The sequence below is a fragment of the Anaerotalea alkaliphila genome, from assembly GCF_010179735.1.
GTDB lineage: Bacteria > Bacillota > Clostridia > Lachnospirales > Vallitaleaceae > Anaerotalea > Anaerotalea alkaliphila.
In genome coordinates this window covers 1-50,442 of record NZ_JAAEEH010000023.1, presented here as the reverse complement: position 1 = coordinate 50,442, position 50,442 = coordinate 1, and the positions used below count along the sequence as shown (strand labels likewise).

At 39.3% G+C, this 50,442-nt stretch carries 35 protein-coding genes and 3 pseudogenes; 4 read left to right on the top strand and 34 right to left on the bottom strand.

What is annotated here, in order from left to right; genetic code table 11:
- Positions 1-115: 115 nt before the first annotated feature.
- From GXN74_RS09185 to GXN74_RS09145, 10 genes and pseudogenes are all read right to left on the bottom strand, one after another.
- Positions 116-1,678: a recombinase family protein gene (locus GXN74_RS09185; protein WP_162370639.1), complete on the bottom strand. Its 1,563-nt coding sequence runs from the start codon at positions 1,676-1,678 to the stop codon at positions 116-118.
- 143 nt (positions 1,679-1,821) lie between these two features.
- Complete coding sequence (locus GXN74_RS09180; protein WP_162370638.1) at positions 1,822-3,507, bottom strand: recombinase family protein; 1,686 nt, start codon at positions 3,505-3,507, stop codon at positions 1,822-1,824.
- Positions 3,507-4,673, bottom strand: coding sequence for a recombinase family protein (locus GXN74_RS09175; RefSeq protein ID WP_162370637.1), 1,167 nt, complete (start codon positions 4,671-4,673; stop codon positions 3,507-3,509). Before GXN74_RS09175 ends, GXN74_RS09180 begins: the two co-directional genes overlap by 1 nt.
- A gap of 475 nt (positions 4,674-5,148) precedes the next feature.
- Positions 5,149-6,168 (bottom strand): type II TA system antitoxin MqsA family protein, encoded by a 1,020-nt coding sequence (locus GXN74_RS09170; protein ID WP_162370636.1) that lies wholly within the window; start codon positions 6,166-6,168, stop codon positions 5,149-5,151.
- 10 nt (positions 6,169-6,178) lie between these two features.
- On the bottom strand, positions 6,179-6,631 hold the full coding sequence (locus tag GXN74_RS09165) for a hypothetical protein (protein WP_162370635.1): 453 nt from the start codon (positions 6,629-6,631) through the stop codon (positions 6,179-6,181).
- Positions 6,632-6,960: 329 nt separating this feature from the next.
- The gene (locus GXN74_RS09160; protein ID WP_162370634.1) at positions 6,961-10,608 is read right to left on the bottom strand and encodes a recombinase family protein; all 3,648 of its coding nucleotides are present in this window, start codon (positions 10,606-10,608) and stop codon (positions 6,961-6,963) included.
- A gap of 127 nt (positions 10,609-10,735) precedes the next feature.
- Entirely contained in the window at positions 10,736-11,446 is a 711-nt protein-coding gene (locus GXN74_RS09155) for a recombinase zinc ribbon domain-containing protein (protein ID WP_246208656.1), read from the bottom strand.
- A gap of 18 nt (positions 11,447-11,464) precedes the next feature.
- Positions 11,465-11,632, bottom strand: a pseudogene (locus GXN74_RS14920) (recombinase family protein); the annotation flags it as partial.
- 491 nt (positions 11,633-12,123) lie between these two features.
- Positions 12,124-12,690 (bottom strand): hypothetical protein, encoded by a 567-nt coding sequence (locus GXN74_RS09150; protein ID WP_162370632.1) that lies wholly within the window; start codon positions 12,688-12,690, stop codon positions 12,124-12,126.
- 423 nt (positions 12,691-13,113) lie between these two features.
- Positions 13,114-16,491, bottom strand: a complete 3,378-nt coding sequence (locus tag GXN74_RS09145) for a recombinase family protein (RefSeq protein WP_162370631.1) — start codon at positions 16,489-16,491, stop codon at positions 13,114-13,116.
- Positions 16,492-16,827: 336 nt separating this feature from the next.
- Between GXN74_RS09145 and GXN74_RS09140 the strand changes: the two genes are divergently transcribed.
- Positions 16,828-17,178: a helix-turn-helix domain-containing protein gene (locus GXN74_RS09140; protein WP_162370630.1), complete on the top strand. Its 351-nt coding sequence runs from the start codon at positions 16,828-16,830 to the stop codon at positions 17,176-17,178.
- 495 nt (positions 17,179-17,673) lie between these two features.
- On the opposite strand, the gene GXN74_RS09135 is transcribed toward GXN74_RS09140, so the two are convergent.
- The 19 genes and pseudogenes from GXN74_RS09135 to GXN74_RS09050 form a co-directional block, all read right to left on the bottom strand.
- Positions 17,674-21,309 (bottom strand): recombinase family protein, encoded by a 3,636-nt coding sequence (locus GXN74_RS09135; RefSeq protein WP_162370629.1) that lies wholly within the window; start codon positions 21,307-21,309, stop codon positions 17,674-17,676.
- Positions 21,310-21,438: 129 nt separating this feature from the next.
- The gene (locus GXN74_RS09130; protein WP_246208655.1) at positions 21,439-22,149 is read right to left on the bottom strand and encodes a recombinase zinc ribbon domain-containing protein; all 711 of its coding nucleotides are present in this window, start codon (positions 22,147-22,149) and stop codon (positions 21,439-21,441) included.
- 18 nt (positions 22,150-22,167) lie between these two features.
- A pseudogene (locus GXN74_RS14915) lies at positions 22,168-22,335 on the bottom strand (recombinase family protein); the annotation flags it as partial.
- Between the two features lie 642 nt (positions 22,336-22,977).
- The gene (locus GXN74_RS09125) at positions 22,978-26,916 is read right to left on the bottom strand and encodes a recombinase family protein (protein ID WP_162370627.1); all 3,939 of its coding nucleotides are present in this window, start codon (positions 26,914-26,916) and stop codon (positions 22,978-22,980) included.
- Positions 26,917-27,079: 163 nt separating this feature from the next.
- Positions 27,080-28,747 carry a recombinase family protein gene (locus tag GXN74_RS09120; RefSeq protein WP_162370626.1) on the bottom strand — a complete coding sequence of 556 codons (1,668 nt, stop codon included), beginning with the start codon at positions 28,745-28,747 and terminating at the stop codon, positions 27,080-27,082.
- Between the two features lie 2 nt (positions 28,748-28,749).
- Positions 28,750-30,390 (bottom strand): recombinase family protein, encoded by a 1,641-nt coding sequence (locus GXN74_RS09115; protein ID WP_162370625.1) that lies wholly within the window; start codon positions 30,388-30,390, stop codon positions 28,750-28,752.
- A 231-nt stretch (positions 30,391-30,621) separates the two neighbouring features.
- The gene (locus tag GXN74_RS09110; protein ID WP_162370624.1) at positions 30,622-31,602 is read right to left on the bottom strand and encodes an N-acetylmuramoyl-L-alanine amidase; all 981 of its coding nucleotides are present in this window, start codon (positions 31,600-31,602) and stop codon (positions 30,622-30,624) included.
- Positions 31,603-31,675: 73 nt separating this feature from the next.
- Positions 31,676-32,302 (bottom strand): RloB domain-containing protein, encoded by a 627-nt coding sequence (locus GXN74_RS09105; RefSeq protein WP_162370623.1) that lies wholly within the window; start codon positions 32,300-32,302, stop codon positions 31,676-31,678.
- Positions 32,289-33,608 carry an AAA family ATPase gene (locus GXN74_RS09100; RefSeq protein WP_162370622.1) on the bottom strand — a complete coding sequence of 440 codons (1,320 nt, stop codon included), beginning with the start codon at positions 33,606-33,608 and terminating at the stop codon, positions 32,289-32,291. Before GXN74_RS09100 ends, GXN74_RS09105 begins: the two co-directional genes overlap by 14 nt.
- A gap of 161 nt (positions 33,609-33,769) precedes the next feature.
- Positions 33,770-34,186, bottom strand: a complete 417-nt coding sequence (locus GXN74_RS09095) for a phage holin family protein (protein WP_162370621.1) — start codon at positions 34,184-34,186, stop codon at positions 33,770-33,772.
- Between the two features lie 69 nt (positions 34,187-34,255).
- Positions 34,256-35,329 (bottom strand): hypothetical protein, encoded by a 1,074-nt coding sequence (locus tag GXN74_RS09090; RefSeq protein WP_162370620.1) that lies wholly within the window; start codon positions 35,327-35,329, stop codon positions 34,256-34,258.
- A gap of 15 nt (positions 35,330-35,344) precedes the next feature.
- The gene (locus GXN74_RS09085; protein ID WP_162370619.1) at positions 35,345-36,472 is read right to left on the bottom strand and encodes a prophage endopeptidase tail family protein; all 1,128 of its coding nucleotides are present in this window, start codon (positions 36,470-36,472) and stop codon (positions 35,345-35,347) included.
- Between the two features lie 21 nt (positions 36,473-36,493).
- The gene (locus GXN74_RS09080; RefSeq protein ID WP_162370618.1) at positions 36,494-38,773 is read right to left on the bottom strand and encodes a phage tail protein; all 2,280 of its coding nucleotides are present in this window, start codon (positions 38,771-38,773) and stop codon (positions 36,494-36,496) included.
- A gap of 104 nt (positions 38,774-38,877) precedes the next feature.
- Positions 38,878-40,305 (bottom strand): ATP-binding protein, encoded by a 1,428-nt coding sequence (locus tag GXN74_RS09075; RefSeq protein ID WP_162370617.1) that lies wholly within the window; start codon positions 40,303-40,305, stop codon positions 38,878-38,880.
- Between the two features lie 165 nt (positions 40,306-40,470).
- Complete coding sequence (locus GXN74_RS09070) at positions 40,471-41,064, bottom strand: type IV toxin-antitoxin system AbiEi family antitoxin domain-containing protein (protein WP_162370616.1); 594 nt, start codon at positions 41,062-41,064, stop codon at positions 40,471-40,473.
- A 319-nt stretch (positions 41,065-41,383) separates the two neighbouring features.
- Positions 41,384-41,794, bottom strand: coding sequence for a hypothetical protein (locus GXN74_RS09065; RefSeq protein WP_162370615.1), 411 nt, complete (start codon positions 41,792-41,794; stop codon positions 41,384-41,386).
- A 321-nt stretch (positions 41,795-42,115) separates the two neighbouring features.
- Positions 42,116-42,691 (bottom strand): annotated as a pseudogene (locus tag GXN74_RS09060) (major tail protein); the annotation flags it as partial.
- 38 nt (positions 42,692-42,729) lie between these two features.
- The gene (locus GXN74_RS09055; protein WP_162370613.1) at positions 42,730-43,077 is read right to left on the bottom strand and encodes a hypothetical protein; all 348 of its coding nucleotides are present in this window, start codon (positions 43,075-43,077) and stop codon (positions 42,730-42,732) included.
- Positions 43,078-43,097: 20 nt separating this feature from the next.
- Positions 43,098-43,529, bottom strand: coding sequence for an HK97-gp10 family putative phage morphogenesis protein (locus GXN74_RS09050; RefSeq protein ID WP_162370612.1), 432 nt, complete (start codon positions 43,527-43,529; stop codon positions 43,098-43,100).
- A 122-nt stretch (positions 43,530-43,651) separates the two neighbouring features.
- Here GXN74_RS09050 and GXN74_RS09045 point away from each other — a divergent pair, with 122 nt between their 5' ends.
- From GXN74_RS09045 to GXN74_RS09035, 3 genes are read left to right on the top strand one after another with little or no spacing between them, the layout of a single operon-like run.
- Positions 43,652-44,890, top strand: a complete 1,239-nt coding sequence (locus tag GXN74_RS09045; protein WP_162370611.1) for a site-specific integrase — start codon at positions 43,652-43,654, stop codon at positions 44,888-44,890.
- On the top strand, positions 44,883-45,884 hold the full coding sequence (locus GXN74_RS09040; RefSeq protein ID WP_162370610.1) for a tyrosine-type recombinase/integrase: 1,002 nt from the start codon (positions 44,883-44,885) through the stop codon (positions 45,882-45,884). Before GXN74_RS09045 ends, GXN74_RS09040 begins: the two co-directional genes overlap by 8 nt.
- Entirely contained in the window at positions 45,881-46,900 is a 1,020-nt protein-coding gene (locus tag GXN74_RS09035; RefSeq protein ID WP_162370609.1) for a site-specific integrase, read from the top strand. Before GXN74_RS09040 ends, GXN74_RS09035 begins: the two co-directional genes overlap by 4 nt.
- Before the next feature lie 152 nt (positions 46,901-47,052).
- On the opposite strand, the gene GXN74_RS09030 is transcribed toward GXN74_RS09035, so the two are convergent.
- The 5 genes from GXN74_RS09030 to GXN74_RS09010 form a co-directional block, all read right to left on the bottom strand.
- Positions 47,053-47,382, bottom strand: a complete 330-nt coding sequence (locus GXN74_RS09030; RefSeq protein WP_162370608.1) for a phage head completion protein — start codon at positions 47,380-47,382, stop codon at positions 47,053-47,055.
- A 117-nt stretch (positions 47,383-47,499) separates the two neighbouring features.
- Positions 47,500-47,811, bottom strand: coding sequence for a head-tail connector protein (locus tag GXN74_RS09025; RefSeq protein WP_162370607.1), 312 nt, complete (start codon positions 47,809-47,811; stop codon positions 47,500-47,502).
- A gap of 3 nt (positions 47,812-47,814) precedes the next feature.
- On the bottom strand, positions 47,815-48,039 hold the full coding sequence (locus GXN74_RS09020) for a head fiber protein (protein ID WP_162370606.1): 225 nt from the start codon (positions 48,037-48,039) through the stop codon (positions 47,815-47,817).
- 65 nt (positions 48,040-48,104) lie between these two features.
- Complete coding sequence (locus GXN74_RS09015) at positions 48,105-49,298, bottom strand: phage major capsid protein (RefSeq protein ID WP_162370605.1); 1,194 nt, start codon at positions 49,296-49,298, stop codon at positions 48,105-48,107.
- Positions 49,299-49,303: 5 nt separating this feature from the next.
- Positions 49,304-50,128 carry a head maturation protease, ClpP-related gene (locus GXN74_RS09010; RefSeq protein WP_162370604.1) on the bottom strand — a complete coding sequence of 275 codons (825 nt, stop codon included), beginning with the start codon at positions 50,126-50,128 and terminating at the stop codon, positions 49,304-49,306.
- Between the last annotated feature and the right edge of the window lie 314 nt (positions 50,129-50,442).

Genomic DNA, 50,442 nt, shown 5'->3' with positions numbered 1-50,442 from the left:
GTGTCTCATATGCCAACCAAATGCCAATGTTCGGATTTTGCTATTGGCTAGCTTTGCTATACGCTTTTTTAAAACTCAATTTTTAAAGTTTTTTGATCTCAGCTATTGACTTTTATTAGCTGGTCTTAATGGAAATATAGTCCCCTATTTCTTCATAGGAATCATCTAACCACCTTACTTTAAAATCATTCTTAGTCAACACACTAATTTCCATAATCCAAGCCCGTAGAATTGATGCGTCTAAAGACTTAATAACGTCTTCTAAAGTCTTACTCTTTACAATCATTTCTAATGCCTTTTCTCTGTATACTCTATCTTCTTCAATTTTTGAAGCTAAATCTTCAAAGGCTAGGATTTCACTTTCTATCTCTTCCACCTTTTCTATCAATAGGTCTCTCTCTATTCCTTCTGAAATGGCTAACTCTTCTTTTGCTGATAATAGACTCATCAAATTGCTCATCCGATGAAGTTCAAACCGGTCGTTATTATTAAGACGTTCAAGATCCTGTTTTAATCGTTTAAGAGCACCTGGATTCTGAAAATCATATCGTTCTTCTAAAGCCTGTTTCATCATTTCATTTAGTGTAGTTTCCGCTAAAGAGTTTGACTCACATAAAGTAGCATGGTTACCCTTTAAGCCGCATTTCCAACGATGGCTATCTCTTTTTTTGCTATGGTAATATGGCCATCCACAGTAAGCACATATTATTCTCTTTGAAAGTGGATAACTCTTCATAGGAGGTTTATTGGTCACTTGCTTACTTATTAAGATTTCTTGCACTTTATGAAATGCTTCTTCATCAATAATCGCAGGGTGGGTATTCTTAATATAATATCGATTTTCCTGCCCTTCATTACGGATGTATCTTCTTTCCATTAACAAACTTACATACTCATTGGTTAGCCGATCTCCCAAGTAATTGTTGTTCCTAAGGATATTTTTAACGCTTGAATCTCGCCATATTTCATTGCCAGAGGGCGTTCTAATACCACTTTCTGTGAGCTCTAATGCAATTTTTGTTGTACTGTTGCCTTCAAGAAATGTCTTGTAAATATATTTAATCACCCTTGCTTCATCATCAACAATCTCAAAAGTCCTCCTTCCATCAATTTCAACCACTCGATATCCATACTGGTTTCGGAAGATCGGTCTCCCCATTTTATTCCTGTTTTCAGCACTCAATTTATTATTTTCTGATATCTCTAATGCCTCTTGCTGGTAAACAGCTGATAAAGCAGTAAGAAAAAACTTGTTCCTTGTTTTCATTGAGTCAATTTTTTCTTTCTCGAATATTACAGTAATATTATGTTCTTTTAGTAATTCTACAGTTTCAAGCAAATCTTTGGAGTTTCTAGAAAACCTAGAGATGCTCTTTGTTATTACTACATCAATTCGGCGTTCAAGGCAATGTCTAATAAGTCTTTTAAATCCAGGTCTCTTTTGTATAGTCATGCCTGAAACGCCACTATCGTAGTAGATACCTACAAGTTTATAATCTTCATGTTGGAGAATGTACTTTGAGTAATAATCCATCTGATTTTCTAAAGAACTTCTTTTGTCATCGCCATAAATATCACTTACCCGACAATAAGCAGCAACCCTTAACTTTCCATTACTCTCTTTAACTGGGCCTTCTTTTTCCTCTGGCCACAGTACTTCCACTGTTTTCTTTTCCAAAATAAAAACTCCTTTCTCTAGAGCGATCCTGCTAAAATAGCAGGTATGTTATTAATGGCTCTAGTCCAAAGATAATGCAAGTACTATCTCTGGTATGAAAGAAGTTATTTTCATTTACTTACTTTTTTCTATTCACTTTGGGGTTATTTTTCCTTTTTGCTCCTTTGTGGTCTTCTTTTAGCAGATACCTTGTAGGAGACTCCGCATTTTAAGTGAAGCTCTACCTGCCACTTCGCAAATACCGTTCCCCTTTCTACGGTCCTCTTAAAAATATCTTCATCAAAGGGTTCCTCTGGGCCTTCTATTTTTTCTAAATCTTCAAGTAAGATTTTTATATTCTCTTTTAGGTATTCGCTTTCTTTTTTGTTTTCATTTAGCCCATCATGCTCCATCTGCAGGATTTCCTGTTCATAGATCATGTGCCTCATCGTCGCTTCATAAACAACTTCATTATTTCCTGAAGCTCTTGTTGCCATTTCCGTTATTTTATCAGCAATTCTTTCTATTTGAATGCCTAGTTCATTTAGCCTACGTTCTTCCTCTTCTGTTAATGAAGCTTCCTCGATAGCAAGCTCCACATCTTTCAGTAGACGGTTTTTATCTTTCTTAATATCAAAGAGTAATTTCATAAAGGCTTTTTCCAGTTCTTCTTCCCAAATATAACTACAGCTGCAATCTGTAAACTCTTTGTCTCTCTTAGAAGCTGCCCTGCAGTGCCAAGCAGTAAACTTAGCTGGAATCCTCTCTTCTCCAAAGTGGGTGGTAAGCCTCCTTCTAGTAACTGGCCTTCCGCACTCCCCACAAAAGAGCTTGTTTGAAAAAGGTGCCGCTCCGCTGTAAGTCATGCTGTATTTATTATCTGGATCCCTTAGCATCTTGTTACGTCTTGTCAGTTCTTCCTGGACCTTTTCCCAGTCTTTCTCGCTGATAATCGCTGGGTGGTGATTTCTTATATAGTACTGAGGCTGGTGCTCTTTGTTTCTGACCCTTTCATGGGTGAGATAATCTACGGTTACGGTCTTTTGTGCTAAGCAGTCGCCTTTGTATTTTTCGTTTCTAAGGATCTTGAGGACAGCATCAGAAGTCCAGGTTTTCTTGTTTCTGGCGGTTCTAATCTTATCTTTCATCAGTCCCTTGGCAATGGTTGGTGTCCCCTTACCTTCAAGGAGTTCTCTGTATATTCGCCTTACAACCTCAGCCTGTTTTTCATCGATAATAATGTTCCCATCTTCATCCTCTGTGTAGCCTAGAAAGTAGGTGGTGGGGATATGAGCTTTCCCTTGTTGGAACCTTTTCTGTACTCCCCACTTGGTGTTTTCAGAAATGGAGCGGGACTCTTCCTGAGCCATCGATGATAAAATCGTCAAAAATAATTCACTCTTACTGTCCAATGTATCGAGATTTTCTTTTTGGAAAAATATCCCAATACCTAGATTTTTAAGCATTCTAATGTAGTGAAGGCAGTCTAGGGTATTCCTAGCGAATCTACTGATGGACTTGGTTATGATATAGTCGATTTCCTTGTTTTTACACCTTTCAATCATTCGGTTAAATTCAACTCGGTTTTTTGTTGAGGTTCCTGATAAACCTTCGTCTGCAAAGATTTCTACAAGCTCCCAGTTTGGATTTTTCTCTACATATTCTTTAAAGTAGGATACTTGAATGTCATAACTGGTGGCCTGCATGGTGGAGTCTGTTGATACACGAACGTAAACGCCGATCCGTTTCTTTTGCCCGTCAAAGTGTTCTTCATCTCTAGGGGTCCTTGTCCTAGCTGGAATTACCCTAACTCTAGCTGTTGGTGCCCTCTCTATTTGCCCTGTGCTCATTAATCATCTCCTCCTTCGCTGGCTTCAACTTCTGTTTCCTCACCGCTCACCCATGTGATGGAAAATAAAAAAGATGACTTCGCTTCTATGCGTGTCATCCAGGCTCTTAAGAATTTAATATTGTCCAGTTGTTTATACAGTTCTTTTAAAGGGTTAGTAGCATCTTTTATTTTCCCTAGCTCTTCTAGTGCTTCTTTTCTATAAGGGTCATCTGCATCAACCAATCTCCACCATACTTCTTTTTCTGCTATGGTTTTTTCGATAGCTTCCCTGTGATCTTTTAGCTCTTTTTCATCTTTATTATCCAGCACAGCCATACTTTCAGCAAAGAGGGCTTTTTCAAGTTCAAGCCTTAAGCGGTTCTGTTCCCCGTCTCTTAATACATCTGTATTTTGTAGGTTTTTCATTAGCTTTATAATTTGCCTTTTTCCTGAACTCTTAGGGTCGATTTCATGCTTTTCGATAAATGCTTTTTTAAGTGCTTTTAAGAGGATCTCGTCCCTTACACTTGTCATGTTACATAGGCGAGTGCTTTTCCTGCGATTGCTACAGCGCCATGTAACATAACCTCTGGTTTTGTAACGGTGAAAGTTAGCGCCACACTCTGAGCAAGCAACTCTTCCCGTTAAATCATACCGTTTACTCGGCCCTCGCTTAACACCCTTAGATTTTGGCTTAAGCATCTTTTGGACTTTATCAAATGTCTCCCTATCAATGATTCCTTCATGATTATTTTGGATAAGGTACTGGGTTTTTTCTCCTTTATTCACTCGTGTTTTATGGGTGAGATAATCTTCTGTGTATGTCTTTTGGCAAAGAACATCTCCCACATATTTTTCATTTTTAAGGATAGATATAATGGCCACATTGGTCCAGTCTCTTCTACCATTTACTTTTACATAATTGTTGCGTATCAAATAATTTGCAATTTCCGTAGGGGTGTTACCCTCTACATATTGCCTAAAGATTTCTCTCACTGTTGAAGCTTCTCTTTCATCAATGACCCAGGGTTTTCCCTTTACTTTTTTGTAGCCTAGGATTCTTGCAAACCTGGCTTCTCCTTGTTCAAAACGTTTTGATGTTGCCCAGCTGATATTTTCTGATATGCTTCGGCTTTCTTCCTGAGCCGTTGCAGCAAGCATGGTAAGGATAAATTCACTCTGCATATCTCCCGTATGAAAATTTTCTTTCTCGCCTCGAATCTAAAAGGATAAAAAGGAAACCCAATACACAGAAGAATGTCAATAAAAAGATGATTTTGGACAAAAAAAAGAAACCCACCACAACGAATGTGATGAGTTGACCTTTGGTTTCTGTATATACTCGTAAAGCAATTTATAAGATGCGTTTTATAAAATTAATGCTATCCGTACACGAAATCAGCAAATTTTAAAGGGCCTTTTCAAAAAACGAGCCTTCAGTTTGCCCTATAACGGCTTTTTTTAGAAATTAGGTCCTGTAGTCCGTCTTTAAGCTTTATCCCCTAAAATCGCTTATAAACCTAATTTTCTAAGAAAAGCAGCTAACCCACCAATATTCAGTCTAAGTTCGGGACTTTACCGAGCCTAGATACCTTCTTGGCGGGTTCCTTTTACCGAGCAAAATAAAAAGCCCACCACATTAGTGATGAGCTAAACTTTTTTAATGGATTGAAAGCTTTCCTGCATAAGAAAAGGGAATTGTACAATTCCTACCTGTGCATTTATATGCATCTTCATCATGCATTTTATCTATAATCTCCTGGGAGTTTAAATGCCCAACTTCTGCTATAACTGTATCCAATATTTCAATTTCCTCAGGAGTTAGTTCTTTGATTTGAAAACCTTCCACCGGGTAAAACTTATAGCCCATACGATCTAAATCATATAGAACTGTTTCAAATTCCACGCCATCCAAATCTAAAATCTGTTCATATCCTTCTGGTACTGCACCCATAGGTAAAGCGCTATACACTAGGCCAGTTATAGATTTTCCTCTTCTTTTATAGCTGACACTATCTCCATACCATAGCATCTTCATTAACTTTACTTTGTGAAGACTGGAAACTTTTGAAGCGTAATAATTAATGATTTCTATCACTTTATTCAAATTCAGTTCTACCCCACCGGTTATAATGTCATCAACAAAATCAGCATATAGGGCTTGAATCGAATCCATCAAGTAACGATTTTTCATTCTTCTGAACTCTGTGCTTGCTGATTTATGATATTTGTCATAGGCTTTATCGGAGATTTTACCTTTAGCTCTAGTTAACATTTGTAGAAACCATTTAGGATCTGAATCGATTTTTCTTAGTACATCGTCATGAGCACGATCCTGGACTTGATGGTTTTCATATCTTGTAATTGTAGCTCTTCCCCAGTCTAGGATTTCTGAAAAGTCCTTTTGACTTACTTCATACTTATCTCTAATCCTAATGATTTCTTGAGAGGTTAATAGACCTACTTTTTCTCTATAAGCATCTTTCATCGCTAGGCTATTAGCCTTGATCATATCTTCTGTTTCAAGATATTCATCTGCATGAGCACAATACTCATATGTTGCATCAAAGGATACTTCTATACCTTTAAACTCTTCTATATCCTCTAGAATAACTGTTTGCACTTCATGCTCTTCCATACAGATGAGACATAATTTCTTTTCTTTTTTAATTGTTTTCATTTTTCTCACCTCAAACTTTCTTATATGGAAAGTCCCTTTCTTTGAAATCCCACTCAGAGTAGTGGAATGACATCACCATTATAAAACTATCTCCGCTAGCATGGGCAATACTAACCAATTCTACTCGTATCTTAATATATACGTCATCTCCTGAATATTGTTTCCCAAAGACTCGCATTTCACTCCGTTTGGGAAATCTTGTATCCTTCACTGTTTCAATGTATTCCTCAACAGTAAGAAGTGACAACTCCCTTTTTAATGCTTCAACCTCATCTTCATCAGGAAATAATTGTCCCATAGTATATCTATTTGTATATTTCTTATTACGGCCCTGATCAACATTTCTGTCTTTTTGAAAATTAATGGTCACAGAACCACTCTTGATTGCATATTTTAACCTATCTATATAGGTCTGAACTTCTAGTTTGGATTCTTTTCTTTTAACTTCTGTTATCTTGCTCATCTTTATTATAACACTCCCCATGGTCAAGGTCAATAATTTTGGTATCAATTGATGCCAAAAATTTAATTTTAAAATCTCCTAACTTATATTGTATACCATAAAACGATATCCTTCTACAAAGAATTACATATTCCTCAGTGGCTATTGTTGTCGTGCCAACATTCTGAGTCATTTCCATTTTCGCTCCGTTTGTTTGAAAGCAAAAACAACCCACCAAGTAGCCCGATCAACTTTATCAGACAACTCAGTGGGTTTCTTTGTGCGTTTTTAATTCTGTCATGATTTTCTTCGCTTTTGAAGAATAACGTTCCACTTTTAAAAATTCATAACTACTTTTTTACTGAATAATATTTCTGCAACCTGCTTGTTGGCTTATCCGGTATTGTTTCCTTAATAACGCCTTTCCTCATGAGCGGGTTCACAATAAATTTCTTGAAATTAGGATTTGTCAAATACCTTGGAAGATACTCACGCATTTCTGTTATTGTCTTCGGCTCCTCACAATACTTAAGCAAAGCCTTCACTTCAGGCCCCTTTAAAAACTCTTTCTTTTCTAATTGGTATTTTGCTTTTTTTCTACGTTTCTCTTGTTCTTGAAAGGCTTTATAGTTTATTGGTGACTTCCACTCAAAACCAGATTGGAACCGATAGATAATCTGACCATCTTCTAGAATAGTTCCTTTTTCAACGAAACGTTCAAATAGTTCAGCTTGAAAATCCGGTGCTTTTAGATAATAGTCAATATCGTCTTTTCTATCATTAGTAAAGATAGCCATCGCTTTTCTAATAGACTTGATAACCTCTTCTATCTCAGCTTGCTGTTCTTCTCGGGCCATGAAATCGACAATTCGCTCTCTAATCTTCATTATTTCATCTGTCAGATGATCAACAAGTTTTGCGTCCTTTCCTTTTCTGCCCAGTTCATCTTCAACCGCTTCATAAAGCTTCTGGTTTAATTCATCTTTTTGCTTTTCTAAGATTGCTCTTTGCATTTCTTCCTCTGGCTTTATTCGTAAGTCTTCAATATAAGTATCTATATACTCACTAAATGCCAAGTTGAATTTAATATCCATCATAAGCTGAGAAAAGTTTTCTTCAATATAATCCTGTTTAAGTTGCATGGAATCACAATGTCCTTTAGATGATTGATAGCAGCGCCAGCATCTCACCTCAGCATTGTTCCTCCGTCTGTTGATGGCTCTACTGTAACCGACTAAACTGCCACATTTACCACAGTAAAATTTCTTCGCGAAAGACTCATTCTTACCATTGTCATCGGGGTATTTCTCGTGACTCTTTTTACGTTTCTTTTCATTTGCTTCAACTAGTTTTTGAACCCTTTCCCACTGCTCTTCTTCTATGATTGCTTTATGGTGATTCTCAATGAAGTACATGGGCAGCTCCCCTGTATTCTCTACACGCTCCTTTACCAAAGTAAAACCCGTATGAAACCTCTGATAAATGTAATTCCCACGATAGATTTCTGAACGCAATATCCTTCCAATGGTGGTGTCGCACCACGCCTTTTGTCCACCTGGCGTAGGAATCGATTCGGCTATGAGCAATTCTCTTATAGCCCTCATAGTCTTTCCTTTTTCATATTCATCATAGATTCGCCGCACAATTTTAGCTTCTTCATCGTTAATTATCCATTCTTTGTTTTTATCGTACTCATAGCCGTATCCTTGGACTGTTGGTCTTACAATGCCTCTCTGAGCTAGACTTCTTTTACCCCATGCAATAGCATCACCAATATTGACACTTTCTTCCTGTCCCAGTGCTGATAACAAATTAATCAAGACATTGCTTTTTTCAGAAAGGCTCAAAATATTTTCACGCTCGAACCACACTTCAACCTTTGGATCTAGACTTTTCAACATGTTTAAGTAGGTTAATGTATCGACAGTATTTCTAGCAAATCGTGACAGCGATTTCGTAATAATCAAATCCACTTTACCTGCTTTGCAGTCTTCCATCATCCGCTTGAACTCAGGCCTTCCTTCAGTCGTTCTCCCGCTTTTTCCGTCATCTATATAGATATCAGCTAAGGTGTAACGTGGATCCTTGAGAATAAGGTACAGATAATATGAATATTGCGTCTTGATACTTGTTTTTTGCTGCTCTAGTTCTGTTGAAACTCGCACATATGCAGCTACTTTTAATTTCTGTTCTCTAACTACTGGAATACTCGTCCGCATTACCACCGAATTACTCAATTGTTTTTGTATATTCTTAACCATCAAATTTGGCTCGAGTTTTCTTTCTGCTATCATGTTCGCATCCTCCTCATCTACGCAATTTAGATCACCTCCTTTCTTCGAGGTGATTTGAATGCTTGTCACTACATCAAATTCTGCCTTTTTATCAACCTGTAATTCCCCTTTAGAATTCAATTCTGCAGAGTACTCTTCTCTATTTGGTTTTATGGGTTCGCAGCTTCCAACTTCAGTCTCTTTGCCATCGATCCAGTAAATTTTATAATCATCTTTTGAATAAATGTCAATAGAAAGAATCCATGCTCTCAAGTATTCAATGTTTGCTTGTACTGCAAACTCTTCAAATGTTTTAATATTCTCAAGCCACTTTATGGAATCAAGACGATACTTCCTATCATCTTCTATTTCTACTAGCCGGTTCTCAAACTTATCATAATCTCTTTCCATCTGAATGATGTCTTCATCTGTAAATTGAATATCTTTCAACCTTTTAGCCAATTGAATCTGCGTCAATGCCTTAAGGCGATGAAACTCAAAGTAGTCATTCTTGTTTATTCTAATCAACATTCTTCTAAGCATCTTAATCAATTTTGAATCTTGAGAATCAAATCGTACTCTAAAAGCTTGAAGCATTATTTGAACCATCAAATCTTCCCGTATCGTCGGTGAACTGCAGAGGTTTTTGTTGGTTATGGCAGAGACGCACCTGAAATAATCCCATGGTTTAATTCTATTTCTTCTGAAATTCTGACCGCAGTTGCCACAGTGGATGCGTCTTGATAAGGGATTGGGTCTAAATTGTTGGGGTTTTGATTGCCTTTTGTTCTTGTTTCTCATTTCCTGGACACGATCAAAGAGTTCCCGACTGATAATCGCTGGATGATGATTCTCTATAAAATATTGGTCCCGTAGTCCTTCTGATGATCGTCTTTTGTCACTCATCAAGTCTTTTGTCATTTTTCTAGCTTTTACATCTCCGGTATAAGAAATATTAGATAAAATTGAACGGACTGTTACCGATCCCCACAGTTCTTTACCAAAGTAAGTCTTAATTCCCTTTCTGGTTAGTTCAACTGCGATACTGTTTATACTCATTCCATCAAGATACATTTGATAAATCTGTCTAATAACTTGAGCTTGCTCTTCATTGATTGTAATGACGGTCTCATTACCAACTTTTGTTTTATCATAACCATAAGTGTGGCCAATATTAACCATGCCTTTCAGCATCCGTTTTTCATGTCCCCACTCAATAGCCTGAGAAGCGGCCTCAATCTCCCCTTGAGCAATACTGGCATAGGTTTTTAGAAGATAGGCTGTTTCACTCCTAGTGCTCGTAATATTTTCCGCTTCAAAAAATACCGCTACATTTATTTCTTTTAATCTTTCAATGACTTCAATGAGCTCTTTAGTATTTCTTGAAAAGCGGGATACATTTTTGACGAGAATCAGGTCAATCCTATGTTCTTCACAGTGTCTGAGCATCCGAGTGAACCCACGTCTTAATGATGCTTTTCTTCCGGTAACCAGATTATCAAAATAGATACCGACAAAGGTCCAATTGTCCCTACTATTAATCACATGGGTGTAGTGACTTACTTGACTTTCTAATGAGTGGGACAGCCCCAGTGAATCAAGACTCACTCTACAATAGGCAGCCACCTTAATCCCTTGACGCTTACTGTGAAGTGGACTGTCATCTATCTTTTCTAAAGGATCCCATAATTTATTGATCCACAAACTTTTATCAATTTGGTCCATAAAAAAACTCCTTTCCCCTAAAAGATTACGCTTGCTTGTATGTTTGCATTGGTGTCAAACTATTGCAAGTACAATCTCCATAAGGTAAAGGAGTATTTTATTTACTTAGACAAATTCTTCAATGCCACTACTCGTTCTTCCCACGTCTCCAGCCATAAGCCATTCTTTTGACTCCACATTTAAAGATAAACTCAATCTCATAGTCTTTGTGGAGAATGCCTCTTTCAACAAGCTTTTTAAATTCAGTAGCATCAAAGGTCTCAAAGCTACTTTGGTTTTCGAGATATGTTATTAAGGCTTCTAGGTTCTGCCTCATATAGATTTCTTCGTCCTGGCTTTTGACAAGGGCTTCATGTTCCTGCTGGTAGATTTGTGATTCATAAATCATGTTCCTAAGGGTTGCATCATAGATGGGATCATTGGTGGCACTTTCTCTCATGGCCATTTCACTTATGCGATCATTGATTCGATCTATGATTTCTTCAAGCTCTTTAAGCCTTTCCTTTTCATCATATGTTAGGCTTACATCCTCAATGGCTGCCTCTCCCTCAGCTCTTATCAGGTCAATCTCTTCAGTCATTTTCAGAAGCATTTCATTGTAGGCTGCTTCAATCACCTCTTCCCATACATACTTTGAATGGCAGTCAAAGTCAGCTTCTACTTTCTGAGCCGCCAGTCTGCAGTGCCAAACTGTAAACTTGTAAGGCTTGCCATCTCTTCTTGATGTGATTCTCCTTCTATGAACCGGCATGCCACACTCCCCGCAGTAAAGCATATTAGAAAATGGTGCTTTCCCGCTATAGGTTCTATGGTATTTCCCGTCAGGATCATGCTTCATTTTTCTTCGCCTTTCCAGTTCCTTTTGTACATAATTCCATTCCTCTTCAGAGATGATTGCGGGGTGATTGTTCCGTATAAAGTACTGCGGCTTATGATTTTTATTTCTGACCCGTTTGTGGGTTAGAGGGTCCAGAGTTACTGACTTCTGGCACAATGCATGGCCGCAAAATTTCTCATTCGGCATGATACGAGATGGATAAAAACACAATATATTGTGGTTATTAATGTATTTATGTTGATTAAAATACAATATGTAGTTTTATACATTATGCTGTAAGGATAAAAAAATAAGCCCATTTCAGTTAAGAAATGAGCTCTCTCGAAAAATTCCTTCTATTATAATGTTACTCAGTTGATTAGTTCAAAAGTCCGAAAATCTATACTAGTAATTGCCATTTTTTGATTATGCGGGAAAAAATCGAGCCTTCAGATTGGCCTGTGTCGGATTTTTATTTAATTTAGGACCTGTTGTTTAACTTCGAGCTATATCGCCTGAAACCGCAAACCTGTCGAGATTCCTTCGAAAAAACAAAAAACCACCAAGATTCGGTCTAAGTTCGGAACTGATGCCGAGCCTAGATGCCATCTTGGTGGTTTATTTGTGATCACAAAAAAAAAAGCCCATCACAATGTGATAGGCAATTTATGCTAAATATGTAGTTACTTTATCCAAACTTAAACTTCTTCTTTAGGTTCAATGATTTCATCTTCTTCAAGAATCTTAATCATCTGCAGAAGTTCTCCTTCTTCATATTCTCTTTCCAATACATTAAATCCGAACTTCTCGTACAAACTAATCAAGTAAGGAATATCTTTACATTCCAACATGATTATTCTTCCACCTAATCGGGCTTGTCCTTCAAGAATTGTGGCCAAACAATATTCCAATACATCTGATCCAGAGATAACTCCTGGATACATTTCATTTTTCCCAAGCTGTCCAATTAGAATAGACGGAAACTCCGTGATACGACTCCCTCGCATGTTGGCACTCAGTCCATCTAGCTTTTTAACTTTGTTTCCAGAAAGCATACCCTCTGGAATTTTCAACACCTGTATAGCTAGCGTGAAGTAGGCAAGAATCTGGAACTCATCCTGATCTTCATCATAAATGAAAAAGGTTCTACTCTTACCTAATTTCTCAAATTGGATTGCCCTGCTTTTAAGAAAGTTTTCGATGTCTGCATCTTTTTCACAAACAAAAATAGAAATAAGTTCTTGAGCTTTAGTCTCATCACTCATTTCTATTAGTCTTTTTAGCGAGATAACATTTGTTTTAATTTTTGCTCACCTCGCCTCTCTTTTTCAGGCGATACCAAGTTTCTATTTATTTTAACGCTTTTGTTAGGAGTGGAAACAATTCTCTCGAATGACTCCACAGCCTTCTTGGTATTCAATGTAAAATCCTTATTAAAAGATGATGTGGCCATTCTAATCCCTCCTTTGCTATTATAATATGCCTTACTCATTCTTTTGATACATATACATTATATCATATTCTGCCTTAATTGGCTAGATTCCTAATTTTTCTAGTTAGACCATTTTACCATCATTTAGATTACACTTCAAGAATATTTTATTTTTGCGACTATCACTCTTGTCATTATTATACCCTGGATTACTATTTATATCGACAAAATTCGAAAATTCATTATTTCTAAAATTTCAGCTTTCCGTATAATACTTCTGATCATGGCTGTAGATATATTCTGGAATCGTCCGTTTCAGTCTATCCATTTCAACCAATGGATTTATTATAGTTGTCCTGAAATGTTCAATTGTCATCACATCTCCCATGAATGCTAACATCTCATGGCTAGTTCTAGGCGTTCGGCAATACTTCATAAGCTTCTTTATTTCAGGTCCGTTAAGAAAATCTAGTCGCTTCATGAAGTTCTCAAGCTTCCTTCGCTTAGTAATGAGCTTTTTATAATTCTCATAATTAATTGGCGCAGACCATTCAAGACCGATATTCAGTTTGAACACAATTGTCCCATCTTTATAGATTATGCCAGATTCAATCAGCCTTTCGAATAATTCTCTTTTAAAGCTTGCTTCTTCGACCTTAAGACCCGTCTCTAAAACCTTTGACGGAAGCAGTGATTTTCCGTACCTGGTTTGATCGAACCCATAAAAGTTCATTCTTCTCTTCATTCCTAAAAGATCCTTAAGTTTGTAGCTATTAAAGAACCACTCCATTTCTGATTGTAGAAATTGTTGCTGCTCTCTTTTCTCTGTATAGATTTTCAGTTGTTCCAGTATTGCCACAATCTTGCTCGTAAGCATATCAATCCGCTGGGAGTCTCTGCCCTTTTTGTTAAGCTCCTCATCCACAGCTTCGTAAAGTTTTTGATACAGCTCATTCATTCTATCTATCAGCTGTTTCTCCATACTTAGTTCTTCTTCACTTATCTCAAGCTCATCCATTTGCTTTTCATAGTAAGCTTTAAATTCAGGATTTGAAATCATTTCAACCAGCAAATGCTGAAAATTGATTTCTAGATATTCTTGACTGAACTGTTTAGCATCACACGCCTGAAGCATATTCTGCAGGCCATAGCCACAGCGCCAAAATAGTGTAACGCTTGATTTTTTCTTGATCTTTTTCCTCTCAATTTCACCTGTTTTATCATCAAGTTTTTGAACTCTTTTTCTATTTATATATCTTCCAAACCCAACTGTTCTGCCACATTCTCCACATTTGAATATATCTGTAAAAGCTTCATTTTTCACTTCCTCTTTTTCAAAACCGAGATGAACTCTTTTCATACTCTTTTGTCTTTCAGCTCTCATTTTTTGTACTTCATCCCACATGTCCTTCTCAATAATGGCCGGGTGATGATTTTCAATATGAATCATCGGCAGCTCTCCCCGGTTTGGAACAAGTGGTTGTTTACGTTCTGGATTTTTATATTTTTGATTGTGAATGTAATCCCCTTTGTAGACAACATTAACCAGGATGTTTTGAATGGAGGAATTGCTCCAAAGTCCTGAACCACATGGTGGCACGATACCCTCATCATTAAGTCTTTTAAAGATATCTGCTCGTCTGACCCCGTTTAAGTAATCCGTATATATGCGCCTAACAATTACTGCTTCCTCTTCTTTGATGACCCACTCTTTATTCTCGTTGTATTCATACCCATAGTTAAGCCTTCTTGGCCTGACTATCCCTCTACTGGCCAGCGCTCGTTTACCCCAGGAGATGGAGCTTCCAATATTTCTACTCTCCTGCTGTGCTAAGGCTCCCATCAAGCTGACCATAAGCTCGCTGGTATCATCTTCTGATGAAATATTTTCTTTCTCGAAAAATATATAAGTCGGTGACTCTAACTCTCTCAAGATTCGTACATACCTAATTGCATCAATAGTATTTCGACTAAACCGTGACAATGATTTTGTCAGGATCAAATTGATTTTTCCTGCTTTGCAATCAGCAATCATTCTATTGAAGCCTTCACGGTGCTTTGTTGAAGTTCCTGTAATGCCTTCATCTACATAGATACCAGCAAACTGATACTCGGGATTTTTGAGAATGGCGTAGGTATAAAAAGCTATTTGGGTTTTTAGACTTGTCTCTTGTTCTTCCTTATCGGTCGACACTCGAACGTAGGCAGCGACCATTAACTTCTTTTTAGTCTCAATCTTTGGGTGATTATTGTCTTTTACGTTTTTATGGATGCGACTCATTAACTGCATATGCTGCTGATGATCAATCTGTGTTACTTGAGGTAATGCCACGTCGATTTCCTCCCTTCTCCCGTATTCTTTGATGCTTACTTCAAGATGAAGATTCTCTAATTTCTTAATCTTGTTATTTTTAGTGTCCGGTCCATATGAAGCTCTTAATATCAAATTTTCAGTACTTAATGTCTTGGACTCACGTTCATTGTCAATTGTGGCATCAGGTCTGGATATGAGTTCCGTTTGCTCAATTTTGGCATCTCTTGATTTTCGGAAATCCTCAGCTTTACTTTTGCAAAGCTCAACATCTCCCACACTCGTTTCGCTGCCATTAATCCAGTGAATCGTATAATCCTCGGCAGAATATATAGTAACAGTAACAATCCAGGCTCTCATGAGCTCCAGTGTTAGCTCAGTTAAGAAAGCCACTGAATCCTTTCCCTCACTAAGCCAGTCAAGAGCCTGGTCCCGGTACTGCCTATCATCCTCTATCTGATTGATTTTCTCTTCAAATTCTCCATATTGTTTACGCATATCTTCAACATCCTCTAGCGTAAACCTGGATCCGATTAAATGTTCCGCAATCTCAATTTCCGTTAAGTATTTGAGCCGATGAAACTCAAAATGGTCATTCTTATTTACCCGCTCTATCATTTTCTCCAGCTCTTTAACGGTTCTATCAGATCCAAAATCAAACCATTCCTCAAAACCTCTTTGAAGGATGTCGCGCATAACTTCTTCCCTGATATAACTTGTAGGACATAGTTCCTTATGCCCCACACGCAACTTGCAACCCCAATATGCTGCTTTCACTCGGTCTGTTGTTCTATAATGGATGTTCCCGCAATAGCCGCATATAATCCGCCCTGCAAAAGGGCTGAATGTCTTTTTTGAGGTCGTGGTTTTATTTGGTCTATTGTCTTCAATAAGCTTTTGCACTTTCTCGAAGGTCTCCAAATCAATGATGGGTGGATTTGCATTTTCAATTAAAATCTTATCTCTCATGCCCTTTGATGACCTAACCCTGTTCGTCATAAGATCCTTGTTTGTCGTTCTACCAATGTAATTCCCTGTATAAATCGGCAGGGTTAATATCTTCTTTACTGATGAAATGTTCCATGTATCCAGTCCTCTAGGCGTCTTGATACCACTAAGGGTTAATGCTCTCATGATATCTGTCTGAGATTTGCCGTTGAGGTATTCTCTGTAAATCCACCTAACAACGTCTGCTTCTTCATTAATAATCCTAAGTTCCGATCTACCAGAACCTTTTACCAGTTCATATCCATAAGTCTTCTGGAAATATGGTCGACCGCTTAATAGTCTTTGCTCTATTCCCCACTTGCCCAGCTCCGACATAGCTTCCACTTCAGCTTGAGAAAGACTGCCATAGGTTGATAATAAAAAAGCATTATAATCGATGGATGTGTCAATTCGCTCTTTCTCGCCTCGAATCTAAAAGGATAAAAAGGAAACCCAATGCATCTATATTTATCAAGAAAATAGTTGAAATTCATATGTATTTTAGGTGATTTTTGCTATAAAAAGAAACCCGCCAAGACTATCTCTAACCTCGGGACTATACCGAAGCAAGATTCTATCTTAGCGGGTTTGACTTATTAGATTCTAATAGGTAATATGATTATAAAAGATTGCTATCTACTACTTCTTATAAATAGATGGGAGACATTACAAGTGAAAATTCTATCGACTAAGAAACTTAGCGAAACCGTAAATCGCTTTAGAAAAGAAAATGGCTTTACAATAGAAGATTTAGAAAACATCATAAGATTGGACAAAAAGATTCTTCACCGGATTGAATGCGGTGATTTTATTCCTTCCATGAATCAGTATGCAGCCTTAGCAAATGCCCTTGACCTAAAGCTAGAAGATCTAACAGTAGAGAAGGACAAAAGCAATTCTTTTGCTAAGCTCATGGATAAAGTGAAAACAGCTAATGAAAAAGAAGGACTTGAGAAATTATTCTCCATGATGATTGCATTGAAACAGCAAATCCACTTAAGACAAACCATCAATAATAAATAATAAATCCGATTAATCAACATCTTGCTTTGAGAAAAGCTATTATGCTATACTTTGGATATGGTCCTTTACCAAAGGTTTAGGATGAGCAAAGGTTTCTTCTACTGAACCAGAAATCAGTGGAAATATTTATTAGCTTTTTATTCAAGCTATTACACCAAATATTTGTCGCTCCCTGTTATGCGACTAACAAGTGATCAGGCTCAAATATTTGTCGCTACTCGATAAGCGACTCATAAGAGGTCGAGTTCAAACTCGGGTGAGTCCCTACCATAGAGTGGGAACTCAGAAAAGATCGATTAAAGGCCGCGGGACTTCATTGACCTCGGTCTTTCTACTTTTATTCGGAGCCATTTGCATTTTCGCTCAGTTTGTTTGCACTAAAAACAACCCACCAAGTAGCTTGATTACTTTTATCAGGCAACTCAGTGGGTTTTTAATTTTGTCATGATTTTCTTCATATTTGAAGAATAACGTTCCATTTATAAAAAGACATCATTACTCCTTTACTGAATAATATTTTTGAAGTCTGCTACTCGGCTGATCCGGCAATGTTTGCTTTAAAATCCCTTTTTCTATTAATGGGATTACAATATTCCTTTTGAAAGTATCATTTTGGGCATACTTTGGTAGATACTCTCTCATTTCAGTTAAGGATTTGGGTTCTCTGCAAAATTTTAATAAACCTCTTACCTCTGTTCCTTTTAAAAAGGCTTCTTTTTCAGCAGCTCGTTTTGCCGCTCTTTTTAGTCTTTTCTGTTCCTGGAAAGACCCATAGTCTATCGGAACTCCCCATTCAAAGCCAGAAATAAATTGATAGGTAATTTGACCATCTTCTAAAACAATTCCCTTCTCAATAAACTGCTCAAACAACTCTGACTGAAATTCTCGTGTATCTTTGTAATACCCAAGATGATCTTGTTTTTTATCTTTGAAACTTGCTAAATTCTTTCTAAGAATTACTATTTCCGATTCTATCGCTTCTAATTGTTCTTCTCTCTCTGTATAATTTGAAAGCTCTGCTCTTATCTTCATTATTTCATCAGTCAAATAATCAACAAGTTTTGCATCTTTACCACTTTTTCCAAGTTCATTTTCAACTGCTTGATACAACCGCATATTGAGTTTTTCCTTTTCTTCCTTCAGCTCACCTCTTTGTTTTTCTTCTTCTGGCTTAATCTTTAAGTTCTCCATAAAAGAACGAATAAAATCATCAAACGCTGGATTGAATTTAATATCCAATAAAAGCTGAGAGAAGTTTTCTTCAATGTATTCTTGTCTCATATATGGGACATCGCAGTATCCTTTTAATGCTTGATGACAACGCCACCATCTCATTTCGTAATTTTTCCTCTGTCTTCTGATGGCTCTAACGTAGCCTACTACACTTCCACATTTACTGCAATATAACTTTTTATCGAAAGCTTTATTCTTACCCTCATCCGCTGGATACTCCTGAATATTTTCCTTCCGTCTTTTTTCAGATTCCTCTATTATATTTTGGACTCTATCCCATTGAGCAGAGTCTATTATACCCTCATGATGATTCTCAATAAAATACATCGGTAGCTCCCCTGTATTCTTCACCCGCTTCTGCGCTAATGTAAATCCTGTATGATATCTTAGATAGATATAGTTGCCGCGATATATTTCTGAGGTTAATATCCTTTTAATGGTAGTCTCATGCCATCTTTTCTTTCTATCAGGAGTAGGGATATTCTTTGAGGTTAATAAATCTTTAACCCTAGAAATTCGCTTTCCTGTTTCATATTCATTGTATATCAACTGCACTATCTCTGCTTCCTCTTCATTAATCAACCACTCTTTATTTTTTCCATATTGAAAGCCATATCCAATGTTTCCTGGGTTTACAATGCCCCTCTGAGCTAGGCTTCTTTTACCCCAAGCAATCGCTTCTCCTATGTTAACACTTTCTTCTTGACTAAGGGCAGATAATAGACTGATAAGTACATTACTCTTATCATCAAGGCTCCGCAGATTTTCACGCTCGAACCAAACCTCAGTAGGTGGATCTAGACTTTTCAACATGTTTAAATAGGTTAATGTATCGACAGTATTTCTGGCAAATCGAGACAGTGATTTTGTAATAATCAAGTCCACTTTTCCCGCTTTACAATCTTCCATCAGGCGCTTGAACTCAGGCCTACCTTCAGTCGTTCTCCCGCTTTTTCCGTCATCTATATAGATATCAGCTAAGGTGTAACGTGGATCCTTGAGAATAAGGTACAGATAATATGAATATTGCGTCTTGATACTTGTTTTTTGCTGCTCTAGTTCTGTTGAAACTCGCACATAGGCAGCCACTTTTAACTTCTTTTCTCTTACCACAGGTACGCTCGTCCGCATCACAACGGAATTGCTCAATTGTTTTTGTATATTTTTAACCATCAAGTTAGGTTCAAGTTTTCTTTCTGCTATCATCTTTTCGTCCTCCTCCTCAATGTAATTTTGATCACCCCCTTTCTCCGAGGCGATTTGGATGTTTGATTTAGGGTCTTTTTGAACCAGTAAATCCCCGTTAGGTTGCCACTCTGGAAGTTTCTCTTCATGATTTGGTTTTATGGGTATGCAGTTACCTACTTCTGTCTCTTTACCATCAATCCAATAAATTTTATAATCTTCTTTTGAGTAAATGACCACCCTAATGATCCAAGCCCTCATATATTCAATTGTGGCCCGCTCTTCAAACTCATCAAAGCTTTTAATACTCTCAAGCCACTTTATGGAATCAAGACGATACTTCCTATCATCTTCTATTTCTACAAGCTGCTTCTCAAATTTCTCATAATCCTTTTCCATCTGACTAATGGCTTCATCTGTAAATTGAATGCCTTTCAACCTTTTAGCCATTTGTATCTGCGTCAAGGCCTTAAGGCGGTGGAACTCAAAGTAGTCATTCTGGTTTATTCTAATCAACATTCTCTGAAGAATTTTTATAGTCCTATTATCTTTCACATCAAACCGTTCTTTAAATGCCCTAAGCATAATTGCAGACATGACATCTTCTCTGATCGTTGGTGTTGCGCAGAGAGCTTTGTCTGTTGCTGCAGTATAACACCTAAAATAGTCCCAAGATCTGTTGCTACTTCTTCTTAAGCTACGATTGCAATTTCCACAACTAACACGGTTTAACAAAGGATTAGCTCTGTGAGTTTTGGGATGTGAGCCTTTCTTTTTTGTTGATCTTTTATCTTGAACCAACTCATATACTTCTTTTCCGATAATCGACGGGTGATGATTTTCAATCAAGTATTGGTCCCTAATACCTTCCGATGGACGCATTTTATTACTCATCAGATCTCTTGTGTGTTTTCTAGCTTTTACATCTCCGGTATAAGAAATATTGGACAAAATTGAATCAACTGTTTGTTCCCCCCATAGCTCTTTCCCAAAATATGTCTTGATATTTCTCTTGGTTAACTCTGCTGCAATAGCTTTACAGCCCATTCCATCAAGATACATTTGATAAATCTGTCTAACAACTTGAGCTTGCTCTTCATTGATTGTAATAATCGTCTCAGTACCAACTTTTGTTTTATCATAGCCGTATGTGTGTCCGATATTAACCTTGCCTTTCATCATTCGTTTTTCATGACCCCATTCTATGGCTTGAGAAGCAGCCTCAATCTCTCCTTGGGCAATGCTGGCATAGGTTTTTAAAAGATAAGTCGTATCACTTCTAGTGCTCGTAATATTTTCTGTTTCGAAATATACAGCTATCCCCAGTTCCTTGAGTCTTTCTATGACTTCAATTAACTCCTGCGTGTTCCTTGAAAAACGGGATACATTTTTGACTAAGATTAGGTCAATCCTATGTTCTTCACAGTGCCTGAGCATCCGAGTAAAGCCTCGTCTTAATGATGCTTTTCTCCCGGTAACCAAATTATCAAAATAGATACCGACAAAGGTCCAGTTGTCCCTACTATTAATCACATGGGTATAGTGACTTACTTGGCTTTCCAATGAGTGGGACAGTCCCAGTGAATCAAGACTCACTCTACAATATGCTGCGACTTTGATTCCCTCACGCTTACTATGCAGTGGACTATCTTCTATCTTTTCTAAAGGATCCCATAATTTATTGATCCATAAGCTTTTATCTATTTGGTCCATTATAAAAACTCCTTTCCCCTAAAAGATTACGCTTGCTTGTATGTTTGCATTGGTGTCAAACTATTGCAAGTACAATCTCTATAAGGTAAAGGAGTATTTTATTTAATTAGATAAATTCTTTAAAAATCGCTACTCGTTCTTCCCACGTCTCCAGCCTTGAGCCATTCTTTTGACTCCACATTTAAATATAAACTCAATCTCATAATCTTTATGGAGAATGCCTCTTTCAACAAGTTTTTTAAATTCAGTGGCATCAAAGGTCTCAAAGCTACTTTGACTTTCAAGATATGTTATTAAGGCTTCTAAGTTCTGCCTCATATAGATTTCTTCGTCCTGGCTTTTAACAAGGGCTTCATGTTCCTGCTGGTAGATTTGCGATTCATAGATCATATTTCTAAGGGTCGCATCATAAATGGGGTCATTGGTAACACTTTCCCTCATGGCCATCTCACTAATGCGATCATTGATTCGACCGATAATTTCTTCAAGTTCTTTAAGCCTTTCTTTTTCATCATAGGTTAAGCTCACATCCTCAATGGCTGCTTCTCCCTCAGCTCTTATTAGGTCAATCTCTTCAGTCATTTTTAGAAGCATTTCGTTGTAGGCCGCCTCAATAACCTCTTCCCATACATATTTTGAATGGCAGTCAAAGTCAGCTTCTACTTTCTGAGCCGCCAGTCTGCAATGCCAAACGGTAAATTTGTAAGGCTTGCCATCTTTTTTTGATGTGATTCTCCTTCTATGAACTGGCATGCCACACTCCCCACAGTAAAGCATATTAGAAAATGGTGCTTTACCGCTATAGGTTCTGTGGTACTTTCCGTCAGGATCATGCTTCATTTTTCTTCTTCTTTCCAGTTCCTTTTGTACATAATTCCATTCCTCTTCAGAGATGATTGCAGGGTGATTGTTCCGTATAAAGTACTGTGGTTTATGGTTCTTATTTCTGATTCGCTTGTGGGTTAAAGGGTCCAGGGTTACTGACTTCTGACATAATGCATGGCCACAGAATTTCTCATTCGGCATGATGCGATCTGGATAAAAACACAATATATTGTGTTTTATAATGTATTTTAGTTGTCATTAATACAATATGTAGTTTTATCCGTTGTGCTGTAAAGATAAAAAAATTAAGCCCATTTCAGTTAAGAAATGAGCTCTTTTGAAAAATTCCTTCTATTATATTGTTACTCAGTTGATTAGTTTAGAAGTTCGAAAATCTATTCTAGTAATTGCCATTTTTGTCTATGCGCAAAAAAATCGAGATTCCTTCGAAAAAACAAAAAACCACCAAGATTCGGTCTGAGTTCGGAACTGATGCCGAGTCTAGATGCCATCTTGGTGGTTAATTTGTGATCACAAAAAATAAAGCCATCGCAATGTGATAGGCTCATTTTTCGCTTGTAACGTTTCGAGATAGCATTTGTTTTACTTTCTGCTCTCCACGCTTTATCGTTTCTGACGATAGCAAGTTTCTATCTATTTTAATACTTTTCTTAGGGGTGGAAATGATTCTCTCGAAAGACTCCACGGCCTTATTAGTATTCAAAGTAAATTCCTTATTAAAAGATGATGTGGGCATTCTGATCCCTCCTTTGCCATTATTTTCTTATTTCTTATTACACTAACATTACCATATGCAGAGGGTCAATTCAAAATTTTTAATCTTCAGCTTTCTGTATAGTATTTCTGATCATGACTGCTGATAAATTCTGGAATCGTCCGTTTCAGTCTATCCATTTCAACCAGTGGATTGATTATCGTTATCCTGAAATGTTCAATTGTCATCACATCTCCCATGAATGCTAACATCTCATGGCTAGTTCTAGGTGTTCTACAAAACTTCATAAGCTTCTTTATTTCAGGCCCGTTAAGAAAATCTAGTCGCTTTATGAAGTTCTCAAGCTTCCTTCGCTTAGTAATGAGCTTCTTATAATTCTCATAATTAATTGGTGCAGACCATTCAAGGCCGATATTCAGTTTGAACACCATTGTCCCATCTTTATAGATTACGCCAGATTCAATAAGCCTTTCAAATAATTTTCTGTTAAAGCTTGCTTCTTCTACCTTAAGACCAGTCTCTAAAACCTTTGAAGGAAGCAGCGATTTTCCGTACCGTGTTTGATCGAACCCATAAAAGTTCATCCTTCTCTTCTTTCCTAAAAGATCCTGAATTTTGTAACGATTAAAGAACCACTCCATTTCTGATTGTAGAAATTGTTGCTGCTCTCTCTTCTCTGTATAGCTCTTTAGGTGTTCCTGTATTGCCACAATATTGCCCGTAAGCATATCAATCCGCTGTGAGTCTCTGCCCTTTTTGTTAAGCTCCTCGTCCACCGCTTCGTAGAGATTTTGATACAGCTCATTCATTTTATCTATCAGCTGCTTCTCCATATTTAGTTCTTCTTCACTTATCTCAAGCTCATCTATTTGCTTTTCATAGTAAGCCTTAAATTCAGGATTTGAAATCATCTCAATGAGCAGGTGCTGAAAATTGATTTCTAGGTATTCTTGATTGAACTGTTTGGCGTCGCATACCTGAGGCATATTCTGGAGACCACGACCGCAACGCCAAAATAGTGTAACGCTTGATTTTTCTTTGAGCTTCTTTTTCTCAATCTCACCTGTCTTATCATTATGCACTTTAACTTTTTTTCTATTAATATATCTTCCAAAACCTAATGTGCTTTCACACTCTCCACACTTGAATTTTTCGATAAACACTTCATTTTTTACTTCTTCCTTTTCAAAACCAAGATAAACCCCTTTCATGCTCTTTCGTCGATCAGCTCTCATTTGTTGCACTTCATCCCATATGTCCTTCTCAATAATGGCTGGGTGATGGTCCTCAATATGAATCATAGGGATCTCTCCCCGGTTTGGAACAAGCGGTTGCTTGCGTTCTGGATTTTTAAATTTTTGATTGTGAATGTAATCTCCTTTGTACACAACGTTATCTAGGATGTTCTTAATGGAAGAGTTGCTCCAAAGCCCCGAACCACTTGGTGAAACAATACCCTCGTCATTAAGGTTTTTATAGATATCTGATCGTCTCACCCCATTCAAGTAATCCGTATAAATGCGCCTAACAATCGCAGCCTCCTCTTCTTTGATGACCCACTCTTTCTTATCATTGTATTCATACCCATAGTTAAGCCTTCTTGGCCTTACAATGCCTCTACTAGCCAGCGCTCGTTTTCCCCAGGAAATGGAGCTTCCGATATTTCTACTCTCTTGCTGGGCTAAGGCTCCCATCAAGCTGACCATCAGCTCGCTGGTATCATCTTCAGTTGAAATATTTTCTTTCTCGAAAAACACAAAAGTCGGCGACTTTAACTCTTTCAAGAGCCGTACATACTTAATTGCATCTAAAGTATTTCGACTAAACCGCGACAATGATTTTGTCAGAATCAAATCGATTTTTCCTGCTTTACAATCAGTAATCATTCTATTGAAGCCTTCACGGTGTTTTGTTGAAGTTCCAGTAATGCCTTCGTCAACATAAATGCCGGCAAACTGATACTTGGGATTTTTGAGAATGGAGTAGGTATAAAAAGCTATTTGGGTTTTTAGACTTGTCTCTTGCTCTTCTTTATCAGTCGACACTCGAACGTAGGCAGCGACCTTTAACTTCTTTTTAGCCTCAATCTTTGGGTGATTATTGTCTTTTACGTTTTTATAGATGCGACTCATTAACTGCATATGCTGCTGATGGTCAATCTGTGTTACTTGAGGTAATGCCACGTCGATTTCCTCCTTTCTCCCGTAGTCTTTGATGCCTTCACCTGGATGAAGACTCTCTAATTTCTCTATCCTGTTATTTTTAGTGTCCGGTGCATATGAAGCTCTTGATATCAAGTTTTCTGTACTGAGTACCTCGGTCTCTCGTTCATTGTCATCTGTGGCATCAGGTCTGGATATGAGTTCCGTTTGCTCAATTTTGGCGTCTCTTGATTTTCGGAAATCCTCAGCTTTCCTTTTGCAAAGCTCAACATCACCCACACTCGTTTCGCTGCCATTAATCCAATGAATCGTATACTCCTCGTCAGAATATATAGTCACAGTAACCATCCATGCTCTCATGAGCTCCAGTGTTAGCTCAGTTAAGAAAGCCACTGAATCCTTTCCCTCACTAAGCCATTCAAGAGCCAGGTCCCGGTACTTCCTATCATCCTCTATCTGATTGATCTTTTCTTCAAATTCTCCATATTGTTTACGCATATCCTCAACATCCTCTAGCGTAAATCTGGATCCGATTAAATGCTCAGCAATCTCAATTTCCGTTAAGTATTTGAGCCGATGAAACTCAAAATGGTCATTCTTATTTACCCGCTCTATCATTTTCTCCAGTTCTTTAACGGTTCTATCAGACCCAAAATCAAACCATTCCTCAAAACCTCTTTGAAGGATGTCACGCATAACTTCTTCCCTGATATAACTTGTAGGACATAGTTCTTTATGCCCCACACGTAATTTACAGCCCCAATATGCGGCTTTCACTCGGTCTGTCGTTCTATAATGGATGTTCCCGCAATAGCCGCATATAATCCGACCTGCAAAAGGGCTGATTGTCTTTTTTGAAGACGTTGTCTTTTTTGGTCTATTTTCTTCAATAAGCTTTTGCACTTTCTCAAAGGTCTCCAAATCAATGATGGGTGGGTTTGCATTTTCAATTAAAATCTTATCTCTCATGCCCTCTGATGACCTAACCCTATTCGTCATAAGATCCCTGTTTGTCGTTCTACCAATGTAATTTCCTGTGTAAATCGGCAGGGTTAATATCTTCTTTACTGATGAAACACTCCATGTGTCCAGTCCTCTAGGCGTCTTGATACCACTAAGAGTCAATGCTCTCATGATGTCTGTCTGAGATTTGCCATTGAGGTATTCTTTGTAAATCCACCTAACAACGTCTGCTTCTTCATTAATAATCCTAAGTTCCGATCTGCCAGAACCTTTTACCAGTTCATATCCATAAGTCTTCTGGAAATATGGTCGACCGCTTAATAGTCTTTGTTCTATTCCCCACTTGCACAGCTCCGACATAGCTTCCACTTCAGCTTGAGAAAGACTGCCATAGGTTGATAATAAAAAAGCATTATAATCGATGGATGTGTCAATTCGCTCTTTCTCGAAAAATACCCCTGTTCCATGCCCTTTTAGTTCTTCGACGGCTTCCAGCAGTTCTTTTGTATTCCTTGAGAATCGCTGCACACTTTTGGTGATAATTAGATCCAACTTACCTTCTTCAGCATGGCGGAGCATTCTCTTAAAACTGCGTCTATCCTTTATTGTCCTGCCAGAAATATTATCATCAAAATAGATCCCGACAAATTTCCAGTTAGGTTTATTCCGAATTAGTTCTGTATAATGACTCATCTGATTTTGAAGGGATCTTCCTCTTTTGTTCGGTGTTGGACTCACCCTGCAATAGGCGGCTACCCTTACTTCATCATCCGTTCGTTCAAGCGGACTTTTCCTCTTTTCATCTAAGGGGTTCCATAATGTTTGAACCCACTGCCTTGTATCATTGGGGTTCATGTTTTCAGTTTCATCCAACTGATGAACGGTTGCTTTATTTACAGCATCATCTGATGTTTTGCCCATAGAAAAAACTCCTCTCTTTTCGATGATATACCTAGCTACTAGGTATGTTCACTCTGTACAGGATATAATGCAAGTACTTTATCCTGATTGAGGGAGTTTTTGTCTTTCTATGTTAAACACCTACAATATTAAGGCGTTTGTTTTCATGATTTGGCTCAGCTGCCTACATGTAATCTTTACGGTCAGCACCGATGCTCCTTTTGATGCCGCATTTAAAATGGAAATCGACTTGATGATTGTCATGCACCACACCTTTTTCAATGGTCTTTACAAAAATATCTTCTCGAAAGCCATCGTCATCGCTCAAGTCATCCAAACTTTCAATGAATTCTTCTAAATGTTTCTTTATAAATATGCTTTCACTTTCCATCTTGCTTAAATTCTCATACTCGAGCTGAATGATTTCTTGCTCATAAATCATATGCCGCATTGTTGCATCATATACTGGATCACTTGTAGCTGATTCTCGCGCCGCCAAATCACTGATTCTATTTGTGATGTGTTCAAGCTTCGTTTCAAGTTCGACCAGTTTTTCCTGCTCCGCTTCTGAAAGGGCATAATCTTCACTGGCGAGTCGCGCTTCACGGATCACTTCATCACGATCGTCGTTCATCTCATGGAGAATCTTCATGAAGGCTTTCTCCAATACTTCTTCCCATACATAACTCGCGTTACATTTGATGCCTTTGTCTATATCCCTATGTGCTGCTACACGGCAGTGCCATGTTGTGAAGTGATATTTTTCACCATTTTTTGATGAGGTCATTCGTCTGCGTGTAACGGGTCTGCCACAATGGCCGCAAAACAACATGTTTGAGAAAACAGATTTCCCACTATAGGTCATCCTGTACTTCTTTTCGGGATTTCTTAGTAGATCGTTTCTTCTTATGAGCTCCTTTTGGACCTTATCCCAATCCTCTTTTGAGATAATTGCAGGATGGTGATTTTGGATGTAATATTTCGGTTTGTGGTCTTTATTAGGAACTCTTTTATGGCTTAAAAAGTCTATTGTTACCGTCTTCTGTGCCACGCAATCTCCTGTATATTTTTCTTGGATTAATATTTTTCGAATTGAATCGCTGGTCCAGGTTTTCTTGCCTCTTGCTGTTAAAACGCCATCTTTCATCAACCCTTTAGCGATCCTTGCTGTTCCTTTCCCTTCTAAAAATTCTCTAAATATCCGCCTCACAACTTCTGCTTCCTTCTCTAGAATAACGATCTTGCCATCTTCATCCGTATCGTATCCTAGAAAGTATGTGGTTGGTATATGGGGTTTCCCTTGAGAGAAACGCTTTGTCACACCCCAGGTAGCATTCATGCTCAATGATTTTGACTCTTCCTGGGCTAGGGAACTTAAAATTGTCAAAAATAGCTCTGATTTTGAGTCGAGTGTGTCCAAATTTTCCTTCTCAAAAAATACGCCGACCTGGGGATCTAAGTTCTTTAGTAACCTTACATAGCTCAAGCAATCAAGGGTGTTTCTAGCGAATCGGCTGATGGATTTTGTTAGAATGTAGTCGATTTTTCCCGCTTTGGCATCTTCAATCATCTCAAGAAATCCCGTTCTGTTCTTTGTATTTGTACCCGTAATCCCTTCATCCGTGTAGATCTTATAAAGCTCCCATGCTGGGTTTTTCTTTATATAGTCCGTATAATACGAAACCTGAAGTTCGTAAGAGGACGCTTGATGTTCAAGCAATGTCGATACACGGGCATAGGCTGCAATCCTTTTTTTACGTCCATCATGATGTTCATCACTTCTTCCCGTTCTGCTAACTACTGGAATAATCCGGACTTTAGGGTTCATGCTTGTTGACAAATTCGTCTGCATAATCAATCTTCTCCTTTCTCAATTTTGACTTCTTCCATATCTCCATTTGCCCAATATAAAAGCAGCGTTCCTTTTTCCGTATAAGTCATTCTGATAAACCACGCTCTTAGAAAACTAATATCTTCAGATAAATCATTCATTCCTTGCACAAGTCTGGTGGTATCTTTAATTTTCTCTAATGACTTTATTGCTCCTTCCCTGTACTCAGCATCCTTATCGATAAACTCCCATAGATGTTTTTTTGATTCTAATTGTTTTTCAACTTGAATTCGTTGTTCCTTAAATGTTGACTCATCCCGAAGTTCCATAATCGCTCTGTTTTCATCCACCAATGCTTTTTCTAAAGAAAGCCTTAGCCAACTTTGCTCTGACTCTCGATTTAACTCAATATTTTTGAGTTCTTTGATTAAATTTATGACAAGTTTTTTATTTGCACTGGCGCCATCGTCCAGATACTTCTTGGTGAATTCTCTTTTTAACGTCCTTACAATATCTTGTTCATCGATTGCTTCCATTTCGCAAAGCAGTTTACTTTTAAGTCTACTCGAACATCTCCATAGCACCCTTTTCCTACCAACATATCGATGATAGTTCTTCCCACAACACCCACACTTGATTCTGCTTGTGAACTCGTTAATATTCTTACTACTTCTGGAATATGGGACTGATTTTTTCTCAAGAATTCTCTGAACTCTGTCATAGACTTTCCTATCAACAATTGGCTCATGATGATTGCTTATATAATACTGAGGCCTTTCTCCATTGTTTACTTTGGTTTCATGAGTTAGATAATCTTTTGTGTAAGTCTTTTGACAAAGAGCATCACCAACATAACGTTCGTTGCTCAAAATACTTTTGATATTTGAATCCTTCCAGTCAATGCGGCCATTTGGTTTTTTATAACCTTTACTTATAAATTTTCTGGCTATATCGACCAGGCTGTAGCCTGCTAAATACAAGTCGTAAGTCTCCCTTACAATCTTTGCTTCCTCTAAATCAATGGTCCAGGGAACACCATTCACTTTTTTATAACCTAGAATTCTTGTGAATAAAGGCTTTCCACTTGAAAACCTTTTTGTATGCGCCCAGCTTAGATTTTCTGAAATCATTCTACTTTCTTCTTGTGCGACTACCGATAACATTGTCAAAATAAATTCACTTTCCATACTTCCCGTATCAACGGATTCCTTTTCAAAGATAACCCTGATTCCATTTTCTTTGAGCACTCTAATTGCTTCTAATGTGTCCATGACATTTCTAGCAAACCTTGAGATAGACTTGCATAAAATCAAGTCAATATTTCCTTCCAGGGCATGGCGCATCATCTTATTGAATCCCGCTCTATGGGCCCTTTTAGTTCCAGACTTGCCCCTGTCAGAGTAGATGCCCACAAACATCCAGTCAGCGTTATTTCTAATGTAGTTTGTGTAATGAATTGTTTGATTTTCAAGGGAGTTCATTTGCATTTCTTCTTCTGTACTCACTCGGCAATACGCACAAACTCTCAGTCTTTTAGGTTCTTCCTTAATATTTGATGTTGTTGATGCCACTTGAGTTTTCATTCCAATTTCAATGACTTGTCTCTCTTGGGATTGAAAATCAATACTGTCATAAAATCCACTTTCATACAACGATCCAGCCATATTCTTCCTCCTTCCTTTATCCTTTTTCAACCTGACGGCCTTTTTGTTTATCAATCAAACTCTTTAAAATATAAAACCCTGAAACGCCCGTAATTCAAGGTTTCAGGGTATCGGCGTCATAGTATATATCACTCACAAACAGGTATTTATCAAGTCATTTCTACTATATATGGGGATAAAAATAAGCCGATGCTATGGAGATAACACCGGCTCAATAATGCGATTTTCCTTCTAATCGTATTTCATGTAGGCATCAAATCCCGCCTTCTTCAGTCGCGCCATGAGGGCCTCTGCATTCTTCTTTTCGCTAAAGGCGCCTACCTGTACCCGGTAGTATTTTTTACCGGATTCCTTCTCAGGTTCAACCTCCACACCAGCACTGACCATCTCAAGATTGTCTTTAGCAACCCAGGTCATTATACCGGCCTTCTCATCCATGGTGCTTTTCAGAATGGTTTTACCAAGAAGAACACATTCCTTGCCGCCTTTAATCACAGGTTTTCCATTAAACACATCCTGAGTAATCAGGTGATAGTTCCATTTCACCCATTTTGGAATGATAGGACCCCCTGGATAGTAGGTTCTGGCAGACGCTTTGATTTCTACAATATTGCCAGCTTCAAAGATTTCTTTACCTTCACCTACATTCACCAGTGCCTTCTTAACTGCAGCTCTAAAGGTATCCATGTCCTCACCATGCTTTGGAAACCAGTGCCCCACGTCTGAATGATTAGATGCGATCCCTTTCTTGTTTCCTTCTGCATGGCTGATGATGTCCTTTTCAGTCAGATCATATTCTCTGCAGAGATGAACACATAGGACTACTGCATTCTGCCATGCTTTTCTAAAGTAGGTTTCATTCTTCTTCACATCATAGCCTACCATCTGATTTTTAGAATAAGAAAACCCACCCGGTTCACATATCTCAAAACCGATGTGGGTATCATTTGCTTTACCGCCTGCATGCCAGCCTCTGTGATTCCAAGGCAGGTACTGCCAGATTTCTTTATCGTCCAAGAAGGCATGGACACAAACCTGACGGTTGATTTCACTAGCCTTATAGGATTTATTCCATCTACTGAACCAATCGGCGGCCATTACACCTGGTGTGGCAGTGGAATGAACCATGATGCCTTTAGGTGTAATCTTTCTTCCAGCTGTATAACAATCATTTCTGGTCATATACTTTGTCTTTAAGTTACTTAGTGCCATCCTAATCGCCTCCATTAAATTTTGGGCACAAAAAAAGACACTCTTTTTTGAGTGCCTTCCTGCTATTTGGATTTTATAAATCTCCGCTATCTTCCAAAACTTCTCTAAGAAATTCATGAATGGAGAAGTCGGGATTCGAGTAAATTGTTGTATTTCCAATCTTTGTACCATCAGCTATTACTTTACTCTTACGGATTGTTTTCGCCCTTCTAATTGCTGATTTTACATCTTCCAAGGTTACCTGACTTAGTATCTTATTAATGACTTCTTCATTCTTGATATTATCCGTTTGATTCAAGCCAAAGATTCTGCGAACATCTGAAATATAAACATCGTTTCTTGAAACGCTTTTGTTGTAGTCCTCTTTATGAAGGATCAACCATAAATCAAAATTCACACTGCTGTATGCATGATAGATGTGCCTGCCCTCTTTTCTTTTTGAAGGTTTAAGCTTTTTGTTCAGTGAATCACAGATTTCAATATTTCTCTTGAACTCCACTTCGTTATGGTCAAAATCAAATACTGCAGCACTGTCATAGTTCTCATATCTTTTTTCAAGACGATGTGGCGAATCTTCAAAGGTATTAAACTTAACCACTTTACGTGGAAAATCTTTAATCAACTTAGCCACATGATTTAAATACATTGTTTCCTGCTGCCCATCACAAATGCATAGATATGCTTTTCTATAGTTGGCCATTTTCATCCCCCTCACTGCTGTTTTGATTTAACAGCTTAGAAAAGTCGATGAAGGGAAGCGCTCCGTAGTTTCCTTTGAAGTAATTGATTAGATAATTATGGTCATTTCTCACTTCTTCAGCGCCAAAATCTGCCAGAGAATAGATGACACTTTCATAGGAATCCGTATCCTTTTCAACGAACCTGATCTGATCTCTTCTGAATATTTTATTGTTTAGATAAATCGGATTGTGTGTTGTGAAAATCAACTGTGCGCCAGCTTTGTTTAAATCACTGTCATTAAAAAGCGCCAAGATCCCTTTAATCAGTTCAGGGTGTATTGCTGCATCGAACTCATCAAGAACAAATACCCCACCCGATTTAAAAAGTTTCTCAAAAGGAATTGCAAAATCAACAAGTTTAAGTGTTCCTCTTGATTCCATGAGCTCTGCCGGTATCACGATATTTTCATCGTGGTATTTATAGATTGAGACAAGCTCCATACTGGATGATTCTTTATCTTCCGACTTGTTTGATTTAAAGGCGATCCCCTGTGGGCCAAAATCTGCATTCTTAACAAACCCATCAAGGATCTTATTCCATGCAAAAAAGTCTTTCTTTGGACTGTCTTCCAATGAAAATGTTAAATTCGTTTTCTTTAGAGTAAAGTCACTCACCACAACAAGCTTTTCTTTAAAGAAGTCCAGTACCATATCCGCCAGCTCATTGCTGATTGTACTTTTAAATGCTCTCGATAAGAACAGCTCAGATTCATCAATGTTTTCATTGATTTTTTTCTCAAACTGTTTGAGCAACTTCTCATCAAATTCAATTATATTCAGCGCTTTTTTGTCTTTGTTGATCTGGATCTTATCTTTTTCTCTCGTATATATGTTAGTCTTTTGGTCAGACTTGTCAATATAGGTCAGAAACTCAGAGACAATACGTCTGGTGTCTTTTTTGAAGGTACTCACTTCAACTTCAAAACCAAACTCTAGCCTTTTTCCCCCATAAATAAAATCAATCTCAAAGCTCATGGGCTTCTCAGATTCCTGATAGGCAAATGGGTAGAGTTCAAGATTCTTTAAGTTTGATATATTCGCCTCAAGGGACCCTGAAAGAACAATGTCTTTCATTACCGCCAAAGACATGATGATGTTGGATTTGCCACTGGCGTTAGCTCCATATATTACTGCTGAAGGTACAACCCTCAAATCATACTCTCTAATGAGATTATCATTAAGCGTGGTTTGTCTGCCTGCTATCATTGAAAGACTGGTCATTTCTTTGAACGACCTGAAATTTGAAAATCTATAATCAATTAACATTGTAAAACCTCCTCTATTAGGATTTCGTTAGTAGTCTTATTATACCCCAACGAGAAGGTTTTTACAACTTTACTTGAGTTTTTTCCTCAAGTTTACCTCATTTTTAATCATTTAAACCTTTTTACTGTCCTTTTGTGTCGATTAAACGCGTTTATTCAGTTTTATTTACTCCCATCCTTATCGCCTCCATCTTTTAGCTGCTCTAAGATGTCTTTCAGCTTCTCTGGAATTGGTAATCCCAGTCTTGTGGCATTTTCAATGATACTGATTCCTTCATTAGACAGATAAAAGAAAATGACTGCCGTCCTTATGGCACTGCCATCTCCTATAATGTTCTGGTCAATGATGTGGGCAACCCCTACCAGAGAAAAAATCACCACTTTCTTGAAAATCCCCTGTGCACCTACATCACTGGATAGATGTTTTTCTAAAACTGAGCAAAGAACACCAGTAACATAATCGATCACTACAAAGGCAATCAATGCATACAAAAACCCATCGTAACCTCCCAAAAAGTAGCCCAGCCATCCGCCCACAGCTGCAAATATCATCTGAACAATATTCCAAATATCTCTCATTGTTTTTCCCTCACTTTCGTAAATTTGTGTATATAAAAAGACGCCCGGAGAAGGACGTCATAGTTTTCATTAGTACGGTGCATAATACACATAGCCACTGGCTTTGGCATAAAACCCATCGCCGGGAATATAGATAGCTCCGTCAAAGGTATCATACTGGCTTGTTGTGAAACCTGGCTGCTCTACCCCTTCCCAATACAGCCCATCATTGGAAACGCAGAGCATACTCTCTTTTAGAAGGGCAAACTTCCCCCAATCCTCCATCCAGATGATGTTTCGTGGATTTGGGATGTTGTTATTGGCCAGGTCTCCTACCCATGAAAGATTGGTCTCTGTAATCTCAGTGGCATCATCATTCAGGACACAGAGCTTCACATAGTATGTGAAATCGCCGCCCACATTCGTGTAGTTGAACTTCATCACAAAGAGGACGTCATTTACAGAGCGGATAAACATATACCGGGTGTCATTCACATCCTCAGGTATGGTCGTGGTCCAAAGACCGGGACTGTCTGAACTAGCTATTGCGATAGATTTGTCTCCACCAACCACGCCCACAAAGTTTCCCTTATGGGTGGTCAAGTATTTAAATATTGGTACCGAAGTTCCATCAGATCCAACCAAGGTCCATGCCGTTCTTTCCTGTAGGGAATCGAAGCTGTAATAGACCGGTGATTTGTAATACCACCAACTGACGATACCAGAGCCTCTGGCCATATCATAAGCACCACAAGTCATGGCATTATAGGCGCCAGGACAATATCCAGCATTATACCAAGTGATACCATCAAATGAAGCGATAACATTGGCAAGGCCCACAATCTTAGCAATAAACACACCATTTGCCGCATATAGGATTTCAGGCTGGCCATGACTCCACCAAGGAACGCTGACAACGGTCCATTGCTTTGTGGTCTTGTTCCAGTAAGACATGTAAGGCGTCTTAGCGTAATAAACTGCAATCTGAGCATTCCCATTATCATAAACGTTAATCTGCTTTTCACTACCGTACTGAGTGTAGCCAAAGTTGTTATAGTACTTCTTGGTCCAGCTTAAAGTCGGAATGGTGAAGATAACTTCCCCCCTGCCACCAAAGGCTGTCCAGATGGCCAGGGTATTATTGAAAATATGATCATAGCTCATGGATTCAGCCCTCCTTTATACTTTCGTGACGCTGGTAATTCGTCCACCGCTATCCACGGTGTAGTTGTATGTTGCTGTTGTTCCGTCAGCATATTCAATATAAAAACTCATCATATCCACTGTTAAAGTGGACACTTCCTTTAATAGAAGCTCCGAGAAAATATTATCCAGTGTGATGCTTGTGATACGCCCCCCACTGTCGGTGGTGTATTGATACTGGGCATGATATTGATGGGTATCGCCCTTTTCCACGGTGTAGGTCACATCAATGGTGGTTTCTGTCACAACAAGATTTGAGACGATGGTATAGGATACCCCCAGGTCATTCACCTGGTTTTGAATGTCATCCACCGAGCTTCCCACATTATTTAAAGAACTTTCTATTCGGTAAAAGGTGTCAGAAATACTAGGTCTATACCTCCCAACTTCCACCCGGATGTTGTACCGGTAGAATGGATTGTATTCCAGGGAAATGATTCTCGTCTTCACATTGATTCCTAGGGAACTAAACACAATCTGCACATTATCTCCCACTGCAAGGTTCAAAAGCTTAAAGAATGAGATGTCATAAGAAGATGCATTCTCCCTGGAATCATGGGATACCGCCACGTTGGTGACATTCTTTGAATCCATCACCGGAATATAGTCGGTACTTCCCCTGTGACTTCGAATGTTGATGTTGTAACCATCGTACTCAATCTCGCCACCAAGGATGGCAATGTACTGCATCAGGGCAGCCCTTCTTGAAACTTCCTGATTGATCTTCATAGTGACACTCTCTGTGAAATCTACAATCCCCACATTAAATGGTGTACCTGAAAGAACCTGAGCAAGTCCCGCAGCCGGATCCCCGGTGAAATCAAACTCTGTGATGTTATACATCTCATGGTTTAGGATATAAGAGACGTGCTCGCAGATCACTGAACAGATGGGAAGGCTGCCCTGAAGACTCTTTGATATCTGAACGATTTCAAAATACTGATCATCCAGCTTGGCGATCTGTTTAACCTTTAGTGCCAGTGCTGATTTTGCCAGCACCGTAAATGAAAGAGTATATTCCCCTTCCAAGGTTTCTCTGACATTGGCACTCATCACTTTTTTGATGCTTTGAAGCAAAGTACTACCCGCATAGATTTCAATCAAGGCTCATCCCTCCTCTCTGTTTTATGATCCTGCTACTCCAAGGTTTCTGACGGTAACGGTGTTTTGATTCCACTGAAGTTGAGCTATGACACGGGTTAAGATGTTGCCATCGATGGTAAGTGGGATGGTCACATCAAAGACTGCACCTTCAGACCCACCCAAACTTCCAGAAACTTGAGAGTTCAGATCCAAATCAAAGTCTGTAGGGATAGCGCCCTGAATGTCTTTTTCAACCCCGCTCATAGCCTCAGTGAAACCTTCTCCGATACCTTCACTCATGTTGGCACCAATACCAGCAAAGACTTTTGAAGGTGAGCGAATGCCAAGTACGCCTTTGACCCCTTTAACAATGCCACCGACCATACTATCCACTTTGCCTTTCAGCCAACCAATCATAGAAGAGATACCATCCCACAGTCCTCGCGCAATATTCTTACCAACATCCATCATGGCTGGAATAGCCCTGGCTAAACCCGTAACGATTGCTGTAATAATTTGAGGTAGCTGTGCCACTAATTGAGGGATGGCACGAATGAGTCCAGCTGCCAATTGAACCGTCAGATTTACACCCATCTCGATGATCTTTGGTAGATTGGTTGTGATGAAAGTAATGATGCTATTGATGATTTGTGGTAAGGCTTGCATCAATGTAGGTAGCGCGTTTAAAATACCCTGTGCCAAACCACTGATAATCTGAAAAGCTGCATCCAGTACCAAATCCAGATTGTTGATTAATGTTGTGGCAATAAGAATCACTGCTTCTACAATAGAAGGAATCAGCTCTGGTAGGGCATCCCCAAGGCCAGTTGCCAAAGTCACAATCATGACAAGGGCTGCTTCCACAAGAGCCGGTAAATTGGCAATGATACCCTCTACCAAGGTTAGAACCAGTTGAAGCGCTCCTTCAGTAATCTGTGGTAAAGCTTCAATCAGTCCACCCACTATGGTCATGATGATATTGGTAGCTGCTTCAATGAGAGTAGGTAGGTTATCCAAAATTCCATTCACAAGGGCTATGATTAGATCTGGAGCCACTTCTGCAATGGCTGAAATAAGCCCTGTGACCACTTCCAGGATTTGAGGAAGAATGATGGCGATCTGTTCAACTGTCTCTTTGGCGCCTTCTTTTAGCTGCTCTGCGGCTCCCTCTTGTCCCGTAATCAGTCCTGTAAGTCCATCTAACACCATGGTGAACCCCGGTAGAAGCTGTGAGGTGATGTTGTTTTTCACACCTGCAAAGGAGCGAGTGAGATTATCCATGGCATCGGTATAATTCACTGCTGCATCCACCGATTCATCACTCATCACCAAACCAAGCTCGCTGGCTTTATTCTTCAAATCCTCTGTACTATCAGCGGTCTGGTTTAAAAGAGCGGATAACTCCACCGAAGCATTTCCTAAAAGGTCGTTGGCAATGGCTGCTTTTTCACCTTCATCTGAAATGCCCTGAAGACCTTTTATGGTCATCTCAAAAACTTCTTCTCGAGATTTCCCTTGAAGGTCTGCCATAGATATACCAAGACGCTGAAACTTCTCGGTGGCAGAAGAACTACCATTAATGGCATCGTCCACGGTATTGTTAAGCTTCTTCATGCCATTTTCCAGGGAGGAGATACTGGCACCATTTTGTGAAAGGACATAGTCCCACTCTTGATAACCTTTTCTGGATAGACCGATTCGCTGACTGGCTTTATCTATCTCATCACCAGCTGCCGCTGCCTCATTGGCCATATCATAGAGCTTTTTACCTGCGGTGACAGCAGCAGTCCCAATGGCCGCCATGGCCACACCAATCCCTGCAGCTACACCCTTCATGACCGAACCTAGCTTTTCAAACTTACCGCCAGAATCATCTGCTATTTTTGCAGAGTCTTTAATCTCATCTCCAAACTTATCCGCTTCTTTACCAGCATCATCAAACCCATCACTAGCCTGATCCAAAGCCTTGTTGTTGTCATCAAGCTCCCGCTCCATTTTGTTAAGATCAGCATTGGCATTGTTTAGCTGAATCTGCCAGGCTTTTGTCCGTTTATCATTTTCCCCGAAGGATTCGGCAGCATTTTTAAGGGCGGCTTCCAGGGTTCCTATTTTGTTTTTCTGGGCATCGATCTCTTTATTTAAGACTTCATTTCTTGCCGTCACTGCCTGTAGCGATTTATCCTGTTTATCAAACTGGGATGTGACCAGCTTCATCTCAGAACCTAGCACTTTGAAATCTCTGTTGATTTCACGAAGGCTATTCTTGAACTCCTTTTCCCCTTCAACCCCTATTTTCAGGCCAAAATTGCTATCACCTGCCATAGTGCCTCACCTCCTTCAGGGCATGAAAAAAGACACCTCATTTGAAGTGTCTTAAAAATGCTGATTGAAATTAATATCCATTGTTCCTTACTCTTATTTTTTCTTCATGAATAATACTTCTGATATTTACTCTTTGGTTTATCCGGCAAGGTCATTTTGATTTTATCCGCATCAATTAATGGATGAACATATGTTTTGATAAAATAACTAGGTGCTTCAAACCCAAACTTATCAGCGAGTTCTTCTCTTGTCCTTGGCGTCCTACAATAGTCTAGAATTTCCTGCTCAAGGTCAGAATTTTCATCCTGGGCAATTGTCTTTTTATAGAAAATCACCTTAAATACACCGCGCCTATCTATAAATACAGGAGCAGGCATATTAGCCTTATTAAGTTCAGCTATAACAGTCGGAATCCCAGAAAATCGATTCTCAGTATCAATCATAATTTCTAATGCACCTGCTAAGTATGGGTTTCTTGTATCAGCTGCTGCTTTTCCTAAATCGTCAATAGTAATTCTACCATACAGTCCCCCAGGGTTTTCTAATTCCAGCCTATCCTCATACATGATTAATCTAATCGGTGAACGCTCTGTATGAACACTGTAATCTCTGTGTATAAGTGCATTCAATATAATTTCTCTAACAGCCTTAATAGGATATTCTGGCTTATCAGCCCTAGTACCCTCTTCTGTAACGATCGTTTTGACTTTCATATTCCTTCGGACAAAAGCCAATGTACTTTCAAGCATCTGAGATATGGTTCCATCGATTCGTTTATTGTCTACAAATCGCTCTCCATCATCACCAAGTTCACCCATCTCTTTTCCCTGCACTACCATCGCAGTAACGCTTAGTTGTGGAAAAAACTCTTGTGGGTATTCACCAAGAAGCATGAGTCCAGCCAAAGTTGGTAAGCCATCTTGACTTATACCTTGGGTTTCCAGAATTCGTTGATCCTCAAGATTAGCGAGATTATTTTTTTGCCTGCGTAATTTTAATAGATACTCAGTCATATTGTCTTTTTTCAAATAAGACATTGTTGCCCGATCAACAGTACGAAGTTCATCATGGATTCTTCGCTTAAAGGCTTCATAACTATATATTTCGTATTCTGTCATAGGTTGATCAGAATCGCCCACACGAATGTAAGATCCTCTTAGCCTTCCAGCCCCTTTATAAAAGCAAGGCTTATCGTAAATGTCACACTCTGAAATCTCTGCACTTACGACTCTCTTTCCTTCAACTGTTGCTACTGTAAACAGAGGCCTAACGACAGGCTCCATTTGTAACGATTGTTCTACTACTTTCTTTTGAAGGTCTTGGGCATCATAAACACCTACCACCTTGTAACCAGAATCTTCATCAATTCCAAATATGATAATCCCGCCGCCAATCTGATTAGAAAAGCTAGATAACGTATCATAAAGCTTAGTTGGTGTACCACCTAATGCCTTTTTTAGTTCTATATGCTGTTTTTCACATTTCTCAGAAGTGATTTCATTAACTAATTGGACCAATTCTTCTTCTAACATCCAAACCCCTCCTTCTCACCTCCAATCATACTATAATTTTATGCAAATATCAATTCTTTATGCAAATTATTTATTTTTTAGGCAAATTAAAATGCTTTTATGCAAATTTAATTGAAATTTTTATAAAAGCATTTCTCTAATTTTTCATTAGTTTTATAAAAACATCTAGATAAGCGCTCGCAAATAAGGCATTAGAATATTCTTGATCTTCAGCAGTTCAGCATATTTCATTAGTTTGTTTAGGTCTCTATCCTTCCTTCTAAAATATCTTTTTAAAGCATCAAGAACAATTTCAATATCCTGGTTGTTTCGATCTTTAAAAATATCACAAATGGTCCTCTCTACATCATAAGTCTTGACCTCATTTCCGAATATTGTTTTTTTGCTGCAGATTCCCACGTCAATAAGATCCTTTTTAACAGTGTGAACCAGCAAGCCCTCTGCTTTTAAGCGAGTTGGATTATATCCATAAGGAACTGTGGCAACGTGCTGAAAGGGTACTCTGTCTGTTAGATCATGTAATAGCAACGCTGATTCGTGAGAATAGATGATTCTAGTGTTTTTCAACTGAAGAATTAACATTTCATCCTCTAACACTTCAGGTAGGATGTACACTCCACGAGCTGCTCGTTCTAATTCGCCATTAAGGACCATTTGTCTAAGATATTCACGATGGATATTATTCTCTTCAACCAATTTTGAAGAGATAATTCCATCATGTTCTTCAATCAGATTTTTTAACTTATCCATGCCTGTCATTGTTATTCACCCCATTTTGACATTTATGCTAATATTAATTACTATTTTAGCATATAAATCAAAATAAGTGTTGGTATTCTTATGTCAGAGCCGCTCGTATACTTTGCCTTATATACGCACAAATATGACACCTATAGCCACGATGGAATCACATCGTCGATCGATAGATTTAGCTTCGGCTTTGCAATCCCAATAAACTGCTTGTGACATTCCCAAAGGTCCATCAGGTATCCAATAGGCATCAGCCACACCTCATCTTCTATTCTGTTAAGGTGGGCTGTGCCAAAGTAGATCAGCCGGGTAAATAGTTCATCGTCACTTACCCGACTACCTCGTTTTTTGAGTCTTCACTCTCCACGTTTCTTTTAGTTCCCTTCATCATACTGGCCATGATGGCGTTCTTGTAGCTTGCCAGATCAAAAGGCGTTGTAAGAAGCTCCACTTCTTCCTCTGTGAGAAGCTCTTTTTTATTGTCCTTATTCCTGATATTGTGAATCTGAATAGACTGATTGGCTAGAAGTGTAATAAGCCACACCACCTCATCCAGTGCCATTTCAAAGTTTTCTGTTTTCATCAGTTTCTCGCCCAGATTTTCAAGACCGCCATAACGTCCAGCAATTGCCTTTGTTGCTTTTGTTGTGAGAATCATTTTGAACTCTGTGCCACCTACATTAATAATTGCGCTTCTATCTTCTGCTGCTTCAGTCAGTTTTACACTTTCATCTACCATATTCATCTACCTCCATTACGATACGATTACTGTTGCTACCTCAGTGGTTACATTATCTGCTCCACTTGAGCTAAGTACACAGTAATAGTAATAAGTGTCTGCAAGCAGATCCGTTGGAATATCAAAGCTTGCTGAAGTTTCTCCATTAATAAGTGTTCCGCCTGAAGAACTATTGATGCTGTTCTCATACCACTGATAAGTAACCGGATTCGAGGTATTGGAGCTTGCCACCACAGATAGACTTCCCGTAATGCTGCCGGCGGTCACTTCTGTTAAAGCTGCGGGCTGAGTCGTGATGGTAATCGCCGGTGTTACCGGAGTAAAGTCCGGTTCATACACAGTTGTAAACCACCCGGAAATAGTAGATGGCGCAACACCGCTATCTCCTTCGGTGACTTCGGCTTTCCATGGGTGTTTGTTCTCCCCATCCAGTTTGTTTCGTCTAAAGACCGTTCCCTCTATGGTGGGACTACTAAAGGTAATGGAATCACCTTTGGTCGCAAGGCTAGTAGCTGGAACGCTGAAGATAACTCTGTAAAGCCAAAAATATCTATAGCGCCCATTGGACTTCTTTGCACGAAACCCGATGGCCACCGGACTTCCTCCATCTTCACTTCTTGATACCACAACATTATTGCTGTCAATTTTGCATCCCGTAAGATCTTGCGCTACCACCGATCCAATGTCATCAATGCCAAGGGTCAGTGCGCCGCTTTTGAATTCCTTGACAACTTCAGACGCACCGTCATCTGCATAAAGAATTGCTTCAATCAGCTCCACACTCAGTTCTGCTGTCATGGCTTTTGCCAGGACTTTGGGTGTACCATAGATTTCGATGCCATTTTCATCTTCAGTGATCTTGGCGTAGTATAGACTATCCAATCCAATTGTTGCCATGTCTTATTCCTCCTTCAAAATAGCTAAATTTAAATCAGCTAAATAATCACTTCATATTCTTTCGCCACATCAATGGCGAAGTGGTGAAAACCAGTATCTTCTTCATATCCGAGATACCTTCTGTCCGTTATAATAAAGCCTGCTCCAAGCAAAACACTAACCACTTCATTTTTTCTAGCCTGATAGTTGCCTTTAGAGAACAAGGAGAGACGAACTTCCTGTAGTTCTGCACTTGGCAGATCATCAGCATAATGATCGAAGATATCGCTCATAGGAATTAGGACCAGATATTCATCCGGAGCCTTTTTACTAAAAACACCTGTTTCAATGGGAATCCCCAAAGGCTCAAGGACCTCGCCTATATCTTTCAAAATACTGTTATACATTTCGCTCGCCCTCCTTATCTTTAGATTTTGCTAATCTCTTCATCCAGCTTTCTTTTCATTGTTTCAATACAGGCATTTCGACTGGCTGTTTTGGCTGGTTTTAAGAATGGTTTAGCGGGCTGACCAGACTTTCCATACTCTAAGATATTGGCAATCTTAGCATTTGACTCTCCGTCTTTTCTAGGTTCATCAAAACCCACCTTAACATTGTAATTCCCGTCTCGATCCACACCAGCCGGCGTAACACCTAGCGCGTCGATTAGCTCTCCTGTCGCTCTTGACGGAAGCTTTGTATCGGTTCCAACGGATGCCTGTAGATTCGCTTTCACTTTGGCTTTCACCACTTCGCCACCAGCTTCCAGGACCTTCGGGATGATTTCATCAGTCTTCTCTGCCAAGGTGGATACTTTTAACAGAAAATCTTCTGGCATTTTAAATGAACAGCGTCCCATAATGTAAAGTCACCTCCTTTAAATGTTAATCCATCAAGCTTTACAGAAAAATTTCTTTCCATAATCCCGTATAATTATTAGTGAGTCTATTTGACTTCTAATCTATTAAGGGAGGAAAAATCATGGAAAAAAATTTAACTCTAACTGCGCTTATCGATGCCTTTATTGTAGAAATGGAACGACTTGACTACAGCAAGTCATTGATAAGGCATGTTAAGAAAGACTGTCGGCGGTTTTTAGAATACGTTCTTGAAACCACCAATCAAGATATTTTCTCTGAAGAAATCGGAGTGCGATATCTTTCAGAAAAATTCAACTACCCAGCACATTATCCCGTAAGAACACCGGACAGAGTACTAGAAGCCGTCCGCTGCGTTCGAAGATTGGGTGAAATGCAATTGTTTGGAGCTTTTCGTAGGCAATGGTCATCACATAAAGAAACCGACTGGTATCTTAACGATAGAAGAATTGTCAATGCCTACTTGAATGGTGTTCAGACTGCCGATCACCGTGAGTCCACTAAAGCATTACGGAAGCACAACATCAAAAGGTTTTATGATTTTATGGGGTTTCGTGGCCTCTGTGGTATATCGGATGTATCAGCAAAGTTAATTTCTGACTATACGCTTTCATTACAAGGTTGTGCGCCAACATCAGTTCAACAGATGCTTTCCACGTTAAAAAATTATTTTCGTTTTCTTTTTCGTAACAGTTACTGCACTAAGGACTGGTCTTCATGCATTCCAAAAGTGAGTGTGAAACAAAATCTAACTATTCCCGCACTTTGGGAAAAAAATGAAATTGAACTCTTGATGAGAAGCATTGATCGCACAAGCCCTGTAGGTAAACGTGATTATGCAGTGATTCTTTTGGCAGTACAACTTGGACTTAGGAGTTCAGATATCGCTGGATTAAAGCTTGAATCACTAAAATGGGATCGCAATGAGATAGACCTAGTGCAATACAAAACGGGAAAAAGATTAATTCACCCCCTTTGTGATGATGTGGGATGGGCTATTATTGATTATTTAAGATATGCGCGCCCCACTGTTGAAAGCGATTTGGTATTTCTAACCGCAAATGCACCATATAGAAAACTAAAATCCCCGTCAGTAAGTTCCATATTAACGAAATACACTCGCTTGTGTGGAATAACTAAGCCTTCTGGAACTACAAAGGGAGTTCATTCACTACGACACGGATTTGCTCGAAGGCTATTGGAGCAAGGAACACCGCTTCCTGAAGTTTCAGATATTATGGGACATGTAAGCTGTTCTTCCACAACACCTTATCTAAAAGTTGATGTTGAAGGCTTGCGAAAATGTACACTTTCGTTACCGGAGGTGATGGAATTTGAATAATTCTCATAAACCACCGGAATGCACATACAGCGGTGTGCTTGCCCAAATATGCAAAGCATTCATCATTGAAAAACGTGCAGTTGGATATGAATACAGATCTGAAGATGAAAGGCTCAGCGAATTTAGTCGGTTCTCAGAAAACTACAATATCCCCTCAGAAACACTTACGGAGGAAGTTGTAAAAGCGTGGATTTCTCCAAGACCGATGGAATCAGATCGTACTCGCTACCACCGATTTTCGATTATACGTCAGTTTGCAGAATACATGATTCGTATGGGGTATGCCGCATATATCCCTTCAAGCTCTGAACTTGGAAAACTGCATAAGAGCTTTGTACCATATATCTTTACACATGAAGAAATTAATCGATTCTTTAATGCTGTTGATTCTATGCAACCATTCGCAAAAACAAGTGCTCCTCGTAGGCATTTAGTTATGCCTGTTTTATTCCGACTTTTGTATTGTTGTGGTCTGCGTCTATCAGAAGCTACTCATCTTCGAGGAAAGGATGTTGATTTACAATCAGGTATACTTACTATCCAGGACAGCAAGTTTGGGAAAAGTCGCTATGTCCCGATGTCTGAAGAGTTAACAACAGTTTGTGCAAAGTATTCCAAAACGAGATTGATTGATGACACGGATGATTGGTTCTTACCTTCACGCGATGGAGGCTATTATGGAAATCGTTCGGTTTACTCTACTTTTCGCAGATTACTATTACAAGCTCAAATCCATCATGGTGGTCGAGGTAAAGGGCCAAGAGTTCACGATTTTCGCCACACCTTCGCAGTTCATTGCTTACAAAAATGGACAGCGAATGGTGATGACATCACAACAGCACTACCATACCTTAGGGAATATCTCGGACATGAACACATAAGCGCTACTGAACAGTATTTACGAATGACCGCAGAAGTTTATCCTGAAATCTCTGCACTTATGCAAGAAAAATACGGATACATCATTCCTGGAATGGAGGTCGTTGTCAAATGAAAACTACCGATTTTGCGGAATGCTTGTCAGTATACCTAACAATGTATCTTCCCGGGGAAGCAGGACTTTCCCAAAATACGATAATGTCATACCGTGACACTTTCAAACTGATACTGTCTTTTTCAGCAGAACACCATAACTTAAATCCTGAAAAAATCACACTAAATGACTTCACTGCTGAGTTCGTCTCTGAGTTTCTTACTTGGCTGGAGCATGACCGAGGATGTAGTGTGTCTACTCGAAACATTAGACTCTCTGCAATAAGAGCATTTGCGAGGTATGCGAGTTTACGAAAACCTGAGTATGTTTTCGAGCATCAAAAAATTCTCGGATTACGCTTTAAAAAGAAACCCGCTCCACTATTGGCCCACTTGTCACCAGAGTTGGTTAGTGCAGTTATTACTCAGACAAATGCAAGAAATTCATATGGAAGGCGTGACAGAGCACTTTTGAGTTTAATGTACGATTCGGGAGCACGTGTTCAGGAAATCTGCGATATACAAGTCAGCGATGTGCGAACACAAAAACCATACACCGTTAAATTAACTGGTAAAGGTCAAAAGACCCGCGCTGTTCCAATTATGGAAAGCACAGCATTACTACTCACAGAATATATTACTGAACAAGGGTTAACAGCTAATGGTAGGGGTGATTATCCACTGTTCCAAAACCATCAACGTCATAAGCTTAGTAGAGCAGGAGTAGCATATATTCTAAAAAAATATTGTGACGCGGCCAGAATTCTTAATCCTGAACTGCCTAAACATATTTCACCACATGTCTTGAGACATTCAAAAGCAATGCATTTACTCCAGGCTGGGGTTAATATGATTTACATTCGGGATTTTTTAGGGCATGTACACGTTGAAACAACCGAAGTTTACGCAAAAGCTGATACTGAGATGCGGCGAAAATCTATTGAATCCGCACAAATACGTATTGACGCTGACCTTCCACAATGGACTGCAGATAAATCTTTGATGCAGATGCTCATCGATCTTTGTGGCAAGGAGTAAATTCAAATATTATGGAAAGAGTTTGAATGAAATATTCAGGCTCTTTCTTCATTAAAGGAGGTGACTTTACATTATGGGACGCTGTTCATTTCAGATGTAATGAAAAGCTTTCCATAACATTTTGTAAGATCCCCGTGCCATGAAATCACCCCCTAGTCCTTCGTGGCTTCTATCTTTTCTGTTGCTGCTTCTAAATAAAATCCCATAATAACCTCAACGCTTAAGACTTTATACTCACCAGTATCACATCGAATGAGCATGCCAGGTTCAATCACCACATCAGGAATCCGTCTGAACTGAAAGGTTGCATTGGCTTTGGTGTAGGCGGCCATATTGGCCCACTTTCTTGAACCGTGCCTTTCATCCCTATACGCACGAACGCTGGCGATGACCTCTTCTCCCTTTGAAGAGAATCCTTCATCATCCTTCATGGGAATCGTATCGATGATGTCGATTCGGGTGTTCATCTTCCCAAAACTCATACCCTTCACCTGCCTTTACTGCCTTTTCCTCATAACCATGACTGCGATCCTTTCGCCTGCCTTTTCGGTAGCATCTTTTCTGACGTTTCCTTCTTTTCTTCACCCATAGCCGTTTCATCAGACCTGCCATTCCTTTCCCATGCGTAGAAGTAGATGGACCGTCTTCCACACCTGCTCTGAAGCACTGACATTGTCATTAAAAAAGCCCCCAGTGGAGCCATCGCGACTCTCATAAAAATGAGAAGCCAGCATAATGACCCCTTGCTCGGTGGCCGGTGACATGGTGTTATCTGTGTAGTAGCCTTCTCCAAGATGCTGATAATTTTCGGTATAACTGATGGCGGCAGCGAGTACACCTTCTAGTAAGGTATCATCCTCATTATGGGTTAGAATGAGATTTGCTTTAACCTTCTCAAGAAGTGCCATCATTTATCACTCGCTTTCCATAAGACCAGCAGCTTTTAGTTTCGCAAGTAGCGCATTGAAATCAGAAACAAGACCAGCTACCTCGGTTGCTGTACTATCTGCTTGAACAGCTGCAGGCTTTAACTCCGTATCACGAAAGGTGATTTTACCTTCTGCAGTTACAGCAAGCTCACCACCGATGACAGTTTTACCGCCACCTTGCTCGGTATAGTTTTTCGTGTTATATCCCATGGTTTTTCCCTCCTTATCAAAGTGAAAGGAAGGCAGCTATGATGGCCACCTTCCCGTTAAATTACTTAGGCTTTCTGCTGAAGTACCTTAATCGCTTCAGGAAGAATCAGCTTCGCATCCAGTCTCTGTGATACAAGGAAACCGACCTGACCATTGGCTGCATACAGTTCGTTCAATCTCTTAAAGGTTCTGCCCTGACGGTCTGCAATCCAGTAGTACTTGAAGTCTCCAAAGAGAATGGTTTTTTCACCGGCTGCGGCTGCAGGCATATACTGAGAAGTCACCACTGGTCGATTGAGAATCGTATCTGGAACTCCTGACTGAATGGATGGCTGCCACAAATACTGCCCCTGACCATCTTTCAGCTTTCTGATGACTTTGATGGTGGCATCATTCACTAGGAATGTAGCATTCTTTCTGTAGGCCGACTTCAAGCTGTGATAAAGGTCCATTACCTCATCGATGGTAATAGCTGTGGCACTTGCTGCCGTAACACCAAGGCTTGCACCACCTGTAGCATTTAGAAGCCCTGTAGGCTTTGCAGTACCGTTACCTGTAATGAAACCTTCCTCTTCAGCCGCCCCGATTCTTCTTGCAAACTCAGCTGCGATATAAGCCTCAAGGTCGAAGTAGCTGTCATTAAGAAGCTCATCAGATACTTTCAGCATGGTTCCAAGTTTGTAGGCGGACAAGGTCACCTGAGTGAAGGCGTCATCACTCTCTGCAAAAGCACCCTCTTCATCCATCCATGCTGCGGATCCGTGACTTGCCACCACAGGAATCTTTCTATCCCCATAGCTGGTCGTGATCACGTTACAAAGATTTCTAAGGACATTAGCTTCCTGAAGTGCCTGAATCAGTTGGTTCTCATATTCATCCGGTACAAGGAAGCCACCTTCTGAATCTGTACCAATCTGCAGAGCGTTTTGAACGGAAGGGTTCATCTTGTTTCTCATGGCACCCCAAAATGCACTCTTATAGGCATCGGACGCTCTACCTGTTTTTTCTTCGGTCATCTTCTCAGGTCTGGAAGCTAGGGGTCTTGTGATGGCGGCTGAAAGCTCTCTGTCCATCATTTCCTGACGCTCAAGGCGCTCGATTTCCTTACCCAGGCTGACCACTTCATCCTCCATCTTTTCATAAACTGCATTGTCTTCTGGTTTGATTAGACCATTTTCCTGACGATGTTCATCAAGGAATACTTTCGTCTGCTCCCAAACCTTGGCACGTTTCTCTCTTAGTTCTTGAATTTTACTCATATTCATTACCTCCAATTTTTAATCAGCTCCAGCCGTCTTTCCAGCTGGGCAATAGGGATCTGGTTTACTGAATTGTCAGGATCCTTCAAATCGTCTTCACCTTGTGTTTCAGGATCTGCACTCTTTTCCGGCTCCTTTGTTTTACCACCATCATCAACATGCGCCTTAAGGTACTTCATCCTCGCCTGAATACCAGGGAGTTTATTTCTTAGAGCGTTTGTCACTGTCATCTGGTCAAAGATAAAACCACCAGCACCCTCATCTACCGGCTCTGATTCATAGAGAATCTTGTCGGCAAACTTAAGCTCGATGGCTTTGTGGGCACTCATCCAGGTTTCAGCGTCCATCATGTGTGCTATTTTCGCTCTGGAAAGTCCCGTCTTTGTCTGATAGGCATTGATAATACTCTCCTTCACTTCACTTAGCAGGTTAATCCCCACCTGTAGATCCGCCACCTCACCAGCAATAAGCATGGCTGGGTTATGAATCATAAACACTGACAGCGGAGAAACACACACCTCATCTCCTGCCATGGCAATGACTGAAGCAGCACTTGCTGCAAGACCATCCACATGGACACTAACTTTACCGGGATACTCTTTCAGCATGTTGTAAATCTGTGCAGCAGCAAAGGTGTCACCACCTGGTGAGTGTATCTTTACAACAATGTCATCCGCCGACGGACCACTATCATAAAGCTCTGTCTTGAATTGTTTAGGGGTGATGTCGTCATCAAACCAAGAAGACTCTGCAATATAACCTTCAAGATGCAGGGTTCTCACAGGAGACTCTTCAGCTTCATTCACCACCCAGCGCCAAAATTTATCCATCAAATCGACCTCCTTTTTGGGCATAGAAAAAGCACTCCCCATCTTGAGAAATGCTGTTGATACCGCTCGTTAATTTTGTAGTTGTCCACAGTAATTGGCCAAGTTATACACTTATCATCATGGCGCATCACCACCACTCTCATCCAGGGCTTTCTTTGCATAGGCCTTATGCGAAGCTAAACATTACGCGTTTTATGGAAAGTAAGTGATAATGTTGAGTAAAAAGAAAAGCACCGTTAAAAATCGATGCTTTTCAATCTTTACAGAGTCACTTACTTCACATTATTTTTTAGTGCTAAAATTTCTTAACCACT

Coding starts and splice junctions, on each gene's coding strand:
- GXN74_RS09080 (WP_162370618.1), bottom strand. CDS start 38,773: ATGGCAGGTGATAGCAATTTTGGCCTGAAAATAGGGGTTGAAGGGGAA.
- GXN74_RS09105 (WP_162370623.1), bottom strand. CDS start 32,302: ATGGCCAACTATAGAAAAGCATATCTATGCATTTGTGATGGGCAGCAG.
- GXN74_RS09025 (WP_162370607.1), bottom strand. CDS start 47,811: ATGATGGCACTTCTTGAGAAGGTTAAAGCAAATCTCATTCTAACCCAT.
- GXN74_RS09045 (WP_162370611.1), top strand. CDS start 43,652: ATGGAAAAAAATTTAACTCTAACTGCGCTTATCGATGCCTTTATTGTA.
- GXN74_RS09055 (WP_162370613.1), bottom strand. CDS start 43,077: ATGTATAACAGTATTTTGAAAGATATAGGCGAGGTCCTTGAGCCTTTG.
- GXN74_RS09015 (WP_162370605.1), bottom strand. CDS start 49,298: ATGAGTAAAATTCAAGAACTAAGAGAGAAACGTGCCAAGGTTTGGGAG.
- GXN74_RS09125 (WP_162370627.1), bottom strand. CDS start 26,916: ATGGGCAAAACATCAGATGATGCTGTAAATAAAGCAACCGTTCATCAG.
- GXN74_RS09035 (WP_162370609.1), top strand. CDS start 45,881: ATGAAAACTACCGATTTTGCGGAATGCTTGTCAGTATACCTAACAATG.
- GXN74_RS09145 (WP_162370631.1), bottom strand. CDS start 16,491: ATGTCGGAGCTGGGCAAGTGGGGAATAGAGCAAAGACTATTAAGCGGT.
- GXN74_RS09135 (WP_162370629.1), bottom strand. CDS start 21,309: ATGGACCAAATAGATAAAAGCTTATGGATCAATAAATTATGGGATCCT.
- GXN74_RS09150 (WP_162370632.1), bottom strand. CDS start 12,690: ATGAGTGATGAGACTAAAGCTCAAGAACTTATTTCTATTTTTGTTTGT.
- GXN74_RS09155 (WP_246208656.1), bottom strand. CDS start 11,446: ATGAAGCATGATCCTGACGGGAAATACCATAGAACCTATAGCGGGAAA.
- GXN74_RS09165 (WP_162370635.1), bottom strand. CDS start 6,631: ATGAGCAAGATAACAGAAGTTAAAAGAAAAGAATCCAAACTAGAAGTT.
- GXN74_RS09050 (WP_162370612.1), bottom strand. CDS start 43,529: ATGGGACGCTGTTCATTTAAAATGCCAGAAGATTTTCTGTTAAAAGTA.
- GXN74_RS09020 (WP_162370606.1), bottom strand. CDS start 48,039: ATGGGATATAACACGAAAAACTATACCGAGCAAGGTGGCGGTAAAACT.
- GXN74_RS09160 (WP_162370634.1), bottom strand. CDS start 10,608: ATGGACCAAATTGATAAAAGTTTGTGGATCAATAAATTATGGGATCCT.
- GXN74_RS09095 (WP_162370621.1), bottom strand. CDS start 34,186: ATGAGAGATATTTGGAATATTGTTCAGATGATATTTGCAGCTGTGGGC.
- GXN74_RS09090 (WP_162370620.1), bottom strand. CDS start 35,329: ATGAGCTATGATCATATTTTCAATAATACCCTGGCCATCTGGACAGCC.
- GXN74_RS09110 (WP_162370624.1), bottom strand. CDS start 31,602: ATGGCACTAAGTAACTTAAAGACAAAGTATATGACCAGAAATGATTGT.
- GXN74_RS09115 (WP_162370625.1), bottom strand. CDS start 30,390: ATGGCTGGATCGTTGTATGAAAGTGGATTTTATGACAGTATTGATTTT.
- GXN74_RS09175 (WP_162370637.1), bottom strand. CDS start 4,673: ATGCAGAGTGAATTTATCCTTACCATGCTTGCTGCAACGGCTCAGGAA.
- GXN74_RS09180 (WP_162370638.1), bottom strand. CDS start 3,507: ATGAGCACAGGGCAAATAGAGAGGGCACCAACAGCTAGAGTTAGGGTA.
- GXN74_RS09065 (WP_162370615.1), bottom strand. CDS start 41,794: ATGGTAGATGAAAGTGTAAAACTGACTGAAGCAGCAGAAGATAGAAGC.
- GXN74_RS09130 (WP_246208655.1), bottom strand. CDS start 22,149: ATGAAGCATGATCCTGACGGAAAGTACCACAGAACCTATAGCGGTAAA.
- GXN74_RS09075 (WP_162370617.1), bottom strand. CDS start 40,305: ATGTTAGAAGAAGAATTGGTCCAATTAGTTAATGAAATCACTTCTGAG.
- GXN74_RS09120 (WP_162370626.1), bottom strand. CDS start 28,747: ATGCAGACGAATTTGTCAACAAGCATGAACCCTAAAGTCCGGATTATT.
- GXN74_RS09030 (WP_162370608.1), bottom strand. CDS start 47,382: ATGAGTTTTGGGAAGATGAACACCCGAATCGACATCATCGATACGATT.
- GXN74_RS09010 (WP_162370604.1), bottom strand. CDS start 50,128: ATGGATAAATTTTGGCGCTGGGTGGTGAATGAAGCTGAAGAGTCTCCT.
- GXN74_RS09100 (WP_162370622.1), bottom strand. CDS start 33,608: ATGTTAATTGATTATAGATTTTCAAATTTCAGGTCGTTCAAAGAAATG.
- GXN74_RS09170 (WP_162370636.1), bottom strand. CDS start 6,168: ATGAAAACAATTAAAAAAGAAAAGAAATTATGTCTCATCTGTATGGAA.
- GXN74_RS09070 (WP_162370616.1), bottom strand. CDS start 41,064: ATGACAGGCATGGATAAGTTAAAAAATCTGATTGAAGAACATGATGGA.